The sequence below is a fragment of the Nocardia sp. CNS-044 genome (assembly GCF_059570515.1).
This window is the reverse complement of the sequence record NZ_JCANSX010000009.1, coordinates 517,295-574,965: the sequence shown is the minus strand read 5'-3', so window position 1 is coordinate 574,965 and position 57,671 is coordinate 517,295. Positions and strand designations below refer to the sequence as shown.

General features: G+C 68.4%; 40 protein-coding genes and 4 tRNA genes (2 of these 44 running past the window's edge). 28 read left to right on the top strand and 16 right to left on the bottom strand.

What is annotated here, in order from left to right:
• The 3 genes from T333_RS25360 to T333_RS25350 all read right to left on the bottom strand — a co-directional run.
• Positions 1-1,086, bottom strand: the 5' portion of a protein-coding gene (locus T333_RS25360; RefSeq protein WP_496426062.1) for a hypothetical protein. It extends 60 nt beyond the left edge of the window; only the first 1,086 of its 1,146 coding nucleotides appear in the window; its start codon is at positions 1,084-1,086; the stop codon falls past the left edge of the window.
• Positions 1,041-1,469 (bottom strand): nucleoside triphosphate pyrophosphohydrolase, encoded by a 429-nt coding sequence (locus T333_RS25355; RefSeq protein ID WP_496426061.1) that lies wholly within the window; start codon positions 1,467-1,469, stop codon positions 1,041-1,043. Before T333_RS25355 ends, T333_RS25360 begins: the two co-directional genes overlap by 46 nt.
• 445 nt (positions 1,470-1,914) lie before the next feature.
• On the bottom strand, positions 1,915-2,265 hold the full coding sequence (locus tag T333_RS25350; RefSeq protein ID WP_496426060.1) for a hypothetical protein: 351 nt from the start codon (positions 2,263-2,265) through the stop codon (positions 1,915-1,917).
• A gap of 360 nt (positions 2,266-2,625) precedes the next feature.
• Between T333_RS25350 and T333_RS25345 the strand changes: the two genes are divergently transcribed.
• Positions 2,626-3,216, top strand: a complete 591-nt coding sequence (locus T333_RS25345) for a hypothetical protein (protein WP_496426059.1) — start codon at positions 2,626-2,628, stop codon at positions 3,214-3,216.
• Positions 3,217-3,522: 306 nt separating this feature from the next.
• Here T333_RS25345 and T333_RS25340 read toward each other — a convergent pair whose 3' ends face one another.
• Positions 3,523-4,461, bottom strand: coding sequence for a helix-turn-helix domain-containing protein (locus T333_RS25340; protein WP_496426058.1), 939 nt, complete (start codon positions 4,459-4,461; stop codon positions 3,523-3,525).
• A gap of 295 nt (positions 4,462-4,756) precedes the next feature.
• On the opposite strand from T333_RS25340, the gene T333_RS25335 reads away from it, so the two are divergent.
• Positions 4,757-4,912: a hypothetical protein gene (locus T333_RS25335; RefSeq protein WP_496426057.1), complete on the top strand. Its 156-nt coding sequence runs from the start codon at positions 4,757-4,759 to the stop codon at positions 4,910-4,912.
• A gap of 824 nt (positions 4,913-5,736) precedes the next feature.
• Here the strand turns inward: T333_RS25335 and T333_RS25330 are convergent.
• The 3 genes from T333_RS25330 to T333_RS25320 all read right to left on the bottom strand — a co-directional run bounded on the left by T333_RS25330 (position 5,737) and on the right by T333_RS25320 (position 6,001).
• Positions 5,737-5,811, bottom strand: a tRNA-Val gene (locus tag T333_RS25330).
• A 1-nt stretch (position 5,812) separates the two neighbouring features.
• A tRNA-Cys gene (locus T333_RS25325) sits at positions 5,813-5,883 on the bottom strand.
• 45 nt (positions 5,884-5,928) lie between these two features.
• A tRNA-Gly gene (locus T333_RS25320) sits at positions 5,929-6,001 on the bottom strand.
• 400 nt (positions 6,002-6,401) lie between these two features.
• Between T333_RS25320 and T333_RS25315 the strand changes: the two genes are divergently transcribed.
• A tRNA-Val gene (locus tag T333_RS25315) sits at positions 6,402-6,473 on the top strand.
• A gap of 211 nt (positions 6,474-6,684) precedes the next feature.
• Here T333_RS25315 and T333_RS25310 read toward each other — a convergent pair.
• Together T333_RS25310 and T333_RS25305 are read right to left on the bottom strand one after the other, a co-directional pair.
• A complete protein-coding gene (locus tag T333_RS25310) occupies positions 6,685-23,820 on the bottom strand; it encodes an amino acid adenylation domain-containing protein (RefSeq protein ID WP_496426056.1) in 17,136 nt (5,711 codons plus the stop codon).
• A gap of 345 nt (positions 23,821-24,165) precedes the next feature.
• A complete protein-coding gene (locus tag T333_RS25305; protein ID WP_496426055.1) occupies positions 24,166-25,821 on the bottom strand; it encodes a GMC oxidoreductase in 1,656 nt (551 codons plus the stop codon).
• 203 nt (positions 25,822-26,024) lie between these two features.
• Between T333_RS25305 and T333_RS25300 the strand changes: the two genes are divergently transcribed.
• From T333_RS25300 to T333_RS25240, 13 genes are all read left to right on the top strand, one after another.
• A complete protein-coding gene (locus T333_RS25300) occupies positions 26,025-27,269 on the top strand; it encodes a cytochrome P450 (RefSeq protein WP_496426054.1) in 1,245 nt (414 codons plus the stop codon).
• Between the two features lie 296 nt (positions 27,270-27,565).
• Positions 27,566-29,842: a SulP family inorganic anion transporter gene (locus tag T333_RS25295; protein WP_496426053.1), complete on the top strand. Its 2,277-nt coding sequence runs from the start codon at positions 27,566-27,568 to the stop codon at positions 29,840-29,842.
• Positions 29,843-30,067: 225 nt separating this feature from the next.
• On the top strand, positions 30,068-32,311 hold the full coding sequence (locus T333_RS25290; RefSeq protein WP_496426052.1) for a SulP family inorganic anion transporter: 2,244 nt from the start codon (positions 30,068-30,070) through the stop codon (positions 32,309-32,311).
• Between the two features lie 112 nt (positions 32,312-32,423).
• Positions 32,424-32,855, top strand: coding sequence for a TIGR02611 family protein (locus T333_RS25285; protein WP_496426051.1), 432 nt, complete (start codon positions 32,424-32,426; stop codon positions 32,853-32,855).
• Positions 32,852-33,469 carry a (2Fe-2S)-binding protein gene (locus T333_RS25280; RefSeq protein ID WP_357256944.1) on the top strand — a complete coding sequence of 206 codons (618 nt, stop codon included), beginning with the start codon at positions 32,852-32,854 and terminating at the stop codon, positions 33,467-33,469. Before T333_RS25285 ends, T333_RS25280 begins: the two co-directional genes overlap by 4 nt.
• Before the next feature lie 313 nt (positions 33,470-33,782).
• Entirely contained in the window at positions 33,783-35,843 is a 2,061-nt protein-coding gene (thrS, locus tag T333_RS25275; protein WP_496426050.1) for a threonine--tRNA ligase, read from the top strand.
• Positions 35,840-36,421: an ATP adenylyltransferase gene (locus T333_RS25270; RefSeq protein WP_354999639.1), complete on the top strand. Its 582-nt coding sequence runs from the start codon at positions 35,840-35,842 to the stop codon at positions 36,419-36,421. The genes thrS and T333_RS25270 overlap by 4 nt, the downstream gene beginning before the upstream one ends.
• A 53-nt stretch (positions 36,422-36,474) precedes the next feature.
• Complete coding sequence (gene pgsA / locus T333_RS25265; RefSeq protein WP_141809774.1) at positions 36,475-37,137, top strand: phosphatidylinositol phosphate synthase; 663 nt, start codon at positions 36,475-36,477, stop codon at positions 37,135-37,137.
• Positions 37,138-37,207: 70 nt separating this feature from the next.
• Positions 37,208-38,182 (top strand): phosphatidylinositol mannoside acyltransferase, encoded by a 975-nt coding sequence (locus tag T333_RS25260; protein WP_496426049.1) that lies wholly within the window; start codon positions 37,208-37,210, stop codon positions 38,180-38,182.
• Complete coding sequence (locus T333_RS25255) at positions 38,179-39,303, top strand: glycosyltransferase family 4 protein (RefSeq protein ID WP_354999641.1); 1,125 nt, start codon at positions 38,179-38,181, stop codon at positions 39,301-39,303. Before T333_RS25260 ends, T333_RS25255 begins: the two co-directional genes overlap by 4 nt.
• Positions 39,303-40,346: an NUDIX hydrolase gene (locus tag T333_RS25250; protein ID WP_496426129.1), complete on the top strand. Its 1,044-nt coding sequence runs from the start codon at positions 39,303-39,305 to the stop codon at positions 40,344-40,346. The genes T333_RS25255 and T333_RS25250 overlap by 1 nt, the downstream gene beginning before the upstream one ends.
• Positions 40,347-40,792: 446 nt before the next feature.
• Positions 40,793-41,713, top strand: a complete 921-nt coding sequence (gene pdxS / locus T333_RS25245; RefSeq protein ID WP_496426048.1) for a pyridoxal 5'-phosphate synthase lyase subunit PdxS — start codon at positions 40,793-40,795, stop codon at positions 41,711-41,713.
• Between the two features lie 202 nt (positions 41,714-41,915).
• The gene (locus tag T333_RS25240) at positions 41,916-42,407 is read left to right on the top strand and encodes a WKL family lipoprotein (RefSeq protein ID WP_357256950.1); all 492 of its coding nucleotides are present in this window, start codon (positions 41,916-41,918) and stop codon (positions 42,405-42,407) included.
• 238 nt (positions 42,408-42,645) lie between these two features.
• Here T333_RS25240 and T333_RS25235 read toward each other — a convergent pair whose 3' ends face one another.
• Positions 42,646-43,257 (bottom strand): nucleoside/nucleotide kinase family protein, encoded by a 612-nt coding sequence (locus T333_RS25235; RefSeq protein ID WP_496426047.1) that lies wholly within the window; start codon positions 43,255-43,257, stop codon positions 42,646-42,648.
• Between the two features lie 196 nt (positions 43,258-43,453).
• Between T333_RS25235 and T333_RS25230 the strand changes: the two genes are divergently transcribed.
• Positions 43,454-44,272 (top strand): acyl-CoA thioesterase, encoded by an 819-nt coding sequence (locus tag T333_RS25230; protein WP_496426046.1) that lies wholly within the window; start codon positions 43,454-43,456, stop codon positions 44,270-44,272.
• Between the two features lie 6 nt (positions 44,273-44,278).
• Here the strand turns inward: T333_RS25230 and T333_RS25225 are convergent, their stop codons facing one another.
• The gene (locus tag T333_RS25225; RefSeq protein WP_496426045.1) at positions 44,279-46,006 is read right to left on the bottom strand and encodes an APC family permease; all 1,728 of its coding nucleotides are present in this window, start codon (positions 46,004-46,006) and stop codon (positions 44,279-44,281) included.
• A 181-nt stretch (positions 46,007-46,187) separates the two neighbouring features.
• Between T333_RS25225 and pdxT the strand changes: the two genes are divergently transcribed.
• From pdxT to T333_RS25210, 3 genes are all read left to right on the top strand, one after another.
• Positions 46,188-46,838, top strand: coding sequence for a pyridoxal 5'-phosphate synthase glutaminase subunit PdxT (gene pdxT, locus T333_RS25220; protein ID WP_496426044.1), 651 nt, complete (start codon positions 46,188-46,190; stop codon positions 46,836-46,838).
• A gap of 139 nt (positions 46,839-46,977) precedes the next feature.
• Positions 46,978-47,811: a C1 family peptidase gene (locus T333_RS25215; RefSeq protein ID WP_496426043.1), complete on the top strand. Its 834-nt coding sequence runs from the start codon at positions 46,978-46,980 to the stop codon at positions 47,809-47,811.
• A gap of 143 nt (positions 47,812-47,954) precedes the next feature.
• A complete protein-coding gene (locus T333_RS25210) occupies positions 47,955-48,707 on the top strand; it encodes a YebC/PmpR family DNA-binding transcriptional regulator (RefSeq protein WP_354999647.1) in 753 nt (250 codons plus the stop codon).
• A gap of 52 nt (positions 48,708-48,759) precedes the next feature.
• Here the strand turns inward: T333_RS25210 and T333_RS25205 are convergent, their stop codons facing one another.
• The 3 genes from T333_RS25205 to T333_RS25195 form a co-directional block, all read right to left on the bottom strand.
• Complete coding sequence (locus T333_RS25205) at positions 48,760-49,266, bottom strand: SRPBCC family protein (protein WP_496426042.1); 507 nt, start codon at positions 49,264-49,266, stop codon at positions 48,760-48,762.
• The gene (locus T333_RS25200) at positions 49,263-49,625 is read right to left on the bottom strand and encodes a metalloregulator ArsR/SmtB family transcription factor (RefSeq protein ID WP_496426041.1); all 363 of its coding nucleotides are present in this window, start codon (positions 49,623-49,625) and stop codon (positions 49,263-49,265) included. Before T333_RS25200 ends, T333_RS25205 begins: the two co-directional genes overlap by 4 nt.
• Positions 49,626-49,701: 76 nt before the next feature.
• Positions 49,702-49,908 (bottom strand): DUF5988 family protein, encoded by a 207-nt coding sequence (locus T333_RS25195; RefSeq protein ID WP_354999650.1) that lies wholly within the window; start codon positions 49,906-49,908, stop codon positions 49,702-49,704.
• A gap of 75 nt (positions 49,909-49,983) precedes the next feature.
• Between T333_RS25195 and T333_RS25190 the strand changes: the two genes are divergently transcribed.
• The 5 genes from T333_RS25190 to T333_RS25170 all read left to right on the top strand — a co-directional run bounded on the left by T333_RS25190 (position 49,984) and on the right by T333_RS25170 (position 53,488).
• Positions 49,984-50,490 carry an O-acetyl-ADP-ribose deacetylase gene (locus T333_RS25190; protein ID WP_496426040.1) on the top strand — a complete coding sequence of 169 codons (507 nt, stop codon included), beginning with the start codon at positions 49,984-49,986 and terminating at the stop codon, positions 50,488-50,490.
• 122 nt (positions 50,491-50,612) lie between these two features.
• Entirely contained in the window at positions 50,613-51,182 is a 570-nt protein-coding gene (gene ruvC, locus T333_RS25185) for a crossover junction endodeoxyribonuclease RuvC (RefSeq protein WP_496426128.1), read from the top strand.
• Positions 51,179-51,784, top strand: a complete 606-nt coding sequence (gene ruvA / locus T333_RS25180; RefSeq protein WP_354999652.1) for a Holliday junction branch migration protein RuvA — start codon at positions 51,179-51,181, stop codon at positions 51,782-51,784. Before ruvC ends, ruvA begins: the two co-directional genes overlap by 4 nt.
• Positions 51,785-51,790: 6 nt before the next feature.
• Entirely contained in the window at positions 51,791-52,876 is a 1,086-nt protein-coding gene (gene ruvB / locus T333_RS25175) for a Holliday junction branch migration DNA helicase RuvB (protein WP_354999653.1), read from the top strand.
• 96 nt (positions 52,877-52,972) lie between these two features.
• Positions 52,973-53,488: a GtrA family protein gene (locus T333_RS25170; protein WP_354999654.1), complete on the top strand. Its 516-nt coding sequence runs from the start codon at positions 52,973-52,975 to the stop codon at positions 53,486-53,488.
• An 18-nt stretch (positions 53,489-53,506) separates the two neighbouring features.
• On the opposite strand, the gene T333_RS25165 is transcribed toward T333_RS25170, so the two are convergent.
• Both T333_RS25165 and T333_RS25160 read right to left on the bottom strand, forming a co-directional pair.
• Positions 53,507-54,073, bottom strand: a complete 567-nt coding sequence (locus T333_RS25165) for a DivIVA domain-containing protein (protein WP_354999655.1) — start codon at positions 54,071-54,073, stop codon at positions 53,507-53,509.
• A gap of 169 nt (positions 54,074-54,242) precedes the next feature.
• Entirely contained in the window at positions 54,243-54,893 is a 651-nt protein-coding gene (locus T333_RS25160; protein ID WP_496426039.1) for a TetR/AcrR family transcriptional regulator, read from the bottom strand.
• A 78-nt stretch (positions 54,894-54,971) separates the two neighbouring features.
• On the opposite strand from T333_RS25160, the gene T333_RS25155 reads away from it, so the two are divergent.
• The 3 genes from T333_RS25155 to secD form a co-directional block, all read left to right on the top strand.
• Positions 54,972-56,462: a flavin-containing monooxygenase gene (locus tag T333_RS25155; RefSeq protein WP_496426038.1), complete on the top strand. Its 1,491-nt coding sequence runs from the start codon at positions 54,972-54,974 to the stop codon at positions 56,460-56,462.
• A 240-nt stretch (positions 56,463-56,702) separates the two neighbouring features.
• Entirely contained in the window at positions 56,703-57,050 is a 348-nt protein-coding gene (yajC, locus tag T333_RS25150) for a preprotein translocase subunit YajC (protein WP_354999657.1), read from the top strand.
• A 103-nt stretch (positions 57,051-57,153) separates the two neighbouring features.
• Positions 57,154-57,671: the start of a protein translocase subunit SecD gene (gene secD, locus T333_RS25145; RefSeq protein WP_354999658.1), read on the top strand. 1,192 nt of this gene lie beyond the right edge of the window; only the first 518 of its 1,710 coding nucleotides appear in the window; its start codon is at positions 57,154-57,156; the stop codon falls past the right edge of the window.

The following is a 57,671-nucleotide window of genomic DNA, read 5'->3' as shown; positions in this document are numbered from 1 at the left end:
CGCGGCGAAGTCGAGGAGTTCGAAGCCGGTCTCGTGGTGCAGCCGCCGTATTTCTTGCCACGGCACCGGGCCGCGTTCGACGAGTTCGGTGAGTTCCTTCTCGTGACTGGCTTCCACCTCGAGGCGGGCCAGCTCCGGTAGGCCGAGGCGGCTGCCCGTCCAGACGAACCACCCCCACCCTTCGGCGTGCGCGCGGGCTCGGGCGGCCGCGGACTTGACGCGGTTGACGTGGAAGGCGACGTGGCCGAGCGGCTGCACGTCGATCAGCACCACCCGTCCGTCGGTGAGACGTGCGCCGACGCTCGGGTAGTAAATACGTTCCGAACCGTCGATGTCGTACGGCACCGCCACCGGATGTTCCTGGAACGTCTCGACCAGGTCCGCCGCGTTGAGCGTGCGCAACAGCCTGGCCTGAAGCGCGGAGTCGAAGCCGACGTCGCGGCCCACCTTGTCCAGGTAGAACCGTCCGCGACCGTCGTCGTCACCGTCGACCGTCCGCGCGGAACTCGTCGGCAGTGCGGCGGGCGCGCGCGAAGGCCACTCGATTCGCGCCGACCACTCACCGACCTCCGTGGCGGCCGCGGGTTCGGCGTCGCGCAATTTCGCCAGCTGCCGATTCGTCTTCTTCTGCCACGCCATGATCCGCTGCATGACGTAGCCCGCGATCCGCTTCGCGTCCTCCGGAGCGTGCCCCGCGAGCCGCAGCTTCAGATACGACAACTCGTTGGCCGCCAGATCCGTGTCGGTCGCGTACGTCTCCACCAGCAGCGCCCGCACCAGCGCCGAATCCCGCCCGTCCACCGGATACCGCTGGGCGAACACCTCCGCCTGCCCCCGGCTCAGCGCCGCCTCCCGCAACATCTGCCCGACCGCCCGAGTGTGCAACTGCCGCACCCGATCCCGCGCCAAATCGAACCGCGCCCCGATCCGCGCCAACGTCTCCGGCCCCTCCCCACCGATCCCCAGCCGATACCCCAGAATCTCCGCATCCCGCTTCCGCCGCTCCGCGAACACCCCCACCATCCCCGCCCCCCCCTCGTTCACCTCTTCGAGCCCGAACGACACCTCCCCCCGAATGTCGTCCACGAACAACCCCCCGTCCCCCTCGCCGCCAAACCCCAATTCACCAGCCACAACCCGCAGCCTAACGGCCCTGTCCGACAATCCATGCCACGCTCGGCATCAGGATCAGCTGCCGTCCAGCCACAGCCGACCCTCGAAACACCGCGTTCCGCCGACTTCGCTTTCGCGGCGCGAACGATGTCTTCCAGCGTGAACCCGTTCAGCGTCGCGAGTGTGAGGAGGACCTCGCGCACGTCCGCGGCTTTGCCCAGTCGGTCGTCGGCGTCGGCAGCGCGCAATTCGGCTGCTTCCTCGAGCAGCTTCTCGTGCAACGCGTCTTCGTAGTCCTCGGGTTCGAGGACACGTACTTCCGGCGTACGGCCGCTAACCCGGATGATCTCCAACAAGTTCGCGCTCGGATCAACGCTTCTCGAACTCGCACGCTTCGGTCGCGACGTTGTTCCGCTGGGGGAACTGGCAATGCTGTCCTTGGCGTGACTTCTCGACCGATCAACCGGATATCCCCAAGCGTCATCGTTGACGAACTTTTGCGACAGGGGCTTTCTTTCGATTCTCGAACGGGAGCGAGAGCCGTCCATCACGAACGGTCAGGCTACGGATGCGCTCGCCGACGCGGCCGTGCGTTCGACTCCGTCGATGGCAGAAGTTTCACAACCTCCGTGTCGCAGGCAAGGTCGCTCACACCCTTTACGAACTCGAGGCGGCGGAGCGAAGCGAATCGTCAGCCGGAACGTGCGAAGAAGGCGGAGGAAGTTGCGCCCGGAAAGCGAAAACAGCCTGGCATTGACGAAGTTTCGCCGAGCGCTAAGCTGTTCTACTGCCCGTCGCAGGTTATGCCGGTGCGAGTGCGAGCAGGGTGATGAGCGCGAAGCCACCCAAGGCCGTGTACCCGGCCCAACCAGCCCCCAGAACGAACGCCCTGCGGGCGCTTTGCCCGTCGGAGTGCTCGATGAAGGCGCGTATGGTACCGACGAACGCTGCGACCACGAGCACCATGACCAAGACCAGGGTGAAGCTCGTGGAGTTGTCGATCGGACGGGCTTGAAGGTCGACCGGCGGGGTGGTCGATGCCTCCGCGCTCGCCATTCCGGGCTTGAGCAGCTGATCCTGGTCGAGAGTGAAGATGGTCATGTTCTGATCCGCTCGATTGATTGAGTGGATGTCCGGGGCTATCGTCGCCATGGCGGTTCCTATTCAAATGTCGTGTCCCATGGCACCGAGTCGACCGTAGAGGTTCGTGCTCCGCTCTGGATCAGAGGGCGGAGCACGACTCATATGAGTACGTGATCTCGTCGGGCCGCCGCGATGCTGGATCGACTGTAGCCCCCAAGGTCGACACGATGATGACTCGAAAACGAGCGGATCCGAGCTGTGTTGAGTCCGAATATTCGACTGGACGCCTGTCTTTGCGCATAGCTGCTGGTCCGGGCGATATCGCGGTTTGCAGTACTGTTGCCAGCTGTTTCGTTCCGCAAGTGTGTGTGAGCAACTCCACTTTTGCATTGTGACTGCGGTCACTAATTTTTGCGAGATTTGGTAGTTATGGCCACTTCCAGCAAGCTTCTCGATGTACTGATTTTCTTGACATCCAGTTTCTGTACTGGTTTTCTTGACATCATGGATGGCATGGACGCGGGTGAAGGGTGCGGCGACACCCCGGAGCCTGGACCGTCGGATCTCGTGTGGGCCGTGGGCGAATTGACTGCGTCTATTCGGCAGTGGTGCGATGAGCTTGCTACGGAACTACTTAACCGAGCGGCGCTGCGTGAAGGGCGGCCACCACCGGTTGGTCCGGAGCTACTTGATGGTCAGCCTCGACTTCTTTGGGAGTTGACCAAGCTCCGTATTCGGCATCAGGCGAAGGTAGACCCGCTGCGTGCCGTTGGTACCGCTCGGGCAGCCGGTGCGACATGGCAGCAGATAGGAGCCGCGTGCGACATGACCCGTCAGGGTGCGTACGACCGCTGGGGAAAGGTGGTGAAACAGTTCCTCATCGAGATGGATTCGGAGCCGCCCCTGCTTGAGAAGTTCGACCCCGGCGGGCAGGACCGTGTCGACATCGGTCGGCGCCGACGGCGAACGGCGAGGGAGGGTCGGGCAAGAGATGAGGCGCTAGAACCCGGCTCGAACTGAGCAAGGGCAGGCCGCTCGGTTCGCTCCACTTGCATCAGTTCATGAACAGTTCCTGAGACAAGATAGGCCCCGCGAAAGGGGGCCTGATCTGTGAGACGGTGGTGCGCGATACGGGGGATTGAACCAATGACTTCTCCCGCGCGTCAGTTCTGGTATCGCACTCCAGTTGGGGAATCCGAACAACTCCGATCACCTCGAACTTGCACTCTAACAGCGCAAATAAGGGGTTCGAGCAAGTCCGGGCTACACCGAAAGCTCTGGCATAGCCATGCGTGTGTTGGGTGTGCACTCGCGCGGCCACCGCGCCTACCCGCTGACCGCGCTCATGTCCGGGTCGACGCGGCGGAGGGCGGATGCCAACCATTCGGTCCGGCGGTGCTCGACAGGCATCTCCATCAGGCCGTTCGTGGCTTCCTCGATCGCACGGGCCGTGTCCCCTAGCAAGGACAGAACGCCACCGCGTTGTACCGCGCCGAATCCGGGCGTCCACCAGTACATCGCTTCCGGGGGTTCGAGGCCGTGCGCTGCTTCGGTCGCCGAGTCCGCGTCGGCCAGCGCGTGCTGGGCCTCCTGTGTCTCTCCGTGCGCTGCCAGCAGCTCGGCCCGCCGCATCCATGCGTAGGCGATCAGGACGGGATGCGCGCCACGGACGGCCGGCGCGGCGTCCGAGAGGGCGATCACTTCGCCGTAGTCGCCTGTCGCGCTCCAAGCCACGTATCCGGCGAAGCCGAGGCTATGGACAAGTCGGTCCAGGTCGCGGGACTCGGCGGCCAACTCCACTGCCGTGGAAAGGCTTCGTCGCGCAGCGGTGTCCGCCCCTACCGCGTGTTCGAGCCAACCGCGATACTGTGTGATCTCGGAGGCGAGCGCTACCGCCTCTGTTCGCGCCGTCCGCGCCTCACGGGCGAACTGCTCGGCCATGGCGGACATGCCGCGCACGGCCGGAAGCACCGCCAACGCACCGGCCGCGTCCTCGATCCGCCGGGTAGACGAGAGCATCATGGCGACCTCGGCCAAGGCGCTGGCGTCCACGCTCGCGGCCGATCTCGTTGCGGCAGTAGGACGGCCGAGGTCCGTCGTCCCCAGCACCCTCTCGTAGGCGGCAGTCACCCCGGCGGGCACCGGGCGTTGTCCTGTCTCGATCAGCGACAGGTACGCCGTGCTGTAGAAGGTCCGTTCCGCCATACCGCGCAGGGAAATGCCCGCCGCCTCGCGGGCGGCGCGCAGGAGCGCCCCGGTTTCCACCATTCCAGCGTAACGGGGCTGTAGACGCATGTGGACGGCGAAACCATAGGAGTGCCAACCGTCCACACATAGCGTCGATTTCAGCCCCGCCGCCTGGTCGCCGCTGGTCCTCGGCGGCGGGAGCTTGCCAACTACGACAGGGGACGAAGGGCAGGGAGTGGACGCGCTCGGATGGACAGACCCGTGTTCGCCGACACCGGAATGGGATCGCGCGCAGGTGCGCCGGTTAGCGCGACGATTGGGTTATCCACTGCGGTGGGCTGCCCCTGCTTCCGCGCTCAGTTTGGTCGAACAGGTGGAATTTTCGGGGGCCGGCGTCGTCCTGTTGCCCTCCTCGGCGCACGTCGACGTCCTGACGCTGGATCGGTTGATGTCGGTTGCGGACGTCGAATGCGCCGCGCCGCGAGAGTCGTTCGTCCGCTGGCCCGCGCTCGGCGGGGTGCGTAGGTGAGCGCGGCGTAAGCCGGTCTTGTGTTTGTGATCGCGCTACTGCTGGCCGTCGTCGTCGCAATGATCTTCTGGCCGTCCGACTACGACGACTGAAGTAGGCACGGCGGCAACAGTTTCGAGTGGACGAAGTCCATACGTGCTGGCGAGCTCCCTTTCGAGGATCCAGGCGTCGACGTCGTGCTCGTCGTAGATCCAGCGGCGGCCGAACTCGAACGAGCGGGGCCGCGTCACTCGCGAATCACCTGTCGCCGCTGAGCCTCTGAACGCTCACGCTCGCCCCCGCCCTGCGAAGTAGCCGCGCTACCACCTGCATTTCGACGAGGGTCCCCTCCAGCCCGGTCTCGAAGGCTGTGTCGGCCAGCGATCGCGCCTCCGACAGAGATAGCGGCCGTGCGGCGCGAAGGGCTTTCATGACTGCCGCCGTGGATGTGCTGCCTGCCTCGACCGTGAGGGTGGTCGGACCATTCGCGGCCAGGAGGGCATCGCGAACACTTTCGGGCAGCGGAGGCTCGTAACCGCATTCGTGCCAGACGTTTTCACACATCGAGCAATCTGTCACCATGTCCCACCCGTGGTCGTTTCCTACGAGAGTTTCGATGACCGTTACCTCGGCGGGGGATCCGCATTGGCCGCAACGAGTCGGGTAGGGCGCGGATTCGAACACAGTATCCACCCCGCGGAATCCTAGCCGTGCAGTGCAGCTGCGAGCCCCGGTTCGTCTGTGCGGCCCGGCTGGGCGCCGACCACCCGGCGCGTCGAGGGAGCGCCGCAGGGGGCAGAAACAAAATCGGACCCGGTCGAAACCGGGTCCGATCTGTGAGACGGTGGTGCGCGATACTGGGATTGAACCAGTGACCTCTTCCGTGTCAGGGAAGCGCTCTCCCGCTGAGCTAATCGCGCGAGGTGGAGACGGGAATCGAACCCGTGTGCACGGCTTTGCAGGCCGTTGCCTCACCACTCGGCCACTCCACCGCGCAAAGGGGGAAGGCTGTTTACACTGCCTGGCCCTACCTCTCGAGCGGATGACGGGATTCGAACCCGCGACCCTCACCTTGGCAAGGTGATGCGCTACCAGCTGCGCTACATCCGCATTTGCATCTCGGGGGCTTTCGTTCCGGCCTCCTCGGTGCGAGACAGAACATTAGCCGACGCCCGGCGAAAGGTACAAATCCGCTGGTAGAACGGCCGGAAACGGCGAAGTTGCGAATGTGGCCGATGCGGCCGGTGGGGTGTGGGGGACTGGGGAGGTGTGTGGGCCGAGGAGTCGCCCTCGACCCGCGAGCGCGGCATCTCGTTCGGTCGGTCGCGCGGGGGTGAAGACCGGGGTTCGGTGCGGGGCCGCGCCGTGGCTCACACGCAACACGACCATTCACCCGCAACACGACGAATCGGTGCTGTCCAAGTGGCGATTTGGTGGCTGACCGGTAGAGCGTGCTAATGTTCCATCTCGTTCGGAGGGCCACTCCAGTCGCCGCCCGAACGGAGAGTTCGGTCTCATAGCTCAGCGGGAGAGCGTCCGCCTCACACGCGGAAGGTCGCTGGTTCGATCCCAGCTGGGACCACTCAGAAGCCGCAGGTCAGCGCTATTTCGAGAGAATAGCGCAGCCTGTGAGCGATATAGGTGCGATCAATTCGCATCCATCCTGGGCTCGACTCGGAGCCGACATCGCCCCGTCACCGCAATTGAGCGAGCGTAGCTATGCAGGCGCGGCTTCGTACCGAGGGCGCCCGCGACAGTCCTCAGCTCCAGCGTGTCTTGCTGACGATCACCCCTCAGCCACGAACTCGATCGATGTGTAGCTCGTGGAAGTGCTCGGTGAGGGCAAGCCCGATCGCGCGGAGTGCGTCCGGGTCGGTCATCCGTTCGTGCCGGGCGGGAATGCGGTGTTCGGTGATGCGGCCGGTGATGTGTTTGTTCCATGCGTGAGCCGGAGAGGGGCCGTTGTCCGTGTGGTCCGGAGTGGAGCTGAAGTAGATCAGGTCACCGGCGAAGGATGCAGGCCGGTGGTTTCGGGTGAGGTCGACGAGCCGGGTGTAGTCGCGGTGCAGAGTCACGAGATGCTCGGCGGTCAGGGCGGTGAAGAGTCCGCCCTGCCGGTGCAGCAACTCGGCCGCGACCTCGAAGGTGAGGTCGGCGGGAAGCTCGAAAGCGGCGAGGCCGCCGAACTCGGTCAGCAAGTCCGCGGTGGTGGGGGCCAGAGTGCCGACGATGCGGTCGGTGACGACTCGGGTGTCCATCATGGCCAGGGTCGCCACCTGTTCACCGTCTCGGCGGAGTTGGACGGCGATCGCGTGGGCGATGGTGCCGCCGAGCGAATAGCCGAGCAAGTGGTAAGGGCCGTGCGGCTGGACGGACCGCATCTCCCGTACGTAGCGGGCGGCGAGGTGGTCGAGTGTGTCGAACCGCGCGGTGGGATCGGTCAGCGTCGGGGATTGCAGTCCGTACACGGGACGGTCGGGGTCGACGTGCTGCACGAGTCCGCTGAAGCCCCAAGCCAATCCGATGGCGGGGTGGACGCAGAACAGTGGTGGGCCGGTTCCCGCAGCACGCAGCGGGAGCAGCACCGACAGTGCGTCGCCGGAATCCTGTTCCTCGAGGCCGCGCAGGCGGGCATCGATGCGGCGAGCCAGCAATTGCGGTGTCGGGTCGGTGAAGACCCATTGAATCGGCACGTCGGCGCCGGTCGATTCCGCCAGCCGCGCAACCAGCTGGGTGGCGGCCAGCGAATTGCCGCCGAGGGCGAAGAAGCCGTCGTCGACGCCGACGCGTTCGATGTCGAGAGTCCGGGCGAAGGCGTCGCAGACGGTGGTCTCGAGTGGGGTGGACGGCGGCCGGAATCGGGAATGCCGCCGGTCGGGTGCGGGTAGGGCTTTGTAGTCGAGTTTGCCGGTGGAGGTGAGGGGGATCCGGTCGAGGGTGAGGATCGCGGTGGGGATCATGTGGGTGGGTAGCCGGGTCGCGAGATAGGTGGTCAGCGCGAGGGTGTCGGGCGTGGTGTGCGGGGCGGGGACGACGTAGCCGGTGAGTTGGCCGGAGCCGTTGGATCGGCTGTGGACGGTGACGGCGGCGTGGGTGATGTCGGGGTGGCCGCGTAGCGCGGCTTCGATGTCGCCGCGTTCGATGCGGTGGCCGTGGATCTTGAGTTGCAGGTCGCTGCGGCCCTTGTATCGCAGGGTTCGGTCGGCGGTCCAGGTCACAAGGTCGCCGGTGCGGTACATCCGTGTCCCGGGCGGCCCGTACGGGTCGGGGACGAATCGGGCTGCTGTGGTTACGGGTTGCCTGTGGTAGCCGCGGGCGAGGCCCGGTCCGGACACGTACAGTTCGCCGACGACTCCGGGTGGGACGGGTCGCAGTCTGCGGTCGAGTACGACGGCGGTGAATCCGCGGGTCGGGCCGCCGATCGTCATCGGAGCGTTGGTGGTCGCGGGAGCGTCGGCGCAGCTCATGATGGTGGTTTCGGTAGCACCGTAGGAGCTGATCACCGTCCGGCCCGGAATCCACTGCGCTGCCAGGTCCGGTGGGCATGTCTCGCCGCCGAGGATCAGGGTGCCGAGGGTGTCGAGTTCGTCGGGGGGCAGCGAGGCGAGCACTGTCGGAGTGAAGGCGGCATGGGTGACGCGTTCGGTCTTGATCACCTGTGCCAGGTCTGCGCCCGCGACCACCGGTGCGGGTGCGAGGACCAGTGTGGCGCCCGCGGCCGCGGCGCTGAGCCATTCGAGGACCGAGACGTCGAAGGTCAGGGCGGCGGCGCCCAGCACCCGAGAGGCCGGGGTGAGGCCGAACCGTTCCCGTGTTTCGGCGGCCAGGTCCGCGATTCCGCTGTGGGTGACCACGACGCCTTTGGGAATCCCGGTGGAGCCCGAGGTGAACATCAGATAGGCCGGGTGGTGTGGCCGTAGCGTGGTCGTGCGGTCGCGGTCGGTGATCGCGGCGGGGGACGCCGACGCTGTCGTCGCCGCGAAGGATGGGTCGTCGAGGGCGAGCCAATCGGTGGTGTCCGGCAGCTGGTCTCGGTGGATCCCGAGTGTCAGCCCTACTGCGGCACCGGAATCGGTGAGCATGCCGGTGATCCGGTCCCGGGGATGGGCGGGATCGATGGGGACGAACGCGCCACCGGCTTTGGCGACCGCCCACACGGCGATCACGGCGTCGACGGAGCGCGGTAACGCTATGGCCACCATCGATTCCGGTCCTGTTCCCGCCTCGATCAATACCCGCGCCCACCGGTTCGAAATCTCGTCGAGTTCGCGGTAGGACAGCCTCGAGCCGTCGCAGACCACCGCTTCCGTGTCCGGCGTCATCGCGGCCGTCAACACCTGCGGCAAGATCGACAGCGGCAGACCGGGGCGACCGCGAACGGGGACCAAGGTGGCTCGTTCCTCCGGCGACAGCAACTGCAGCTGGGTCAGCGGGAGGTCGATGTGTTCGGCGAGGGTGTCGAGCACGCGCAGCATTCGGTCGGCGATGGCGTCGATCTGGTGTCGGGTGAACAGTTCCGGCAGGTATTTGAAGGTGAGGTGCACTCGGGTGTCCTGATGGACGACCAGGCCGAGCGGATAGTGCGCGGCGTCGCGTCCGTCGACGTCGAGAACGTGCATCCCCGCGATGTCGGTGTCTTCGGACAGACCGGCCCGGTCGACCGGATAGGACTCGAGGACGGTCACGGTGTCGAACATCGCGCCGGGACCGGCCACGCGCTGGATCTCGGCGAGCCCGAGGTGGTGATGGTCGAGCAGCGCGGCCTGTTCGGCTTGGATTCGCCGCAGTAGCTCGGCCAGCGTTTCGTCGTGATCGAGCCGGATCCGGACGGGCACGGTGTTGACGAACAACCCGATCATCGATTCGATGCCGGGGATCTGCGGCGGGCGCCCGGAGACGGTGGTGCCGAAGACCACGTCCTCGCGGGCGGTCGAGGTGGCGAGCACGATCGCCCAGGCGGCTTCGACGAGGGTGTTGAGGGTGGCCTCTTGTCGATGGGCCACCGCGACAAGGGCCGCGGTGCGCTGCTGGCTCAGTCGCACCTGGACTTCGCGCGCGGCGATGGTGGGTCGGCGGCCGCGATCCGCGGGCGCCAGCAGGGTCGGCTCGGCGATGCCCTCGAATGCCCGCGCCCACGCGGCTTCCGCGGCGTCACGGTCCTGGGCGTTCAGCCACCGTAGGTAGTCGCGGTAGGGGCGCACCGGGGGCAACACCGTGGGGTCGCTGTCGGCGGCGTAGAGGGTCAGCAGTTCTCGGATGAGCAGTGGCGTGGACCAGCCGTCTATCAGGATGTGGTGCATGCTGAGCAGCAGTCGATACCGCCGGGGCGCGGTGCTGATCAGGGTGAGTCGCAGCAGCGGCGCGGTGGTCACGTCGAAGCACGCGCGGCGGTCGGCGTCCATGAACTCTTCGAGTGCGGCTTCCGTGTCGTCGCGCCCGGCCAGGTCGATCTCGGTGAACGGCACGTCGACGTGCTGGTGCACCAGCTGGACCGCTTCGCGGGCGCCATCGCGCACGAACGCGGTCCGCAGGTTCGGGTGACGTCCGAGGAGAGCCTGCGCGGCGCGGCGCAGCCGGTCGGCGTCGACGCGCCCGCCGAGTTCCAGACCGAGTTGCACTATGTAGGCGTCGAGGGTGCCGTCGGCGAGTTGGGCGTGGAACAGCAACCCTTTTTGCAGCGGCGTGAGCGGCCAGATGTCGTCCAGTGTCGAACGTCCGGCCGCGAGCCGGTCGATCGCGCCTTGGTCGAGGTCGACGAGGCCGACGTCGGAAGGGGTGAGCCCGCCCGCGTCGGGGCGGGACGCGTGCGCGGCCAGAGCGGTCACCGCGTCGCGCCACAGTTCCGCGAGGTCGGTGACCTCAATGGAGGTGAGCACGCCGGTCGGATACTCCCAGGCGGCGGTAAGGGTGGGCCCGTCCGAGGTATCGATGGTGACCGCGTTGATGCCGAGCAGGGCAGCGACGGGGGCATCGGGGTTCTGGACGCTGCCACCGTCGCCTGCGGGCATCCACCCGATGTCGCGCAACGTCGGGGGAGTGGTGTCGAGTCGGCCGAGGTAGTTGAAACTCACCTGGGGAGTGGGCAATTCACGCAGGACGGGGGCGGTATCGGCGTTGAGATAACGCAGCAGCCCGTAGCCGATCCCGTGGTCGGGGACCCGCCGGAGTTGTTCCTTGACCGACTTGACGACCGCCGCGGCGGCATCCCCGGCGGCGAAGGCGTCGTCGATGTCGATACCGGACACGTCGAGCCGGACCGGGTAGGTGGTGGTGAACCATCCGATGGTGCGGGTGAGGTCGGCGCCGGGGAGCACCGTGTCGTGGCGGCCGTGGCTTTCGAGGGTGAGCAGCGTCTCGGCGACGGTATCGCCGCGGCGGCGCCGCCATCGGGTCAGCGCCAGCGCGAGCCCGGCGACGAGGGCGTCGTCCACGTTGCCGTGGAACGCCCTGGGCAGGGTGGTGAGTACGGCGCGGGTCACCGCGGTGGGAAGCGCCACCTCGACGGTGGCGGCGGTGGCTTGCACGTCCACGGACGGGTCGATCGGGCGGGCACCGATCGGCGGATCGTCGGCGGCGAGCGTGGACTGCCACCAGTCGAGTTCGTCGAGGCTTCCGGCGGCGGTGTTCAGCGCATGCGCCCAGCGCCGCACCGAAGTGCCGACGGGCGCGAGCCGCGGCCGCTGTCCGGCACTCAGCTGGGCCCACGCCACGGCGAGATCGGGGACGAGGATCCGCCACGACACGCCGTCGATCACCAAGTGGTGCGCGACGACGAGCAGCCGTCCCTGTTGTCCGGCCCAGTCGAACCAGACCAGCTGCAGCACGACTCCGGCCGCGGGGTCGAGGCGTTCGGCCGCCGCGTTCGCCTCGGCGTCGGCGAGCGCCGCGAAGGCGCTGCTGTCCGGCGCCACATCCACCGGCACCCGCCGGATCAGCCCGGCGGCGGGCATCGCGGTCGGCTGCACCCGTAGCGTCCACCCCGACGGGTGCGCGGGTTCCGGCTGTAGCCGAGCGCGCAGCATGTCGTGGTGATCGATCACCGCCTGGACGGTGGCGCCGATTCCGGTGGCATCGATGCCGGTCGGCAGGGTGAGCATCACCCACTGGCAGAAGCGATCGAAGCCGCCGCGCTCGATCATCCAATGCATGATCGGCGTCAGCGGTACCGGTCCCACGCCCCCGCCGGGCAGTTCCGCCGGAAGGGAGGTGGCCGCGGCGCTGTCGTCGAGAACGGCGATCTCGGCCAGTCCGGCGACCGTCTTGCGCTCGAACACCTCGCGCGCGGAGAACACCACACCCGCAGCCCTCGCTCGCGTCACCAGCTGGATCGACATGATGCTGTCGCCGCCGAGGGCGAAGAACGAATCGTCGGCACCGACCGTGTCGATACCCAGTACCTCGGCGAACAGTCGCGCCAGCGTCGTCTCCACGTCGGTGGCCGGTGCCCGGAATTCGGCTCGGCCCGCGGTGAAGTCCGGCTCGGGCAGAGCGGCGCGGTCGATCTTGCCGTTCGCCGTCACCGGGAGCGCGTCGAGCACCATCACGGTCGCGGGCACCATGTGCGAGGCCAACCGCTCCGCGGCGAACGCGCGGACCGCGGCCGCGTCGAGGTCCGCGCGGTGCTCGGGCTCGACGTACCCGATCAACCGGTCGCCGGTGGCGGGGTCCCGGTGCACAGTCGCCGCTGCTCGGGCCACACCCGGGCAGGCGACCAGAGCCGATTCGACCTCGCCGAGCTCGACGCGGAAACCACGAATCTTGACCTGGAAATCCGACCGGCCCACATATTCGAGCGCCAGACTCCGGTCAGGTAGTCGCACCCACCGCACCAGGTCGCCGGTCCGATACATGCGTTGTCCCGGGCCCTCGAACGGATCGGCGACGAACCGCGATGCCGTCAGACCCGTCCCGTTGCGGTAGCCGCGGGCCAGGCCGGGGCCCGCCAGATACAACTCGCCGACGACCCCGATCGCCACCGGCCGCAACCACGCGTCGAGCACGACCTGGCCGACCCCGCGGATCGGTCCACCGATCGTCACCGCCTCACCTGCCACTATCGGCGCACCGGCATCGGTCAGGATCGTGGCCTCGGCCGGGCCGTAGGTGTTGAAGAATCTCCGGCCCGGCGCCCACCGCGACACCAGTGTCGGTGTGGGCGCTTCGCCACCGGTCACGATGGTGCCGAGGTCGTCGAGCCCGGCGGGATCGACCGTCCCCAAAGCCGCGGGCGTCAGCGCGACATGGGTCACCTTCGTGCGCGACAGGATCCGCGCCAGCTCGTCTCCGCCGTAGACGGTCGGGGGCGCGATCACCAGCCGACCGCCCGCCGCGAACGCCAACAGGTGTTCCAGGACCGCCGCGTCGAAACTCGGAGACGCGAAAGCCAGCACCCGCGCGCTCGGCCCGGTGCCGAACCGCGAACATTCCTCGGCCACCAGGTTCGCCAACCCTCGATGCGACACCACCACACCCTTCGGCACACCTGTCGAGCCGGACGTGTAGATCACGTACGCCGCGTTGTCGACCCGCACCGCCGATGTTCGCTCCGCATCGGTCACCGGCGCCGACGACCACCCTGCAGCCTCCGTTTCGACCTCGCCGAGGATCAACCACGGAACAGTCCCGGGCAGCCGATCCCGCCACTCCGGCCGTGTGATCCCCACCGCCACACCGGAATCGGTGAGCATGTGCTCGATCCGGCTCGCCGGGTACTGCGGATCCACCGGCACGAACGCTGCCCCCGACTTAGCCACCGCCCATACCGCCAGTACCGAATCGACCGACCGCGGCAATCCGACCGCGACACTCGCCTCCGGCCCGACACCCCGGCCGATCAACAAGCGGGCCAACCGATTCGACTCCGCGTCCAGCTCGCCGTACGTCCACCACCGATCCCCGCACACCACCGCGACCGCCCCCGGATCCCGCTGCACCGCCGCCGCCAGCAACTCCGGCAGCACCCGCTCCCGCACCGCTGGATCGCCCGAAACCGGCGTCAACTCCCGGTGTTCGGCCGGGGAGAGCAGGTCCAGCCGCGCCAGCGGCAGATCCGGGTCGGCGGCGACGGCGCCGATGACGCGCAGGAACCTCCGCAGGGTCGCGTCCATAGTGTCCCGGTCGAAGAGTTCGGGCAGGTAGTTGATCTCGACGTGCAGTCGGGTGTCGACCCGCGCGACCACTCCCAGCGGATAGTGCGCGGCGTTGACGCTGGTCACGTCGATCAGCCGCATGCCGGCGATATCGGTGTCCGCGGTCAGCCCGCCGCGATCGATCGGGAAGGACTCGAACACCGTGATCGTGTCGAAGACCGCCGCGGGCCCGGCCACCCGCTCGATGTCGGTCAGACCCACGTAGTGGTGATCGAGCAGTCCGGCCTGCTCCGCCTGGATTCGGTCGAGCAGCTGGCCCAAGCTCTCGGCGGGATCGAGGCGGACGCGCACCGGCAGTGTGTTGATGAACAGTCCGATCATCGACTCGATGCCCGCGATCCGCGGGGGCCGTCCGGACACCGTGGCGCCGAACGTCACGTCGTCCCGGGACGTGAACGCGCCCAACACGATCGCCCATGCCGTCTGGATCACGGTGTTGAGGGTGACGCCACGAGCGCGCGCCAGGCCGGTCAGCGACGCGGTCTGTTCCTCGGTCAGTTCGCCGACCACCTCACGCGATTCGGTGTACGGGCGGCCGGGATCGGCCGGAGCCACCAGGGTCGGCCCGTCGGCGCCGTCGAACGCGCGAGCCCAGGCGTCGAGCGAAGCGGTCGGGTCCCGCCCGCCGATCTCCGCCAAGAAGTCCCGGTAGGGACGGAGGCGAGGCAGGATCGCGGCGTCGCCGTCGGTGGCGTAGAGGATCAGCAACTCCTTCAGAAGCAGCGGCGTCGACCAGCCGTCGAGCAGCAGGTGATGGTTGGTCAGCACCAGCCGGTAGTGCTCGGGCCCCGTGGTGACCAGCATCCAGCGCAGCAGTGGGGCACGAGCCGGGTCGAACCGGGCCGCCCGGTCCGCGGCCATCAGCCGATCCCACTCGCGGTCGCGGGCACCGTCCGCGAGCCCGGACAGGTCGAGCTCCGACCAGGGGACCTCGACGTTTTCGTTGACCACCTGCACCGGTCCGGCGGCGGTGTCGGTGACGAACGCGGTGCGCAAATTCGCATGCCGGTCGAGCAGCACCTGCGCGGCTCGGCGCAGCCGCTCCGGGTCGACCCGCCCACGCAGCTCGAGGACCAACTGCACCAAGTAGGCGTCCATGGACTCCTCGGACACCAGCGCATGGAACAGCAACCCCTCCTGCAACGGAGTCAACGGCCAGACGTCGCTCAACGCCGGATAGCTGTCTTCGAGTCGCTCGATTTCGGACTGCCCGAGCCGGACCAGAGTTAGGTCCGACGGCGTCCGTCCGCCGGACCCGGCGTGCTGGACATGTCTCGCCAACGCGGTCAAGACTCGGCGCCACGACTCCGCCACCTCGCGTACCTCGTCGGCGGTGAGCACCCCGGCGGGATACGACCAGATCGCCCGCAACCGCGGACGGCCCGCCTCGTCGTCGGTGCAGGCCTTGATGTCGAGCACTGCCGACACCGGCATATCCGGATTCCGCGCACCGGCAGCGGCGGGATCATCCACCGGCATCCATCCGGCCGAAAGTATTTCTTCGGGAAGATCCGTGGCGGTGTAGTCGAACGCGATCTGCGGCGTCGGCCGGGTTGCGAGAATCGGTCCGGTGTCCTCGTTGAGATATCGCAACAAGCCGTAGCCGATTCCGTGGTCCGGAACGGCGCGCAGCTGTTCCTTGACGGACTTGACCGCTGCCCCCATAGCCGGGCCACCGGCGCACGCGTCCTCGAGATCGATGGTCGAAAGGTCCAGGCGCATCGGAAAACTCGTGGCGAACCAGCCGACCGTCCGAGTCAGATCCGAGCCCGGGACGGCGTCCTCCGCACGGCCGTGCCCTTCGAGATCGATCACCACCTCCGCGAGTTCCGTCGCACGCTGGCGCCGCCACTTCGTCACCGCTACCGCCAGCGCGGCCAGCAGCCCGTCGCCCACACTGCCGTGGAATGCCGCTGGGACGTCGGTCGACAGCGCTTCGGTCACCTCGGGGGACACGACGACCTCGACCGTGCGGATCGTGGCAGCCACATCGATCTCGGGGTCGAGAGGCCGGGATCCGATCACCGGATCGTCCCGGGCGGCCATCGCCTGCCACAAGTCGAGCTCGGCGGTCCGCTCCGGGCGTTGGGCTGCCTCGACCAGCCCGTGCGCCCACCTGCGCATCGATGTCCCTACCGGGGCCGGATCGGGTGGCTCGCCGGACTCGATCCGCGCCCACGCGACCGCCAAATCGGCCACCAGCACCCGCCAGGACGCACTGTCGATCGCCGAACGATGCACCAGCACAAGCACTCTGCTCGACTCCGCCGCGTCGCCCGAATCGAACCAGACCACCTGCATCACGATCCCGGCGCCCGGATCGAGCCGATCCGCGGCGGCCGCCGATTCCGCCGCCACCGACGCACGGAACTCGTCGCTTCCCGGCTGCCCCGCCATCGCCACCCGCCGGACGACGTCGTCGGCCCGAATCTTCCCGACCGGCAGCACCTCCCACGCCCAACTCCCCTCGGCGCCGGAGCGCAGCCGCGCGCGCAGCATGTCGTGCCGATCGAGTACCGCCTGCACCGTGGCCGCCAGCTTCCGCTGGTCGATCCCCGCGGGCGGAGCCAGCATCATCGCCTGCGAGAAGCGGTCGAACCCCGGCTCCGCGCCTTCGATCAGCCGTCGCATGTTCGGCGTCAGCGGTATCGGCCCGACACCCCCGCCGGGCAGTTCCTTCGGAAGGGCGGACGCCGCGGTGCTGTCGAGGACGGCGATCTGGGCCAGCCCAGCAACGGTTTTGCGCTCGAACACGTCGCGCGCGGAGAACACCACCCCCGCCGCCCCGGCCCGAGTGACCAGCTGGATCGACCTGATGCTGTCGCCGCCGAGGGCGAAGAACGAATCGTCGAGGCCGACCGTGTCGATACCCAGGACACCGGCGAACGATTCGGCGATCGTGCGTTCGAGCGGTGTCTCGGGTGCTCGGAACGCCTTGTCGCCGACGAATACCGGATCGGGGAGTGCGTTGCGATCCAGCTTGCCCGCCGCGGTCAAGGGGATCCGATCCAGCACCATGATCGTGGACGGGACCATATAGGACGGCAACCGGCCCGTGAGGTACTCGGTCAGGATCGTGGTATCTATCGACTTACCCGGCGCGGCGAAGACATACGAAACCAGCGACTGGGACCCGGACTCGCCGCGGTGACCGATCGTGGCGGCGAAATCGACGGTCTCATGGGCGGTGAGCGACGCATCGATCTCCCCGAGCTCGATGCGCAGACCCCGAATCTTGACCTGGAAGTCCGACCGGCCGAGATGTTGGAGCGCTCCGTCGGCCGTCCATCGGACCAAGTCTCCGGTGCGGTACATGCGTTCCCCGGGCGCCCACGGGCATGCTACGAAACGCGCGGCGGTCAGACCCGCCCGGCGGTGGTATCCGCGGGCCAGCAAGGTGCCCGCGACATACAATTCGCCTGTCACGCCGACTGTTACGGGTTGTAGTCGTTGATCGAGCACCCATACGGAGGCACCACGGATCGGCTTACCGATGGTGACCGGTTCGTCTGCCGTCAGTGGGGAGGCCAGCGTCGCGGCGATCGTGGTCTCGGTGGGCCCATATTCGTTGACCATGTTCCGGTGGTCGTCGCTCCAGCGCGCGACCAACTCGGCGCCGCAGTCCTCGCCGCCGACCAAGAGATTTCGCAAATCCGGTAGCGGCCAACGATTGTGGTCGATGGTGGACAATGCCGAGGGCGTGATCAGGAGATGGCTGACGTGCTCCCGGTCGAGCAATTCGCCGAGTTCGTCGCCGCCGTAGACATCGCTGGGCGCGATGACCATGGTCGCGACCCAGTACACCGCGTCCAGTAATTCCAGTACCGACACATCGAAGCTCGGCGAAGCCAGATGCAGAACGCGAGAACCCGATCCGATTCTCATGCCATGCCGGTGCACGGTGGCGCAGTTGCGGAGTCCGCGGTGGGTGACCGCGACGCCTTTGGGCAGTCCGGTCGATCCAGAGGTGTAGAGGACGTAGGCGACGTGGTCGACACGCAGCGGGCGTACCCGGTCGCTATCGGTGACGGGGCGGTTCTCGGTCTCGGGGAGGTCCTCCGGTGTCAACCAGTCGATGGCGTCGGGTAATCGGCTTCGCGCTGACGGCACGGTCAGACCGATCGCCGCCTTGGAATCGGCCACGATGTGGGTGATGCGTTCGATGGGATTGGTCGGGTCGATCGGCAGAAAAGCGGCGCCGGTTTTGGCGACCGCCCACACCGCGAGTACGGAATCCGCGGAGCGCGGCATGCCGATCGCGACGATATCCTCCGGACCGACACCGCGCTGAATCAATATCCGGGCCAACCGATTCGAATGCTCGTCCACCTCCCGATAGCTCAGCTGCCGCCCCTCGAAAACGATCGCCGCGGCATGGGGATCTCGTGCGGCCGCCGCGGTCAACAGGTCGGGCAGTGTGGCGGGCGCCGCCGCGGGCCCGCCGGAGCGCGACACCAGGTCGGCACGTTCGGCGGCCTCGAGCACCTCGATCATCCCGACCGGGACCGTGGGATCGGTGGCCACCGACTCGAGTATCCGGATCCACCGGTGTACGAGGGAGTCGATCGTCGCGGTGTCGAACAGTTCCGTGGCATAGGTGACCGCTACCGCCATCTCGCCACCGTTGTGGGTGTCCGACAGGACGACCTGCAGGTCGAAACGAGACACTTCGTTGGGAAGGTCGACCACCGATACATCGAGACCGGGCAGTTCGAGCTTCACCTGTTCCAGATTCTGGAATGCCAGCATCACCTGGAACAGGGGGTGCCGGGACTGGGATCGTTGGGGAGCGAGTTGATCGACCAGTTGCTCGAACGGCACGTCGGCGTGTCCGAAGGCATCCAGATCGATCTGCCTGACTCGATCGAGCAGATCGGTGAACGACTCGTCGGGATCGATCCGGATCCGCAAGACCAGGGTGTTGACGAACATGCCGATCACGTCGTCGAGTTCGGCCGCGCCGCGCCCGGCGATCGGTGTCCCGATCGGAATATCGGTGGTGCCGCTCAACCGGGCGAGCAGGACCGCCAGCGCGCCGTGGATCACCATGAACAATGACGAACTATGGTGCCGCGCCAGTCTTTCCAATGCCCGCACCAACTCGGCGTCCAGGGTGTAGTCGATGGTGGCGCCTCGATTGGACGCCACCACCGGCCTCGGCCTGTCGGTCGGCAGACGAAGTTCTTCGGTGACTCCGTCCAGGGTTTCGGTCCAGTACCGGATCTGCTGGGCGCTCAGCGATTCCGGATCGTCGGGCGAGCCGAGAGTAGCTCGTTGCCACAGTGCGTAATCCGCGTACTGGACGGGCAGCGGTGTCCACGAAGGGACTTCGCCGCGGGTTCGGGTGGTGTACGCGGTCGTCACGTCGCGGGCCAGCGGCGCCATGGAGAAACCGTCCGCGGCGATGTGGTGCACGACGACGGCCAGCACGTATTCGGGCTCCTCGCTGTCGGCAGCGCGGAACAATCGGGCACGGACCGGCGCCCGGGCGCTCACATCGAAGCCTGCGGTGACGAATTCGGCTACCGCCGTGTCCACTCGGCTCGCCGGAACCGATACCAGGGCCAGCTCGGGGTTTATCTCGTCGGCGGGTTCGATGAGCTGGATCAGCATTCCGTCGTGGTCCGGATACCGCGTCCGTAAGGACTCGTGCCTGCGCAGCACGTCGACCATGGCCGATCGCAGTGCCTCGACATTCAACTCGCCACGCAACCGGATGGCGATCGGCACGTTGTACGCCCCCGAGCCGGTGTCGTACTGGTTGAAGAACCACATCCGTTGCTGGGCAGGCGCCAAGGGCACGAGGTCCGGGCGCGGCCCGGCGATCAGCGGTGGGCGTTGCCGACCGGCGCCGGAATGCTGCTCTACGCGGGCAGCCAGCGCCGCTACCGTGGGCGCCTCGAACAACAGCCGCACCGGAATCTCGGTGTCCAGCGCGGCCCCCAGCCGCGCGGCGACCCTGGTCGCGACCACGCTGTCCCCGCCGAGGGCGAAGAACGAGTCGTCGAGGCCGACGGCATCGATTCGCAATACCTCGGCGAACGATCCGGCGATCGTGCGTTCGAGGGGTGTCCGCGGTGCGCGGAAGGCTTTGTATTCGGTGAATACCGGATCGGGCAGCGCCTTGCGATCCAGCTTGCCCACCGACGTCAAAGGGATACGCTCCAGCACCATGATCGCGGACGGGACCATATAGGACGGCAACCGGTCGGCCAGGTACTCGGTCAGGATCGTGGTATCGATCGAATAACCAGTCGCGGCAACGACATACGAAGCCAACGACTCGGTCCCGGCATCGTTGCGGTGGCCGATCGTCACGGCGAAACCGACGCTCTCGTGAGCGGCGAGCGTCGCATCGATCTCGCCGAGTTCGATACGACGGCCACGAATCTTCACCTGGAAATCGGATCGGCCGAGATGCTGGATCGCTCCATCGGCGGTCCACCGGACCACGTCCCCCGTGCGATACATCCGCTCGCCGGGCCTCCAGGGGCACGCTACGAAACGCTCGGCCGTCAAAGCTGCCCGGCGATGGTATCCGCGGGCCAGCAGAGCACCCGCGACGTACAACTCACCCGCGACACCAACCGGCACCGGTTGCAGCCGCTGATCCAGAACCCATTCCGAGACACCGCGAATCGGGCCACCGATCGTCACCAACTCACCGGCCGTCAACGGGGGAGTCAACGTCGCGGCGATGGTGGCTTCGGTAGGCCCGTACTCGTTGAATACGCTCCGGTCGCCGTCGCTCCAGCGCTCGACCAACTCGGTGCCGTAGCCCTCGCCGCCGACCAGCAGGTATCGCAAATACGTTAGCGGCCAACGAGTGTGGTCGATGGTGGACAACGCCGAAGGCGTGATCAGCATATGACTGACACGCTCGCGGTCGAGCAGTTCGGCGAGTTCGTCGCCGCCGTAGACGTCGCTGGGGGCGATGACCATGGTCGCACCCGCGCACAACGCCAACAGCAATTCCAGTACCGATACGTCGAAGCTCGGCGAAGCCGAATGCACGATACGAGAACCAAGTTCGATTCCCATGGCGTGCCGGTGCTCGGTGGCGCAGTTGGCGAATCCGCGGTGGGTGACCGCGACACCCTTGGGCAGTCCGGTCGATCCGGAGGTGTAGATGACATAGGCGAGGTCATCGACACGCAGCGGGCGTACCCGGTCACCGTCGGTGACGGGGCGGTCCTCGACGTCGTCGAGGTCCTCCGGTGTCAACCAGTCGATGTCGTCGGGCAATCGCGTTCGCGCCGAGGTGACCGTGAGACCGATCGCCGCGTGGGAATCGGTCACCATGTGGGTGATGCGTTCGCGGGGATAGGTCGGTTCGATCGGTAGAAACGCGGCACCCGACTTGGCGACCGCCCATACCGCGAGTACGGAATCCGCGGAGCGCGGCATGCCGATCGCGACGATATCCTCCGGGCCGACGCCGCGCTGAATCAGTAAACGGGCCAACCGATTCGAACGCTCGTCGAGTTCTCGGTAGCTCAGCTGCCGCCCCTCGAAAACGATCGCCGTGGCGTCGGGATCCCGTGCGACCGCTGCGGTCGCCAAGTCGGCCAAAGTAGTGGGCGCCACCGCGGGCGCACCAGAGCGGGACAGTAGGTCGGCTCGCTCGGCAGGCTCGAGCACCTCGATGCCCCCCACCGCGGCGGTGGGATCGGCGGCCACCGACTCGAGTATCTGGATCCACCGGTGCGCGAACGACTCGATCGTCGCGGCATCGAACAAATCGGTGGCATAGGTGAGCGCTACCGCAATGCCGCCACTGTCGTGATCGTCCGACAGCACGACCCGTAGGTCGAAACGAGATGCCTCGTCGGGCATATCGACCACCGACACATCCAGACCGGGCACCTCCAGTTCCGCCCGCTCCGAATTCTGGAAAGCCAGCATCACCTGACACAGCGGGTGGCGAGCCTGCGACCGTCGCGGAGCGAGTTGATCGACCAGTTGCTCGAACGGAACATCGGCGTGCCCGAAGGCATCGAGGTCGACCTGCCCGATCCGGCCGAGCAGGTCGGTGAACGACTCGTCGAGATCGACCTCGGTCCGCAACGCCAGGGTGTTGACGAACATATCGGCCTCGTCGTCGAGCTCGGCCGCGAGGCGGACGGCGACTGGCGTGCCGATCGAAATATCGGTCGAACCGCTCAACCGGGCGAGCAGGACAGCCAACGCGCTGTGAATCACCATGGGCAGTGGCGAACCACGTTGCCGTGCAAACCTTTCCAAGGACAGAACCAACTCGGCGCCCATCGAGTAGCCGAGGGTGGCACGCCGATCCGACCTCGCCGCGGGCAACCTGTCCACCGGGAGATACAGCTCCTCGGGAAGGTCCGCGAGCGTGGCTCGCCAGAACGCCAGGTTCTCGCGGCGGCGGCGTATTCCGGCGCCGTGCCGGGCGCTGTCGGGGTGGACCTGGCCGAGATCGGTGTCCGGTGCGGCGGCGGCGAACGCGTCGAGGAACTGGACGAATCTGGTGTAGTGCGCCGACAGTTCGGGGCCGGTGTAGAGGTTCGGATTGGCCATGAAGTGCAGGATCGTCTGTGGCGGGTCGCCTGCCTGGTAGAGGTCGACCAGCAAATCCTCGACCGGCCCGGAGCTGAGGATGTGGAATTCCGCGGACATCGACCCGAGCCGGAGTTCCTGGTGGAAGAACATGACATTCACCACCGGGCCGGCGAAACGCCGCTGTCCGTTGTGTCCCGCGGCGGCGCGAATGTCGGTGAGGCCGCACCGCTGGTGCCGCAACGCTCCGATCAGGTCGGACTGCACGCGCCGCACCAGCGTCGCGATCGTGTCGCCCGTACCGAGCGCGATCGGAAGCGGCACAACGTTGACGAAGACTCCAGCGGACCGCCGCAGCACCGCGGTGGTGCGACCCGACACGGGAATATTGACCATGACCTCGTCCCGGCCGGTCATCCGGGCCAGATAACTTCCGAACGCGGCGATCACCACCGCGGCGGGGGTCGCGTCCAACGCCTGCGCGGAACGATCGATCCGCCCCACCGTCTCGGCGGGCAGCTCGGCCTTCGCCACGACACTGTCCGCGCGGGCGGGCGCGTATCCGGCGGCCAGGCTGGACTCCTCCTCGACGCCGGCGAGTCGGTCGAGCCAATACGCTTGGTCGCTGGCGAATCGCTTGGACTCCCGGTAACTGCGATCGGCCTCGTAGAGGGTGCGCAGGTCCGCCGCTTGGTTCGGCTCCGCTGTCCGGCCCTCCACCGCCGCTGTGTACAGCGCCGCGACCCGGTTCATCACCGTCATCGCGGCGTAGCCGTCCCCTGCGACGTGGTGACCCTTGAGGTACCACAGGAAATGCCGATCCCCGACCTGCACCATCACCCACGTCAGCAACCGGTCTCGCATCATATCGAAAGGCGAGGTGTACTCCCGGCGCATCCACTGCAAGGCAGCCGCCATGGGGTCCGGTTCGCCACGCATATCGATGAGCGGCCCCGTCGAATCCAGCGACGGGTCGAACAACTGATGCGGCTCACCGTCGATCTCGACCAGTCGCATATATCCGGATTGGAATTCGTGGCCCGCTCGAATCGAAACCTTGCGAAGTAAGTCGAGATCCAGATCCCCATGGAACTCGAGATACTGTGCCTCACATATCGGCACATCCGGGCTCAATTTCTGCGCCAGCCACAGCCCCCGCTGTCCAGCGGACAGCGGCACCGGCTGAGTGACCGACACGTCGGGCTCGGCGTCCCCGCCCGGCCCCTGGTCGAGCGGGGACTGCGGTCGCGGAACGGTCATCACTTGCCTCCAGACCCGACCGCGCCCAGTATAAGCCGACTGATTGGTATGCGTATACCCCCGGAGGCTCGCTCTCCGCATCGCCTCATAAGGTGAATACTCGCGAAAGTGTTGGACGGCGCTCCGCTGCTTCTCCGCGGCGATCTTGGAAGCGCATGGGTCAGTATTGTGATCCGCTCGACTTATGAATTATTCGCCATCTCGATGCGCGAATTTTCGAAAGCGGGATTGAAAACTCCGATGCCCTTGGCGATATGTGGACACGTAATAAGTGCAGGTCCGCTGCGCCGTCGCACGATCTTGCGTCTTGTTTGTCCGTATTCGGCGACAATGGGTTCGGGGAATCTACTCCCCAGAGCTGATGATCTCTTCGATATTGCGCTCGGCCAGCGCACTGATCGTCAACGCGGGGTTCACTGTTCCGGTGCTGCCGGGCACAGCCGCCCCGTCCATCACGTACAAGCCTCGATAACCGCGCACCCGGCCGTACCTGTCTGTCGCGCGTCCGATCACAGCGCCGCCCAACGGATGTGAGGTGAACGAGGCGTCCCCGCCCACGACCCGGAGGGCGATGGGCGGGCAGGGACACGTCACCTTGTCGTTGACTTCCAGCGCCCGCGCGAGGTAGCCGGCCGCGCCGTTGTCCGGCCACTGCAGGTTCACCCGTCCATCGGCCGGGTTGTAGACGAACCGGCCGCGGGTGTCGTCGAGCACGATGCCCAGCGATGCGAGAGTGGTGATATCGAAAGGCGTCACGCCGGGGATGAACCAGTTCTCCAGCGAGACGGGCGCTCCCGCCTCGTCCAGAATCCGGCTCGCGGACGGTGCGCCCTGCGTGCCCAGGTCGAGCGAGCTGAGCGGTCGCGCCAAGCCGACATCACCGTTGCTGCCCCAGCCTTCGCCGATGTGTTCGTTCAGGTTCGGCAGCGCGCCGGTGTCTCGCGCGCGCACCAGCAGCTCGGAGGTGCCGATGGAGCCCGCGCCGAGGAACAGCCGGTCGCAGGTCAGTGTTCGGGTTCGGAGCACCTCGCCGGTAGGCGCGAGTTTGGTCAGGGCAACGGTATAGCGACCCGACGCTCCGGGTTCCTTGGCGATAGCGTCCACGCGATGGCCCGGGTAGATCCGGGCGCGGCCGGTGCCCTCGGCATATCGCAGGTAGTTCTGGTTCAGATCGAACTTCGCGCCGTTGGAATTGCCGAGGTTGGAACAGCCGACCGTCGCCGACGGCTGCGATCGTCCGGCCAGCTCGTCGCGGATGATGTGCCAATTCCACATGCCGTCGATGCGCTGCGGCGTGTAGCCGGCCGCGCGGACCTGGCCGTCCCAGGCCCGCGAGTGCGCGAACGCGATGGAGTGATAGAGGTCGTCCGGTATCGGGCTGGGCCGCAACGTATCTCGGACTCGGGGGTAGTAGATGTCGTGCATCTCGCGGTAGTCGACCACGCCGCCGAACACATGGTCGAAGAACCGCTGCTCGGGCTCGAGCATCACCCCGGTGAACACCACCGAGCCGCCGCCGACGCACGCGCCGCGCCACACATCCATGCCCGGGTAGCTGGAAACGTCGAGGACCCCGCCGAAGAAATCGAACGACATGGTGGCCCTGGTCACGCCGGTGAACGTGGTGCGATGCCAGAAGCCACGGCCATCCGGAATCGTGTCTATGGCGAAGATGTTGCGCCACAGATCATTCGGCCAGCGCGACCCGCGCTCCAGCACCGCGACCTCGGTCCCGGACTGTGCCAGGCGCAGTGCGGCGATGGACGCCCCGAATCCCGATCCGACGACGATCGCGGGCACATGGTCCGGCGGGTCCGGCAGCGGCGCGAAGATCTCCGGCACCAGTGCGCGGTACAGCAACGCGTTCGGGCTCAGGCGGTAGTCATCGGCCCACGCCGGAGAAGTGCCCGGCGCGAGCGTGCTTCCCCCCGCGAGTCCCAGCATCGCGGCGGCCAGGCCGACGCCCTTGACGAAACCGCGCCGGTCCAGTGTGGCCCTCACGGGATCTGAAGGTCGCTCCATCACATCCCCATACCTCGTGGTGTGTGTTGGGAAACTCGGTTACGCGCGGGCGAGCCGGTACATGACGATGCTAGCCAAGTATTAGCCAGCCGGGGGTGGTGGCGTTCTACGATGGGAAGATCCGGCGTGGGAGGTGGCAAATGTTGGCGCGCGCGTGGATACGGTGGCTGGTCCTCCATCGCTTGGCACGGACCTACCTCTTGGTGGCGGCACGTCGTGGCGATCCCCTCGCGCAGATCGTGGTCGGCCCGGATCGCGTGCGCGGCGCGCCGCGCTCGGTGGAGGCGGTCCGGCAGCAGGGCCGGATGCCCACGATATCGCGGCAGGTGCGCGTGACCGCGGACCACGAACTGTGCCGGCTCATCCTGCGGGACCGTCGCTTCGGCACGGTCACGCCCAGCAATCGAGCCCTGCCGGAGCCGATGCGATGGGTGCTGACCAAGACGGACCTGGGGCTTCCCAACCTCGCGGAACCGCCCTCGATGCTGGTGACCGATCCGCCGGACCACACCAAGTACCGACGCCTTGTCGGGCAGGCATTCGCTCCGAAGGCGATAGCCAAACTTCGGGAGCGGGTCGTAGAAGTGACCGATGACCTGCTCGAACGCCTGGAATCGACGCCGCGACCGGATCTGATCTCCGATTTCTCCGAGCGGTTGCCCATCGCGATCATCGCCGAGATTCTCGGGTTGCCCGCCGACATGCATTCGACCCTGCTGAGGTGGGGAGACACCGGTGCGCCGCTGCTCGACCGGGGTCTGACCTGGGCAACTTTCCGCCGCGCCATCGAGGACTTGGCCGAGGGGCAGCGGTATTTCGACCAACACATCACCGGGCTCGCCGCCGAACCGGGCGACGATGTGCTCAGCCTGCTGGTAACGGGTGGTGAGCTCACCCGTCGCGAGCAGATAGCCAACGCGGCCCTGCTGCTCGACGCCGGATTCTTGACGACGGTGAACATGCTCGGCAACGGAATCGCCCTGCTGAGACGCCATCCGGACCAGCTGGAAATGCTGATGGCGCAGCCGGAGCTGTGGCCGGGCGCGGTCGAGGAGATCCTGCGCTACGACGGTCCCATCCGGATCACGGGCCGCATCGCGAGTTGCGACGTCGACATCGCCGATCAGCACGTCGAATCCGGTTCGCTGATCCTGCTGTTGCTGCAGGGCGCGAACAAGGACCCCGGCGTCTTCCCCGATCCCGAACGATTCGACGTGACCAGAGCCAACGCCACGGAACATCTCTCGTTCAGCAGCGGGTTGCACAGCTGCCTGGGCGCCCACCTCGCCCGATTGGAAGGCGCCATCGGGCTCCGAGCCCTCTTCGAGCGGTACCCGGATCTGCGTCTGGACGGCCCGCCGATCCCGCGTGGCCTGGTGAACCTCAACAGCTACCGCTCCATGCCCGCCAAACTGTCCGCCAACTAGCGTCGCTCCGCGGTGCAGACGCCGTCGGCGAGGCGGTCGCGCCTGGGTCAAAATGTGACTTGCATCACATTTTGATAGCAGTTGTCCCCGTCGGCACCATATAACTTTCCATGCGCTTTGCGAAGTCTTTACTATCAGGGTGACCTGTGCGCCACGAGGTCGCCGCTTCACCGAAGTGCCGCTCGACCCGCTCGCTCCACGGCTCCACCAAGCTTCGCCCGCCGCTCGCTTTCGATGCCAGTGCATGTTGCCCCGATGAACCGGATCGGCTGCCGCCGAGACGGCGAAGGAGAACTATGTCGACCGACACCGATCCCGCACCACGGACGTCGCAGCTCGTTCGGATCCTGCATCACGATGTCCCGGCCTCCGTCGTGGTTTTCCTTGTCGCACTTCCTCTTTCGCTAGGCATCGCGGTCGCCTCCGGCGCGCCCGTCGCGGCGGGTCTGATCGCCGCGGTCGTCGGCGGCGTGGTGGCCGGGCTGCTCGGGGGTTCTGCTGTCCAGGTCAGCGGGCCGACGGCGAGCCTGACCGTGGTGGTGGCCGAGAGCGTGCACCATTTCGGCTGGGCGGCAACCTGTTTCATTACCGTCGGGGCCGGTGTGTTGCAGATCCTGTTCGGGCTCAGTCGAATCGCTCGGGGCGCGCTGGCCATCGCGCCGGTGGTGGTGCACGGGATGCTGGCGGGCATCGGCGTGATCATCGCGCTGCAACAGGTGCACGTGCTGCTGGGCGGCGCGTCGCTGAGTTCACCGTTCCAAAGCCTGGTCCAGCTGCCGCACCAACTCGTCTCGGTGCACCACGGGAACTTCTGCGTCGGATTGGTGGCCATCGCGATCCTGATCGCTTGGCGCTTCCTGCCGCGCACGTTGCGCGCGGTGCCGGGTCCTTTGGTGGCGGTCCTGGCGGCGACGCTGTTGTCGCTGTGTCTTCCGGGTGACGTGGATCGAATCGTGTTGAGCGCCTCCTTGTTCGACGCCATCGGACTGCCCGCTGTCCCCGCGGGCGGCTGGTTCGCCGTGGGCGTCGCGATGATCACCATCGCGCTCATCGCCAGCGTCGAGACGCTGCTTTCGGCGGTGGCCGTGGACAAGGCGCGCCCCGGCCATCGAACCAACCTCGATCGCGAACTGATCGGCCAAGGCGCGGCGAACATGACCTCCGGCATGCTCGGCGGACTGCCCGTCGCGGGGGTGATCGTGCGCAGCATCACCAATGCCAACGCGGGCGCGCAGACCAGGGCCGCCACCGTCCTGCACGGCCTTTGGGTGCTGGTCTTCGCCGTAGCGCTGGCCGGTCTGGTCCAGCAGATACCGAAGGCCGCGCTGGCCGGGCTGCTCATCCTGATCGGCGTGCAACTGATCAAGCTGGCCCACATTCGGCTCGCCAGGCGCAACGGCGACCTGGCGGTCTACCTGGCGACCGTGTTCGGTGTTGTCTTCCTGAATCTGTTGCAGGGCATGGCGATCGGGCTCGCCCTGTCGGTGGCGCTGCTGCTGTGGCGGGTGGTCCGGGTGACGATCCTGGCCGAGCCGGTGGCGGGCGCGCGGCGCTGGGTGGTGACCATCGACGGCACCTGCACCTTCCTCGCGCTGCCCAAGCTCACCGCGGAGCTGGCCAAGGTGCCGCCCGGCGTCCCGGTGACGGTGGAGATGACGGTCGACTTCCTCGACCACGCCTCCTACGAGCTGATCACCGACTGGGCGCGCCAGCGCGAAGACGCCAGCGCCGCAGTCGATTTCGCCGAGATCGGCGCCGCGCGCATGGCGGCCGTCGTGCACGGCCCGCCCGAGCGTGGACATTCCCGCAAGGTGCTCGACGAGGTGATCGGGCCGTGGCGGCGCACCGGCAACCGGGTGGACCGGATCGCCGCGGGCATCGCCGCCTACCACCGCGGGCACGCGCACCTCATGCGCCCGCACCTGGACGGTCTTCGCCACCACCACGACGCGGACTCGTTCTTCCTGACCTGCGCGGACGCCAGGATCGTGCCCAACGTCATCACCAACAGCGGCCCCGGCGACCTGTTCACCGTTCGCAACGTCGGCAACCTGGTGCCGGTCGGCGGCAGCGACGTCTCGGTCGAGGCCGCGCTGGTCTACGCGCTGGAACAGCTGGACGTGCGCGCGGTGGTGGTGTGCGGGCACTCCGGATGCGGCGCGATGGAGGCGCTGCATCGAGAGGTGCAGGCCGGTCCGGGGTTGGGGGACTGGCTGGCTCACGCCAGGCCCGCGCTGGAGCGGTTCCGGCTCGGGCATCCGGTCGCCGAGGCCGCCGCGCGCGCCGGGTTCGGTGCGGTGGACCAGCTGGGCATGGTCAACGTGGCGGTGCAGCTGGAGACGCTGTACGCCTATCCCGCCGTGCGCCAAGGGATCGAGGAACGCGGGGTGGCGGTCTCGGGCTTGTTCTTCGACATCGCGACCGCGCGGGTCATCGAGGTTCGGGTGGACGGGATCGCGGAATTCGACGATGCGGACCGCGATGTCACGGCCGAGCCCGTCCGATCCCGCGGCGGCGGGTCACGGTCGCGAACGGAAGGGGTTGCCGGACGGCGTATTTCGACGGCGATGTGAACGATTTCACATCGAAAACATCATATGGGAAGCGCCACTTCTACCGCAGTTCTCAGGCTTTGCTAAGTCTTTACCAATACCCTTGAACGGGTTTACATCTCGGCCCAGTGCCGTGTCGAGAACTGCTTCACCGCGAGATGCCGGTTCGCGGTCTATTGCCCTGCTGGACATGTTGATCGTCAACCGACCTCGACGCCGCGGCGTCGAGTCGGCGAAGGAGAAGTCATGGCTGTCGAGAGCGATCTGGCTCCACCGCTGTCCCCACCTGTGCCGGGCAAAGGCCCGGGCAATCTGTCCGATCGTCTGACATCCGTCTTGCGCCACGATCTGCCCGCCTCGATCGTGGTCTTTCTGGTCGCGCTGCCGCTTTCGCTCGGCATCGCCTTGGCCTCCGGCGCGCCCGTCCTCGCCGGCCTCATCGCCGCCGTGGTCGGCGGCATCGTCGCGGGCGCCCTCGGCGGCTCGGTTCTGCAGGTGAGCGGTCCGGCCGCGGGCCTGACCGTCGTCGTCGCGGAATCCATCGACAAGTTCGGCTGGAAGGTCACCGGCTTCATCGTGGTGGCCGCGGGCATCCTGCAAATCATCTTCGGGCTCAGCCGAATCGCGCGAGCCGCGCTGGCCGTCGCGCCGGTCGTGGTGCACGCGATGCTCGCCGGCATCGGTGTGACCATCGCGCTGCAGCAGGTGCACGTGCTGCTCGGCGGGTCGTCGCACAGCTCGGCCTGGAACAACATCACCGAACTACCCGGCCAGCTGATGTCGCTGCACGGCGGTGACGCGCTGGTCGGCGCCGTGGTGATCGCGGTGATGCTCGGCTGGAAGTACGCGCCGGAGAAGATCCGGGTCGTGCCCGGCCCGCTGGTCGCGGTGTTCATCGGCACGGTGCTGTCGATGGTGCTGCCGACCGAGGTCGAGCGCATCGTGCTCGACGGCTCGCTGTTCGACGCCATCGGCCTGCCGCAGATCCCGGACGGCGGCTGGTCCGCGGTCGCGCTCATGGTGCTCACCATCGCGCTGATCGCCAGCGTGGAGAGCCTGCTCTCGGCCGTCGCGGTCGACAAGATGCACAACGGTCGCCGCACCAACTTCGACCGGGAGCTCATCGGCCAGGGTTCGGCCAACGTCCTGTCCGGCATGCTCGGTGGCCTGCCGGTCACCGGCGTGATCGTGCGCAGCGCCACCAACGTCCAGGCGGGCGCGCGCAGCCGCGCCTCGGCGATCATGCACGGCGTCTGGGTCCTGCTGTTCTCGGTGGCGCTGACCGCTGTCGTGCAGCAGATCCCGAAGGCCGCGCTGGCCGGTCTGCTGATCGTGATCGGCATCCAGCTGGTCAAGCTGGCGCACATCAAGCTGGCCCGCCGCACCGGCGATCTGCTCGTCTACGCGGCGACGATCCTCGGCGTGGTCTTCCTGAACCTGCTCGAGGGCGTGCTGATCGGCCTCTTGCTGGCCTTCGGCCTGCTGCTGTGGCGCGTGGTTCGGGTGGCGATCACCGCCGAGCAGATCCCGCAGTCGCAGCGCTGGCTGGTCAGCATCGACGGTTCCTGCACCTTCCTCGCGCTGCCCAAGCTCTCGGCCGAGCTGGCGAAGGTGCCCGCGGGCGCCGACGTGACGGTCGAGATGACCGTCGACTTCCTGGACCACGCCGCCTTCGAGGCCATCGAGGAGTGGGTGCGCCAGCAGGAACACGGCGGCGGCAGCGTCGAGTTCGTGGAGATCGGCTCGGCGCGGATGGCCGACGCGCTGACCGGGCCGCCCGCACGCGGTTTCGGCCGCGCGGTGTGGGACGAGATCCTCGGGCCGTGGCGCAGCGAGGACAAGCACCCCAACCCGCTGGCCGCGGGCGTCGCCGCCTTCCACCGCAGCCACGCCCACGTGGTGCGCCCGCACCTGGACGGCCTGGCCGACCGGCAGGACCCGCACTCGTTCTTCCTGGCCTGCTCCGACTCGCGCATCGTGCCCAACGTCATCACCAACAGCGGGCCCGGCGACCTGTTCACCGTCCGCAACGTCGGCAACCTGGTGCCGGAGACGGGTGACGCCTCGGTGGAGGCGGCGCTGGTCTTCGCGCTCGAGGAGCTGAACGTGCGTTCGGTGGTCGTCTGCGGTCACTCGTCCTGCGGCGCCATGAAGGCGCTGTACTCGGGCGCCGACGTCGGTCCCGGCATCGGGCCGTGGCTGGCGCACGCGCACCCGAGCCTGGAGCAGTTCCGCGCGGGCCACCCGGTCGCCGAGGCGGCGCGCGCCGCGGGTTACGGCGAGGTGGACCAGCTGAGCATGGTGAACGTCGCGCTGCAGCTGGAGACGCTGCACCGCCACCCGGCGGTGCGCCGAGCCGTGATCGAGCGGGGCGTGCGGGTGTCGGGCCTGTTCTTCGACATCGGTAACGCGCGGGTCGTCGAGGTGACGATCGACGGTCTCGCCCACATCGATGACGTGGACGAGCGTCCCGTGCCCGAGCTGGTCTGATCGACAAGCGGGGACGACCCGCGGGCGCCCTCGCGGCTCCCGCGGGTTTTCTCTGCGTTTGCCAGCATCGGAGGGCGATTCCCGCCGCTCGCTTTCTCGTACGCTGATTGATGTGAGTGCCGATCTGGACCAGAGACCGACCGACGAGCCGACCGGGTGGCGCGCCTTTCGTACCGGCGTGGCCACCCGCCCTACGCTGAACCTCGCCTACCGGATCGGCGTCGCGGTGATCGGCGTCCTGGTGCTGACCCTCGGCATCCTGGCGATTCCTTATCCCGGTCCCGGCTGGGCGATCGTGTTCGCCGGACTCGGCATTCTCGCGACCGAATTCGCCTGGGCGCGCCGGGCACTGACCTGGCTGCGAGACAAGTACCGGCAGGGCATGGCCTGGTACTCCGCGCGGGGCTTGGCCATGCGGGCGACCGCGGCGCTGGCGACCGTGTTGCTGGTGGTCGGGACGCTCTGGGTGCTCGGTACGTACGAGTTGGTCGGCGGCTGGATCGGAGTCGAAGCGGAATGGTTGCGCAGTCCCCTGAAGTGGTGAGCACGGTCCCCGGCGCGACGCTCACGTCACCGGAGTGGCTGACGGCACGGATCACCGAGATGGGCCGGTCCTGGGGCACCTCCTCGGTTCGCATCGCGGGCACGCTGTGGTGGTGCATGGTCGCCTCCGCGCTCGTGGAGCCGTTGGCGCGCGCGGCGGCGACCGGCAAGCTGCCGCCCGAACCGGCGCTGGACCGCATCGACTGCGAGATCCGGCCCGACGGTGGTGTCGAACGCGTCCGCATCGCGGCTTGCGATGCTCCCGACGCGGCGCGGTCCGCGGCCGTGCTGCGGGAGACCCTCGCCGTGGTGATCCCGGCCGTCGCGGCCGTCTCCGGCGCGGGTGTGCCCGCGCTGTGGGCGATCGCCGCCGACGCGATGGGCAACCGCGCCCTCGACGCGGGCGACGGCGCGGCGGGAGCCGAACTCGCCGCCCAGGTGGGTGGGAAGCTGCCGGTGCCGCGTTTCGTGGAGATCGGCGGCCGCACCTTCGTCCGGCGGATCTCCTGTTGCCTCGTCTTCGAGATCCCGGGCTGCGAGATGTGCACGAGCTGCCCCAAACGCCCCGCCGCCGACCGCGAGGCGCTGCTGGCGAAGCTCGCCGCGGGGTCCTGATCCGACCGCCTCGCGGCGGCGGTATTCGAGTTGCGCCCGGCCGGATGTCCTGCAAGATGGGTGCCGACACGCCGACAACCAGCTAGCCCGCCGTGACAGCGGGTTTCGCGCGCACACCGACCCCGCGCCGGATAGGCCGAGAACCCGGCCGGGGACGTGGCACTCGGCTCGTGACGCCACGCTCGAGGCGCTCGCGACCGGCGCGAATCGAGGGACGGCGGGACAGCTAGCATTGGTCGCGCCGGGCGATTGCCGCCCGGCGCCGACGCGCGGGAACAGGCCCGCCCACGAGAACGCCAAGGAGAGCGCCGCCGTGACGACCTCAGCCCCGATCAGCCCAGCCACCCTCGTCCGGGTGCCGGCCGGGACTACGGCGGGCGCCGCGGTGCGCGAGGCGGGTCTGCCGACCAAGGGACCCGACACCATCGTCGTGGTACGCGACGCCGAGGGCGCGCTCAAGGACCTGTCCTGGACCCCGGACACCGACGTCGAGGTGGAGGCGGTCGGCGCCAACACCGAGGACGGGCGCAGCGTGATCCGGCATTCGGCCGCGCACGTGCTCGCGCAGGCCGTGCAGCAGGAGTTCCCCGAGGCGAAGCTGGGCATCGGCCCGCCCATCAAGGACGGCTTCTACTACGACTTCCGCGTCGACCGGCCCTTCACCCCCGAGGATCTGGCCAAGCTGGAATCCCGGATGAAGAAGATCGTCAAAGGCGCCCAGCGTTTCTCGCGTCGCGTCGTGGAGATCGACGAGGCCCGCGTCGAGCTCGCCGAGGAGCCGTTCAAGCTCGAGCTGATCAGCGACAAGTCCGGCATCGACGACCCGGAGGTCATGGAGGTCGGCGGCAAAGAGCTGACCATCTACGACAACCTGGACCCGCGCACCGGCGAGAAGGTCTGGGGCGACCTGTGCCGCGGCCCGCACATCCCGACCACCAAGTTCATCCCGGCCTTCAAGCTGACCCGCAGCTCGGCCGCCTACTGGCGCGGCGACCAGAACCGCGAGGACCTGCAGCGCATCTACGGCACCGCCTGGGAATCCCAGGAGGCCATGGACGAGCACCTGCACCTGCTCGCCGAGGCCGAGCGCCGCGACCACCGCAAGCTCGGCCTGGAACTGGACCTGTTCAGCTTCCCCGACGAGCTCGGCTCCGGTCTTCCGGTGTTCCACCCCAAGGGCGGCATCATCCGCAAGGAGCTCGAGGAGTACTCGCGCCGCCGCCACGTCGCCGCGGGCTACGAGTTCGTGAACACCCCGCACATCACCAAGGGGCACCTGTTCGAGGTCTCCGGCCACCTGGACTGGTACCGGGAAGGCATGTTCCCGGCCATGCATCTGGACGCGGAGCTCAACGAGGACGGCACCGTTCGCAAGCCGGGCCAGGACTACTTCGTCAAGCCGATGAACTGCCCGATGCACAACCTGATCTTCCGCGCCCGCGGCCGGTCGTATCGGGAACTGCCGCTGCGGCTGTTCGAGTTCGGCTCGGTCTACCGCTACGAGAAGTCCGGCGTGGTGCACGGCCTGACCCGGGTGCGCGGCATGACCCAGGACGACGCGCACATCTACTGCACCAAAGAGCAGATGCACGGGGAGCTGACCGACACGCTGCGCTTCGTGCTGGATCTGCTGAAGGACTACGGCCTGGACGACTTCTACCTGGAGCTGTCCACCAAGGACCCGGAGAAGTTCGTCGGCTCCGACGAGATCTGGGAGGAGGCCACCGAGACCCTGTCCAAGGTCGCCTCGGCCTCCGGTCTGGAGCTGGTGCCCGATCCGGGCGGGGCCGCGTTCTACGGTCCGAAGATCTCGGTGCAGGCCAAGGACGCGCTGGGCCGCACCTGGCAGATGTCGACCATTCAGCTCGACTTCAACCTGCCCGAGCGCTTCGACCTGGAATACACCGCCTCCGACGGCACCAAGCAGCGGCCGGTGATGATCCACCGCGCGCTGTTCGGCTCCATCGAGCGCTTCTTCGGCGTGCTCACCGAGCACTACGCGGGCGCCTTCCCCGCCTGGCTCTCGCCGGTGCAGGTGGTCGGCATCCCGGTCGCGGAAGCCTTTGCGCCGCACCTGGATCGGGTGATCGAGCTGCTGCACGACGAGGGCATTCGCGCCCAGGTGGACCGCAGCGACGACCGGATGCAGAAGAAGATCTTCAACAACACCGCGCAGAAGGTGCCGTTCATGCTGCTCGCCGGTGAGCGCGACGTGAACGCCGGCGCGGTGAGCTTCCGCTTCCGGGACGGCACCCAGGTCAACGGGGTGCCGGTCGCCGACGCGGTGGCCACCATCGTCGCGTGGATCACGCGGCGCGAGAACGCCTCGCCGACCGCCGAGGGGTTCGAGATCGTCGCGGCGGGTGAGGCATGACCGCGGACGGGCTCGCCGACCTGGACGACACGGAGCAGGGGAACATCGTGGACATCGGCGCCGGCGATCCCGATCGGCTGCAACGCATCTGGACGCCGTACCGGATGTCCTACATCACCGAGGCCGCGGGATCCCGCCCGAAGGACGCCACCGGGCACCCGTTCACCGACATCCCCAAGATGTCCGACGAGGACGGCCTGATCATCGCCCGCGGTGAGCTGGTGTACGCGGTGCTCAACCTGTACCCGTACAACCCCGGGCACATGATGGTGGTGCCCTACCGCAGGGTGGCCAACCTGGAGGACCTCACCGACGCCGAGAGCGCCGAGCTGATGGCGTTCACGCAGCGGGCCATCCGGGTGATGAAGAGCGTCTCGCGCCCGCACGGCTTCAACGTCGGGCTCAACCTCGGCGGGGTCGCGGGCGGCTCGCTGGCCGACCACCTGCACCAGCACATCGTGCCGCGCTGGGGCGGCGACGCGAACTTCATCACCGTGGTCGGCGGCGTCAAGGTGATGCCGCAATTGCTGCGCGAGACCAGAGCCCTGCTCGCCGCCGCGTGGAAGGAAACGGAGTGAGCAACCGCCGCTGTGCGTCGTCCGTCCGAATCGACCGGGCGCGGGTGTAGCCGGTGCTGAGTTTCTTCGGCCGCGAGACGTTCGCCAAGGCCACCGCTCCGCTGGGCAAGGCGCTGGTGCGCACCGGCCTGACCCCGGATGCCGTCACCCTGATCGGCACCACGGCCTCGATCGCGGCCGCGGTCACGCTCTTCCCGACCGGTCACCTGTTCTGGGGCACCATGGTGATCTGGTTGTTCGTCATGTTCGACATGCTCGACGGCGCCATGGCGCGGGCGCGCGGTGGCGGCACGAAATACGGTGCGGTGCTGGACGCCACCTGCGACCGGGTCGCCGACGGCGCGATCTTCGGCGGTCTGGCCTGGTGGGCGGTGTACCACGAGCACAACAAGTGGCTGTTCTTCGCCACGCTGGTGGTGCTGGTGACCTCGCAGGTGATCTCCTACGCCAAGGCGCGCGCCGAGGCGAGCGGCCTGTCCGCCGACGGCGGCATCATCGAGCGCCCGGACCGGCTGATCATCGTGCTCGTCGGCGCCGGATTCACCGGTCTCGGCGGCCACTGGGGCATCGAGTGGCTGACCTGGGCGGTGCACGTGGCCATGTGGATCCTCGCGGTGCTCAGCATCGTGACGGTGTTCCAGCGCGTGCTCGCGGTGCGCAATTCGCCCGGGGCGCGCGAGGTCATCCCGCCCGCCGCGCCGCAGGAGGCGCGGTGAGCGCACCGAGACTCCGCGCACCTATCCGGGTTTTCGGTCGTAGCGTCGGTGCTGTGGAATCGGGGGAACGGTGAGTATCGGGGAACGATTGAGCGACGTCGGTTACGCGGCGGGTTGGCGACTGGTCCGGGCGCTTCCGGAAGGCGCGGCCCGGCGGGTGTTCGACTGGGGCGGGGAGCGGGCGGCGCGCAACGGTGGGCCGATCCAGTTGCGGCGCAATCTCGCCCGCGTGCTCGGGGTGCCGCCCGAGCAGGTGCCCGACGATCTGATCCGCGCGAGCATGCGCTCCTACGCGCGGTACTGGCGCGAGGCGTTCCGGCTGCCGACGATGGACCACGCGGCCCTGGGCAAGTCGTCGCGGCTGCCCGTGGGCGGACTGCAGCACTTGGACGCGGCGCTGGCCGAGGGGCGCGGCGCGCTCTTGGTGTTGCCGCACTCGGGGAACTGGGACATGGCCGGGGTGTGGTGCGTCCAGAACTACGGCGGTCTCACCACGATCGCCGAGCGCCTGAAGCCGGAGTCGCTGTTCGAGCGCTTCGTCGCCTACCGGGTGAGCCTCGGTTTCGAGGTGTTCCCGCTGACGGGGGGCGAGCAGCCGCCGTTCGCCGTGCTGGCCGAGCGCCTGCGGGAGAACAAGATCGTCTGCCTGATGGGTGAGCGCGATCTCACCGGCCGCGGGGTGCCGGTCACCTTCTTCGGTGAGCGCACCTGGATGCCCGCGGGCGCGGCCAAGCTGGCCATCGAGACCGGCGCCGCGCTCATACCGGTGCACGCCTGGTTCACCGTCGATGCCGACGGCGAGGAGGCCTGGGGCCTGAAATGCGAAGAGCGGCTGGATGTCTCGGGTGGCGTCCAGGCGGCGACGCAGCTGCTGGCCGACCGTTTCGCCGCCAATATCGCCGCGCACCCCGCCGACTGGCACATGCTGCAACCGCTGTGGGAGAGCGACCTGTCCGAGGAACGCCGGGCCAGGATCGCCGCCGCGCAGGGCGGACTCGCCGCGCAGGGTGGAAAAGCGCAGGGTGGAGGAGACGAGGCGCCGTGAAGATCGGCATGGTCTGCCCCTATTCGTTCGACGTCCCCGGCGGTGTGCAGGCGCACGTGGTGGAACTCGCGCGGGTGCTCATCGAACGCGGGCACCGGGTGAGCGTGCTCGCGCCCGCCTCGGAGAGCACCCCACTGCCGGAGTTCGTGGTCTCCGCCGGACGCGCGGTGGCGATTCCCTACAACGGCTCGGTGGCCCGGCTCTCGTTCGGCCCCATGGCCTACACCAGGATCCGCCGCTGGATCGACGGCAACGATTTCGACGTGTTGCACATCCACGAGCCCAACGCGCCGAGCTTGTCCATGCTCGCGCTCAAGATCGCCGAGGGCCCGATCGTCGCGACGTTCCACACATCGACCACGAAGTCCTTGGTGCTCAGCACTTTTCAGGGCGTGCTCCGGCCTTACCACGAGAAGATCAGCGGCCGGATCGCCGTCTCGGAGCTGGCCAGACGCTGGCAGGTGGAGGCGCTCGGTTCGGACGCGGTGGAGATCCCCAACGGCGTCGACGTGGCCGCCTTCGCGCGCGCTCCGATGCTGCCGGGCTATCCGCGCGCGGGCGGCACGGTGCTGTTCCTCGGACGCTACGACGAACCGCGCAAGGGCATGGAGGTGCTGCTCGGCGCGCTGCCGGAGCTGGTGCGCCGCCACCCCGACGTGGAGATCCTGATCGTCGGTCGCGGCGACGAGGAGCGGCTGCGGCGCGAGGCCGGGCCGAACGCCGGGCACCTGCGCTTCCTCGGCCAGGTCTCCGACGAGGACAAGGCCTCGGCCATGCGCAGCGCCGATGTCTACGTGGCGCCCAACCTCGGCGGTGAGAGCTTCGGCATCATCCTGATCGAGGCCATGGCCGCGGGCACCGCGGTGGTGGCCAGCGAGCTCGACGCGTTCCGCAGGGTGCTGCGCGACGGCACCGCGGGCATGCTCGTCCCGGTCGGGGATTCGGCGCGGCTCGCGGCCGCGCTGGACACCGTGCTGACCGACGAGGTGCGCAGGGAATCGCTGGTGCACACCGCCAATCAGGTGGTCGGCGAATACGACTGGCCGGTGGTCGCCGAGCAGATCCTGCGGGTCTACGAGACCGTCACCATCGGCGACACCCGGGTGCGGGCCGCCGGATGATCACCTTCTCGGCCACAACGGTTCTCGTTCTCGCGCTGATCGCTGCGGTCGTCGTCGCGATCGGTCTGTGGGCCTACTCCACGGCGAATCGGCTGGACCGGCTGCACGTGCGTTCCGACCAGTCGTGGCAGGCGCTGGATTCGGCGCTGGCCAGGCGGGCGGTGGTGGCGCGGGCGGTGGCGATGGCGATCGCGGGTCCGGTCTCCGACCCTGCTTCAGCCGATCAGGCCAAACGTCTGTCCACCCTGGCCGATCGGGCCGAACGCGCCGGACGCGCGGAACGCGAGACGGTGGAGAACCAGCTCTCCTCGGCGCTCTCGGCCGTCGACATCGCCCAGCTGCGCCCGCAGCTGGTCGCCGAACTCGCCGACGCCGAGGCCAGGGTGCTGATCGCCCGGCGCTTCCACAACGACGCGGTCCGCGACACGCTCGCGCTGCGCACCCGGCGTCCGGTCCGCCTGCTGCACCTGGGCGGCACCGCGCCGCTGCCCACCTATTTCGAGATCACCGAGCGCGCCACGCCCGCGGCCTCGACCGGTCTCGCGGTGGACACGATCCGCACCTCGGCGCGCGTCGTCCTGCTCGACGAACAGGACCGGGTGCTGTTGATGCGCGGCAACGACCCGAAGACCCCGGCGGTCTCGTTCTGGTTCACGATCGGCGGCGGTGTGGAGCCGGGGGAGTCGCTGCGCGCGGCCGCCGTGCGCGAGCTGTGGGAGGAGACCGGGCATCGCGCCGATCCCGAGAGTCTGCGCGGCCCGATCTGGCGGCGCGTCGCGGTGTTCCCGTTCGACGGGCAGCTGATCCGCGCCGAGGAGCTGTTCTTCGTGCTGCGGGTGCGCGCCTTCACGCCCGAACCGGGCAACCTGACGGTGATCGAGCGCCGATCCATCACGGGGCACCAGTGGTGTACGCCCGCCGACATCGCGACCCTGGACCGCTCCGGCGAGACGGTCTACCCCTATCACCTGGACGAACTGCTTCCCGAGGCCGCCGAGATCGCCGCGGGCTCCGACGACCCCGAGGTCCGCTCCATCCGCTGAGCGCCGCCGTGCGCGCTGTGATCTGGTTCACGATCGTGATAGCTTCGTGACTGGATCGCGTCCCGGCGGGTATCAGGATTCGGTGCTCCTCGATGATGCGGGGCGGTCCTTGTCTGGTGTTGGAGGTAGGTAGTCCATGTCGTACTTGCTGTTCGATTTCCTGTTGCCGATCGTGGGCCCGGCGGCCGCCGAATACTGGGCGCAGCTACTGGTCGTGAATCCGATCTGAGCCGGGTCGGTCCGGCGGATTCCGCCCGGGCTCGATTGCGCGGGGTTCGCCGATAGCCGGAAGTCGATTCGGCCGGGGGTGGCGCGGGTCACGGCGCGCGGAGCTGGCCCCGGGCCGACCTCGCTACCAGTCCAGTGGCCCTCAACTGGCTATCAAGTGGCTTTCTCGGCACGCCTAGAATTAGGTCGTTTCGTTCCGCGCGACCTGATAGGCGCACATGACCCAGGAGTTTGCCGTGACCACGCCCGAGACCACCAACACCGTCGGCACCGCCCGCGTCAAGCGCGGCATGGCCGAGATGCTCAAGGGCGGGGTGATCATGGACGTCGTCACCCCCGAGCAGGCCAAGATCGCCGAGGACGCCGGCGCGGTCGCGGTCATGGCGCTCGAGCGCGTGCCCGCCGACATCCGCGCCCAGGGCGGCGTGTCCCGGATGAGCGACCCGGACATGATCGAGGGCATCATCGGCGCCGTCTCCATCCCGGTCATGGCGAAGGCCCGCATCGGCCACTTCGTGGAGGCGCAGATCCTGCAGAGCCTCGGCGTCGACTACATCGACGAGTCCGAGGTGCTCACCCCGGCCGACTACACCAACCACATCGACAAGTGGAACTTCACCGTTCCCTTCGTCTGTGGCGCCACCAACCTGGGCGAGGCGCTGCGCCGCATCACCGAGGGCGCGGCCATGATCCGCTCGAAGGGCGAGGCGGGCACCGGCGACGTGTCCAACGCGACCACCCACATGCGTCAGATCCGCCAGGAGATCTGCAAGCTCGCCGCGCTGCCCGCCGACGAGCTCTACGTCGCGGCCAAGGAGTTGCAGGCGCCGTACGAGCTGGTCCGCGAGGTCGCCGAGACCGGCAAGCTGCCGGTCGTGCTGTTCACCGCCGGTGGCATCGCCACCCCGGCCGACGCCGCGATGATGATGCAGCTCGGCGCCGAGGGCGTGTTCGTCGGCTCGGGCATCTTCAAGTCCGGCAACCCGGCGCAGCGCGCCGCCGCCATCGTCAAGGCCACCACCTTCTACGACGACCCGGACGTGCTGGCGAAGGTCTCCCGCGGCCTCGGTGAGGCCATGGTCGGCATCAACGTCGAGGAGATCGCCCAGCCGCACCGGCTCGCCGAACGCGGCTGGTGAGCCAGCGACGCTTGGTTTTTCGTGACGCCCGTTCCCTGGCCGCAAGCCAGGGAGCGGGCGTTTCGCGTTCGCGACTCGACTCTTCGAACCGCCACACGGCGATCTCAGAGTTCCCACAGAGCCGCTGAGTAGGTTTCGGGGCACGGCGAACAGTTACGGGTCGCCGGTGATGCCGACCGAGTCGAACGCAAAGGACCAAGAGTTGAAGCTTCGCAACACCGGAAGAATCGCGATCGCGGGCTTGGCCGTCGCGGCCGCGCTGGGCTTGACGGCGTGCGGCGGCGACGACAAGAGCGAGACCACGCCGACCCGCACCACCACCAGCGCCAAGGCCACCGCCGCGAACGTGCCGCCGGTGCCGACGGTGGAGCAGTTGAACGCGCAGCTACAGCGCGCGCTCGACCCGGCGGTGCCGAACCAGGAGAAGCTGGAGATGATCCAGGGCGCCGAGGCCGATCCCGAGCTGCCCGGCCGGTTGGCACAGGCCTACCAGCAGACCGGAGCGAGCGTCGTGGTCACCGAGGTGACCGCCTTCGGCGACACCATCAACGCCAAGGCCAAGATCGTGCTGAACAACCAGGAGAACATCGCGGACGTGCCGTTCGTCGCCGAGGACGGCACTTGGAAGGTCCAGAAGGCGTGGGCTTGCGGGATGCTGACCAACCTCGGCCAGCAGTCGGCCGCCTGCGCCTGACAGCGCTGATCCGCCGGAGCGCGGATCGTGCCGCACACGCCTCGGCGGGCGAGTGGCACACAAAGTCGGGGGTGGCGGAAGCTCCGCTACCGCTGTGTGTGCCACTCGTCGAACACAGCCGAAAGGCCAGTCCGCCAACCACACCCGGTCGCGCATAGCGGCCGGGTGTTCGTTCTCCGGCGGATGCGCCCAGCTGATTCGACATGCGGTGCAACGGATATGGGGACGCGCGCAGGGTTCAGGTGCGGCTCAGCGCGGGGCGGTCGGGATGGTCCCAGCGCACCGAAAACGTTGGTACCTCGGGATTCTCGCGGTCGTAGCGCAGCAGCGCGGGGATGGTCCAGTGCTCGTCCCGCGGTGTGCGGCGTCGCAGCGCCGCTTCGCTGAGGTCGAGGCGCACCGTCAGATCGAAGACCAGGTCGCGGCCGAGCAGCATGGGACCCGCTAGGAAGAGCACCAGGTCGGCGGGCGCGGCGCGGACGGCCGCGCGGGCCGAGCGGTCGGCGGCCTCGTCCCACAGCGCGGGCAGCCAGCGGCCGTGCTCGCGCAGCGCGTCGACCACCTCGCGGCGGACCGCGTCGTAGTCGAACCACGCCGTGCGATAGGAGAATTCGTCCTCACGACCGAATTCCATGCGCAGCGAGGCGGGTCGGATGTAGTCGTGCAGGGCGACCACTTCGGCGGAACGTCCTGTCCCGCGCAGTCTTTCGGCGGCGCGCTCGGCGAACGCGACGGGCTGTGCGGCATCGGACGCGTCGATGGCGATCACGCGGCGGCCCGGCAGCGCGCGGAGCCGATCGACGAGCAGATCGGCGAGGCCGTCCTGGGTGATCGGCACGAACTGCGGCACCGCTCCATCACAGCAGACACCCCCGCCGGTATCTCCCTGCGCCCCGGCGAGACCCGTGCGGCAGGCCGAGCCGCCGCGAATTCCGCTGCCCCCGCTTGTGACGAGCGCGACATTCAGCAACTCTCTGGCATCCGGTCGAGCTCCTCGACCGGATGCCGAACGGGGCGAATCGGACGCCGTTGGTTAACCTCAGCGCATGGCGACAATCGAAGAGGCATTGGAGATCGAACGCCTGGAGCGGGACATCTTCCGTGGCGCGTCCACGAAGACCCAGCTCCCCCGCACCTTCGGCGGCCAGGTCGCCGGGCAGGCCCTGGTGTCGGCGGTGCGTACGGTGGAGCCACGTTTCCAGGTGCATTCGCTGCACGGATACTTCCTGCGGCCCGGCAATCCACAGGAACCGACCGTGTACCTGGTGGAGCGGATCCGCGACGGCCGCTCCTTCTGCACCCGCCGGGTCACCGGCGTGCAGGACGGCGCGGCGATCTTCACCATGTCGGCTTCGTTCCACGTCGGCGACGAGGGCCCGGAGCATCAGGACGAGATGCTCGAGGTGGCGGCGCCGGAGAACCTGCCGGACGCCCAGACCTCGATGAGCCCGGAACGGCTGTGGGCGATGCGCGAATGGGAGCACTGGGACATCCGCACCGTGCCGCAGGAGTCGGTGTCGCGCCGCGACGGCGTGGTCTCCCAGCAGCAGGTGTGGTTCCGCTACCGGCACCCGCTGCCCGACGACCCGCTGTTCCACGTGTGCACGCTGGCCTACATGAGCGATATGACGCTGCTCGGCTCCTCGAAGGTCACCCACCCCGACGAGCGGACCCAGGACGCGTCGCTGGACCACGCCATGTGGTTCCTTCGCCCGTTCCGCGCCGACGACTGGCTGCTCTACGACCAGTCCTCGCCGTCGGCCGGTTTCGGCCGTGCGCTGACCGGCGGCAAGATCTTCAACCGCGAGGGCAAGCTGGTCGCGGCGGTCGTGCAGGAGGGACTGATCCGCACCCTCCGGGGATAGCGGGGCTCACACCACCTGGACGCGCAGGTGGCAGACCACGGTGTCGGGCATCCGGCGCAGCTCGCGCTCGAGTTCGTCGCTGCGATGGCTCGGCAGCACCCGATCCCAGCCGCCGGGCGGGTCCACCTCGGCGACGACCACGACCTTGCGCCGTCCCGCGAAGTTCTCCCGCAGATAGCGGGCGACCGGCCCGCCGACGGTGGCGTCGCTGTCTTCCAGCAGTACCAGGCGGACCTCCGGGTGCCACGCCTCCCAGGCCTTGGTGAACGCTCGCGTCGATTCACCCGGCAGGCAGACGTGCACCGCGACGACGTCGGAGCCGAGGGACATCGCGGCCGAGAGCGCCTCCCTGCTCAGCTCGGACACCTCCGAGACGGGCACCACGATCGCGGTGCCGGTCGCCTGCGGCTGGGCCGGGATCGCGCCCGCGGCACGACGATCGCCGATCCGGTGGTAGGCCGCGCGGACCCGCTGCATGGCGAACACCAGCGCGGGCAGCACCAGCACGATCAGCCACGCGCCCTCGGTGAACTTCATGGCGGTGGTGATCAGCGCGGCCGCGGTGGTGAGCAGCGCGCCGAATCCGTTGAGCGCGATCCGCACTCGCCATCCCGCGCCCCTGTTCAGCCACCAGTGCCGGACCATCCCTGCCTGGGCGATGGTGAATCCGACGAACACGCCGATGGCGAACAGCGGGACAAGGGCGTTCATCGCGCCGCCCGCACCGATCAGCAGCGCGCCCGCGCTGACGCCGAGCGTCAGCACGCCGTACCGGTAGACCTGGCGCGGCGAACTGACGGCGAACCGGTGCGGCAGACAGTTGTCGTCGGCAAGGATCCTGGTCAGCGTCGGAAGCCCGCCGTAGGAGGTGTTCGCGGCCAGTGCGAGCAACACCACCGTCGCGAATTGCACCACGTAGTAAGCGAATCCGTGACCGAGCGCGGCCTCGGTGAGCTGGGAGAGCACCGTGACGCCCTCGACGGGGCGCAGCGAGAACTTCTCGATCAACACCGCGAGGCCGATCAGCATCGTGCCGAGCAGTACGCCGAGCGCGACCTCCGCCCGCTGCGCCCGCCGCACCCGCGGCTCGGCGAAACTGGGCACCGCGTTCGCGATCGCCTCGACGCCGGTCAGCGCCGCGCACCCGCTGGAGAACGCCTTGAGCAGCAACAGGATTCCGAGGGTGTGCATATCGGTGACCGCCGGGTCGCCGGTGACCACCGAGGCTGGTTCACCGCGCAGCAGCCCGCCGAGGATCACCGCTCCGATGCCGCCGACGAACACGACGGTGGGCAGCATGAACGCGCGGGCGCTCTCGGTGATGCCGCGCAGGTTCAGCGCAGTGATGCCCGCGAGCACGGCGAGGCACAGCCACACCCTGTACCCGTACAGCGCGGGGAACGCCGAGGTCAGCGCGGCGACGCCGGCGGCGATCGAGACCGCGACGTTGAGCACGTAGTCCACGATCAGCGAGGCGGCCGCGACCAGGCTGGTGCGGTGGCCGAGGTGCCGCTTGGCCACCGCGTAGGCGCCGCCGCCGTCGGGGAAGGCCGCGATCACCTGGCGGTAGGACGCGATCAGCACGGCGAGCAGGGCGACGATCGCCAACGTCACCGGCAGCGTCGCGCCGAGCCCGGCCGCGCCCGCTGCGGCCAGTACCAGAACGATCGCCTCCGGACCGTAGGACACCGACGCCATGGCGTCGAGGGAAAGGCCGGCCAATCCGGTCGGCACCGTCAATCCGCGGCGGGGAAGGACAGTCGGTTCTCCGCCTGGCGTTGCGGCGGGGCGCGGCACTACAGCAGTCACCTTTGCGAGTGTGGCGTCGGCTCCCGCCATCCGGCCCCGCTGTTGACGCAACCTTGACGGCAACCGTGAGCGGGCCCACAGCGGCGGGACTAATAAGCTCGGCGGGGTGAACGCATCATCGGTCGCCGCACCCGCCACCGAGGCGCGGCAGACGCCGTCCCGGCCCACCATCGGTGTTCTCGCTTTGCAGGGTGATGTGCGCGAACACGTCGCGGCGCTGGAACAGTGCGGCGCGGAGCCGATTCTGGTGCGGCGCGCGTCGGAGCTGGCCGCCGTGGACGGGCTGGTGCTGCCCGGTGGCGAGTCGACCGCGATCAGCAAGCTGCTGGAAGCGTTCGAACTGCTCGAACCGCTGCGCGCGCGGCTGCGCGACGGCATGCCCGCCTTCGGTTCCTGCGCGGGCATGATCCTGCTGGCCTCCGAGGTGCTCGACACCCGGCCGGACGCCAAGCATCTGTCGGGCATCGATATGACGGTGCGCCGCAACGCCTTCGGACGCCAGGTCGACTCCTTCGAGACCGATCTGGATTTCGCCGGTCTGGCCGATGGTCCCGTGCGCGCGGTCTTCATCCGCGCGCCGTGGGTCGAGCGGGCGGGCGAGGACGTCGAGGTGCTCGCCACGGTGCCCTCCGGTCCGTTCGCGGGCCGCATCGTCGCGGTGCGCCAGGGCAAGGTGCTCGCCACCTCCTTCCACCCCGAAGTGACGGGCGACCTGCGGGTGCACCGCATGTTCGTCGATCTGGTCCGCGCTGCGTAGTTCACGCCGAACCCGCTGGTGAAACGGGTAATCGGCTACTCGCGCCACGCGGCGCCGGGCGGTGCATCATCGCTGCCATCCGGGCGATCCCGACGGACCCGGGCGTGGTGGCGACACCACCGGACGAACGAGCACGAACATGACCGATGTCATCTCCGCACCCCGTGCGAACAAGGAAGAACCGGTGCCCGCCGAGGCACGGATCTGCAATCTCGTCCCCTCCCGCGACACCGCGCGGGATTGGACGTTCACCGACGCGCTGTCCGTCGGCGCGCTCGGCGCCGTCACCGCACTGCCCACCTCGGTGGACCTGCGCCGCGACTGGTGGACCATCGGCGACCAGGAGGACACCGGGTCCTGCGTCGGCTGGGCGACCGGCGACGGACTGATGCGCTACCACCTGGTGACCGCCAGCAAGCTGAACAGCGACCGCCGCGTCTCGCCGCGGTTCGTGTGGATGGCCTCCAAGGAGACCGACGCGTTCTTCCAGCGGCCGGAGACCTTCATCGAGGGCGCGGGCACCGAGCTGAAGTCGGCCGTCGAGGTCTGCAAGAAGTACGGCGTCGTCGAGGAATCGTTGCTGCCGTTCCACATCCAGACCAAGATGTACCGCGGCCAGGAGAACACCTTCTGGGCGCACGCGGCCACCTTGCGCATCGCCTCGTACTTCAACGTCGGCAAGAACCTCAACCAGTGGAAGACCGTGCTGGCCGACGGCCGCCCGATCCTCGCGGGGTTCATGGTGGACGACACCTGGGACAACGCCACCGCCAACGGGGGTTTCCTGGAGGATTTCGCGGCGGGCACCGAACGCGGCGGGCACGCCGTCGCCATCGTGGGCTACCTGCCGAGCGGGCACTTCGTCGTCCGCAACAGCTGGGGCACCGCGTGGGGCGACAAGGGCTTCGCGTACGCGTCGCCGAAGTACATCAAGGGCGCCTTCTTCCCGGAGGCCTACGTGGTCTCGCTCTGAGGGGCTGGGGAGGATGCCGTCTCGGCGGCGTCCATTAGGCTGGAGGAGTTGTCCGTTCGGTTGGCACGCGGCTCGATCCCTCCCCGGGGCGCCGCCGTCCCCGGCGGTCACTCCCAGTGCAACCGACCTGAAGGAAGTAGGGAATGAGCGGCCACTCCAAATGGGCCACCACCAAGCACAAGAAGGCCGCGATCGACGCCAAGCGGGGCAAGCTCTTCGCGAAGCTGATCAAGAACATCGAGGTGGCGGCCCGCACGGGTGGCGGTGATCCGGATGGCAACCCGACGCTGTACGACGCCATCCAGAAGGCCAAGAAGTCGTCGGTCCCCAACGACAACATCGAGCGCGCCCGCAAGCGCGGCGGCGGTGAAGAGGCGGGCGGCGCCGACTGGCAGACCATCATGTACGAGGGCTACGGCCCCAACGGCGTCGCGGTGCTCATCGAGTGCCTCACCGACAACCGCAACCGCGCCGCGGGCGAGGTGCGCGTCGCGATGACCCGCAACGGCGGCAACATGGCCGACCCGGGCTCGGTGGCCTACCTGTTCCATCGCAAGGGCATGGTCACCCTGGAGAAGAACGGGCTGTCCGAGGACGACGTGCTGATGGCCGTGCTGGACGCGGGGGCCGAGGAGGTCAACGACCTCGGCGAGTCCTTCGAGATCATCAGCGACCCGAGCGATCTGATCGACGTGCGCAAGGCGCTGCAGGCGGCCGGAATCGACTACGACTCCGCCGAATCCGGCTTCCAGCCGTCGGTCTCGGTCGCGGTCGACGCCGAGGGCGCGCGCAAGGTGTTCAAGCTGGTCGACGCGCTCGAGGACAGCGACGACGTGCAGAACGTCTACACCAACGTGGACCTCTCCGACGAGGTCCTCGCGCAGCTGGAAGACTGAGCTGTCCCGCGGCGAGCCCCGGACCGATCCGGGGCTCGCTGTCGTTTCCGGGTCAGGCGCCGAGCTGCTCGCGGTAGTAGTCGGCCATCGGCGGGTAGTAGTCGTCGAAGTTCGGCGGTTCGGCGCCGTCCCGCGCGGTGCCGAACAGGTCCAGGTAGTACTCCCAGCCCGGCCCGACCTGCGGGGCCTGCGCGATCTCGTCGTCGGTGCGCAGGTGGTGGGTGAAGCGCAGTTCGGTGACGCCGTCGGTCTCGGTCAGCCGCACGTCGAGAATCCAGGATCCGTACTCGTCGATCGCGGAGACAGCCAGCCGGTGCGGCGGTTCGCAGGCGTCGATGGTCATCTCCATCCACGGCTGCTCGTCTTCGTGGACCATCTGCACCTGCACGGTGCGGCCCGGTCCCGCCTCGCCCTTCCACGGGCCGAACCAGCGCGCGGTGCGGTCCGATTCGGTGAGGCTCGCCCACACATCCGCGATGGGGGCGCGATAGGTCCTGGTCAGGACGAGATAGCGCCCTTGCGCGGCGGGCAGCAGGCGTCCGGTGGGTTGCTTGGTCATGCCGTGTTCTCCCTCGTCGTGCGATTCTCGGGAGGCTGCCTGCGCTCCCGGCGGGTGCGGTAGATCTCGGTTTCCAGTGCGTCGAGGCGCTGTGCCCAGCCCGCGGGCCGCTCGAACCGCGCGAGCCAACCGGCCAGTTCCGCGAGCGGTTCGGCGTTCAGCGCGTAGAAGCGCTGTCGGCCGATCGGTTCGTCCCGCACCAGCCTGCTCTCGCGCAGCACCCGCAGGTGCCTGCTCACCGCGGGCCTGCTGATCTCGAACCGCTCGGCGATCTCGCCCGCGGTCAGCCTGCCGTTGTGCAGCATCTCCAGGATTTCCCTGCGCACCGGGTCGGCGATCGCCGCGGCCACCTCGTCCACGCGAAAAGCGTAACCACTTGGTTACGCGTTTGTCCATGGGACGCGTCGGACGAGCCCACGCGGGATCGCCCTCGGGCTATTCGGCGATCTTCGTGCGGTCACACCACTCGTAGACGGTCAGGCGACCCGACTCGGTGTCGGCCTGGCGCTGGGTGACCTTGAAGTGTTCGTAGCCGCCCTTGAAGGGGATTTTCAGCTCGATCCCCGGCGGAGTGATGGGAACGATCCGCTCCGGCAAGTCCGCCGGCCCGCCTTCGAGGATGGCTTTCGCACCGTTGCTCATCGTCCGATGGTAGTTCCGGCGCCGCCGCTACCTCGGTATTTTCGCCGGACCGTCGGGCGAGGAAGAATTCCCGGCATGGTCCGTATCGAGTTCGTGCGCGGCGACATCACCGAGCAGGCGGTCGACGCGGTGGTGAACGCCGCCAACTCCTCGTTGCTCGGCGGCGGGGGAGTCGACGGCGCCATCCACCGCAAAGGCGGTCCCGAGATCCTGTCCGAGTGTCGTGACCTACGCGCTTCCCACTACGGCAAGGGTCTGTCCACCGGTCAGGCGGTGGCCACCACGGCGGGCAGGCTGCCCGCGCGCTGGGTGGTGCACACGGTCGGCCCGGTCTGGTCGGCCACCGAGGACCGTTCCGCGCTGCTGGCCTCCTGCTATCGCGAATCCCTCCGGGTCGCCGACGAACTCGGCGCGCAGACCGTCGCCTTCCCCGCCATCTCCACGGGCATCTACGGCTGGCCGATCGAGGACGGCGCGCGCATCGCGGTCGAGACCGTCCGCGCCGCCGACACCGCGGTGCGGACCGTGCGCTTCGTGCTCTTCGACGAACGCGCCTACGCCGCCTTCGCCGAACACGCATAAAGCGCTTCGCCTCCGCGTCCGGCGGCGTCGTCCACGGGGTCCCGACCGTGTCGCTGGTGACCCGGACCGCAGCGCTCCGTTAGACTCTCGAACAGTTGTTCGTGTCTGCGAGAGGGGAATTCGTGCGGGTGATGGGCGTCGACCCCGGGCTCACCCGGTGCGGCCTCAGCATCGTGGAGGGTGGGCTCGGTCGCAAGGTCGCCGCGCTCGATGTCGATGTGGTGCGCACACCCGCGGACATGGAACTGGCGCAGCGGCTCATGCGCGTCGCCGACGCCGCCGAACACTGGATGGACACCCACCGGCCGGAAGCGGTCGCGATCGAGCGAGTGTTCGCCCAGCACAATGTGCGCACCGCGATGGGCACCGCGCAGGCGGGCGGCGTCATCGCGCTGGCCGCGGCGCGGCGCGGGATTCCGGTGGCCTTTCACACGCCGAGCGAGGTGAAGGCCGCGGTCACCGGCAACGGCACGGCGGACAAGGCGCAGGTGACCGCGATGGTCACCCGCATCCTCGGCCTCCAAGTCGCGCCCAAACCGGCGGACGCGGCGGATGCGCTGGCCCTGGCGATCTGTCATTGTTGGCGGGCGCCGCTGCTGGAGCGGATGGCCGCGGCCGAGGCCAAGGCGGCCGAGGCGCGGCGGCGCTACACCGAACGACTGGCGGAACAACGGAAGGCGGTGCGCGGGTGATCGCGTCGGTACGCGGCGAGGTGCTGGAGATCGCGCTCGACCACGCGGTGGTCGAGGCGTCGGGCGTCGGCTACCGGCTCAACGCGACCCCCTCGACACTGGCCGCCCTGACGCGCGGCGAGGAAACCCGCCTCTACACGGCGATGATCGTGCGCGAGGACTCGATGACGCTGTACGGCTTCGCCGACACCGAGGCGCGCGACCTGTTCGGTCTGCTGCAGACGGTCTCCGGCGTCGGCCCACGCCTGGCCATGGCGGTGCTCGCGGTGCTCGAGCCGGAGGCGCTGCGCAAGGCGCTGGCCGAGAGCAATGTCGCGGCGCTGACCAGGGTGCCCGGCATCGGCAAGCGCGGCGCCGAGCGCATGGTGGTGGAACTGCGTGACAAGGTGAATCTCGTTCCGGTGCAGGCGGGCCCGCCCGGCAGTGCTCCCGCGCCGGTGCTCACCCCGGTCCGCGAACAGGTCGTGGAGGCGCTGACCGGACTCGGCTTCCCCGCCAAGCAAGCCGAGCAGGCGGTGGACACCGTGCTGGCCGACCAGCCCGCCGCCGACACCTCGACCGCGCTGCGCGCCGCGCTCTCGCTGCTCGGCAAGAACCGATAGGCCGTGATGGAGTACGACGAAACCGACGCGGCCGAATCCCCGGTCAGCGCGAGCTATTCGAAGTCCGACGGGGAGATCGAGGCGAGCCTGCGCCCGAAGTCGCTCGACGATTTCATCGGCCAGCCCCGGGTCCGCGAACAGCTCGCCCTGGTGCTGCGCGGCGCCAAACAGCGCGGCGGCACTCCCGACCATGTCCTGCTCTCGGGCCCGCCCGGACTCGGCAAGACCAGCATGGCGATGATCATCGCCGCCGAACTCGGCACCGCGCTGCGCATCACCTCCGGCCCGGCGCTGGAGCGGGCCGGTGACCTGGCCGCCATGCTGAGCAATCTGGTCGAGGGCGACGTGCTGTTCATCGATGAGATCCACCGCATCGCCCGCCCCGCCGAGGAAATGCTCTATCTGGCCATGGAGGACTTCCGCGTCGACGTGGTGGTCGGCAAGGGGCCCGGCGCGACCTCGATCCCGCTCGACATCGCCCCCTTCACGCTCGTCGGGGCCACCACCAGGTCCGGCGCGCTGACCGGCCCGCTGCGCGACCGCTTCGGCTTCACCGGCCACATGGATTTCTACGAACCCGACGAACTGCTGCGCATCCTGCTGCGCTCGGCGCACATCCTCGGCGTAGGCATCGAGACCGACGCGGCGGCGGAGATCGCGGGCCGCTCCCGCGGGACGCCGCGGATCGCGAACCGGCTGCTGCGCCGGGTCCGCGACTACGCCGAGGTTCGCGCGGACGGCCTGATCACCCGTCCCATCGCCAAGGCCGCGCTCGAGGTCTACGACGTCGACTCCCTCGGCCTGGACCGGCTGGACCGCGCCGTCCTCGGCGCTCTGGTCCGCAGCTTCAACGGCGGACCGGTGGGCGTCTCGACCCTCGCCGTCGCGGTGGGGGAGGAGGCGGCCACGGTCGAGGAGGTCTGCGAGCCGTTCCTGGTGCGCGCCGGGATGGTGGCGCGGACGCCGCGCGGTCGCGTCGCGACGGCCGCGGCCTGGGAGCATCTCGGCTTGGTGCCGCCGCCCGACCTGGTGTTCGGCTCGATCGAGGTGCGCGGCCGCGAACCGCATCCCACGCTGGACCTGTTCGACTGACCGGTCTTTCGCGTGCGGCACGTAAATGCCCCTGCTCCAGTGATGCCGGGCTCCGCGCGAGCGGCGCGCTTCAGCGAGCGCCGATAGAGTCGGGACATGACGGTGGTCCATTCCGTGCTCGACCGCATCCCCGAGCCGTATCGCAGCAAGGCGATCGAGCACCGCGAACTGCTCAAATTCGCCACGGTCGGCGCGATCACGTGGTTCATCGACACCGGCGTCGTGTACGCCACCAAGCTGACGGTGCTCGGCGACAAGCCGCTGACCGCCCGCCTGCTCGGCGTGCTGATCGCCACCATCGCGTCCTACATCCTGAACCGGGAGTGGTCCTTCCGCACCAGGGGCGGCCGTCAGCGCCACCACGAGGCCGCGCTGTTCTTCGCGGTGAGCGCGCTCGGCATCGGCGTCACGATGATCCCGCAGGCGATCTCGCTGTACGTGCTCGACCTGCGGGTGCCGCACGTCGGACCGGTGACCCAGGCGGTGGCCAACTTCGTCACCGGTCAGATCCTCGGCGTGCTGCTGGCCATGGCGTTCCGGTTCTGGGCGCTGCGCCGCTTCGTCTTCCCGGACGACCTTCGCGAGGCCGAATTGCACAGCATCCAGGGCTGATTCGGCGTCGGACCAGCCTCAGTGGTGCGCGTGCTCGAGCGCGGTGACCACCAGATCCAGGAAGGCGTCGACCTCGTCGCGCTGGTATCCGCGGGTGCCCAGGCGCGCCTCGGTGAAGCGGACCGCGCGCACGTCGGCGACCGTGAGACTGCCGGGCCCGCCGTGCGCGAGGCTGGCGGCCACCAGGTCGAGGAAGGCGTCCACCTCCTCCTCGTGGTAGCCGCGGCGGCCGACGGAGGACTGGGTGAACCGCATCCGGTGCACGTCGTCGGGAGTGAGCAGGGGCGCGGGGCCGGGCCCGTTGCCGCCCGCGGGCAGCGGACGCGTGCCGTTCTGGCGGTGTTCGAGTTCGGCGCGCACCCGATCAAGGAACTCGTCGACCTGATCGGCCTGATAGCCGCGGGCGCCGAAGCGGGGCGCGTCGAAGGCGACGTGGCGGATGTCGTCGGCGGTGAGTGCGCCGTGACCGTCGAGGGTGGCGGCGACCAGTTCGAGGAAGGCGTCGACCTCCTCGGCGTGATAGCCGCGATGGCCGAATGTCGGCATGTCGAAATGGATGCGGCTCACGTCCTCGGGGGTCATCATCCGCGACATTGTGTCAGGGTCGCCGCTCGGTTCCGGTCGAATGCCGGTATTTCGGACCGCGCGGTCTCGCGCGAACACGTCTCTTGCAAACACGAACGCCCCCATGCGAACCAGTGCCGGCTTGTGCACCCACACTGTAGTCGCCGGGGGCGACTCGCACGGCGGGTCGTCAGTCCTTCCGCACGCCGTCGATGAGCAGGCGGCGGATCGCCTGGTTCAGCCCCTGGGTCGCGGCCTCGTCCGGGTCGCGCATGCCGTGGATGACGGCGGCGAGCAGCATGCCCGTCACCGCGCGCGCGGTGTTGGCGGTGTCCAGATCGGCACGCAGGTAACCCATGTCGACGCCGTGCTCCAGGTAGCCCGCGGTGAGCGCGTCGGCCGTGTCCAGCAGGCCGTAGAGCCGGGCGGTGAGTTCGTCGTCGATGCCGGTGGCGTGGAACAGCAGCAGCTGCGGGATGCGTCGCTCCTCGATGAGGATGTGTGACAGCGCCGTGCCGATGCGCTCCAGCTGGGCGCGGTACTCGTCCAGTGAGCCCGCCGCGTCCGGGGCGTTCTGGGTGCCGAGCGCGTCGATGATGCGCGCCGACAGGTCGTCGATGACGTGATCGATGATGTCGCGCTTGTTGGCGAAGTACCGGTAGAAGGTGCCGTGACCGATGCCGAGCTGGTTGGCGATGTCGGCGATGCCGGTGGCGTGATAGCCCTTCTCGGCGAAGCAGACGAACGCCGTATCGATGATCTCCTGCCGCAATTCGGCCTTGCGTCGCTGGAGCGCACTTCCGGCCGCCGACCGGGTCGCTCGGGTGGATGGCTTCGTCACCCTGACGATGATACAGTCGTCACAAACGGAATGATGTGTCATTCCGTGACAACTGGTTCACAGCTTTGGAGGTTCGACGTGGCGCCTCAGTACGACGCGGTCGTGGTTGGTGCGGGTTTCGGTGGCATGGGCGCGGGCATCGAGCTCGACCGGCTCGGATTGAGCAATTACGTGATCCTGGAGCGCGAGAACGATCTCGGCGGCACCTGGCACGTCAACCACTACCCGGGCCTCGCGGTCGACATCGCCTCGGTGACCTACTCCTATTCGTTCGAGCCCAACCCCTACTGGTCGCGGCTGTTCGCGCCGGGCAAGGAGCTCAAGAAGTACGCCGAGCACGTCGCCGACAAGTACGGCCTGCGGCGCAGGATGCGCTTCGGCACCGTGGTGGACGGCGCCCGCTGGGACGAGGAGAACCAGCAGTGGGTGGTCTCGATCGCGGGCGGTGAAACCGTCACGGGCCGTTACCTGCTCACCGCCACCGGATTCCTCTCGCAGCCCTACACGCCGCCGTTCCCCGGCATCGAGTCGTTCGCGGGCAAGATCATCCACACCACCGCGTGGGAAGACGATTTCGATCTGACCGGCCGCCGCGCCGCGATCATCGGCACCGGCGCCACCGCCGTCCAGCTGGTGCCCGAGGTGGCCGAGAAGGCCGCGGCGCTGACCGTCTTCCAGCGCACCCCGATCTGGGTGGTGCCCAAGGTCGACGCGCCGATCCCGCCGTCGGTGCAGAAGCTGTTCGCCAAGGTGCCCGCCACCCAGAAGGCGGCGCGCATGGTCAACACCTCCCTGCTGGAGGCGCTGATGGTGGTCGGCGTGCTGCACTTCAAGCAGGCCAAAGCGATGAACAAGGGCGCGGGCCTGCTGGCCAAGGCGCATCTGCGCGCGCAGGTTCGCGACAAGCGCACCCGGCAGCAGCTCACCCCGCACTACGACTTCGGCTGCAAGCGCCCCACCTTCTCCAACCACTACTTCAAGACCTTCAACGCGCCGCACGTGCGGCTGGAGACGAACTCGATCGACCACGTGGAGGCCGACGGCATCGTCACCGCCGACGGGCACAAGACCGAGATCGACACGCTGATCCTGGCCACCGGCTTCAACCTGTGGGACGTGAACTTCCCGGCCGTTGAGATCATCGGCCGGGACGGGGTGAACCTCGGAAAGTTCTGGCGGGACAACCGTTTCCAGGCCTACGAGGGCATCACGGTGCCGAAGTTCCCGAACTTCCTGAGCCTCAACAGCCCGTACTCCTACAGCGGTCTGTCCTACTTCACCACCATCGAGGCGCAGATGAAGCACATGGGCAGGCTCTTCGGCGAGCTGTTCCGGCGCGGCGAGACCACCTTCGAGGTGACCGAGGCGGCCAACGCCCGCTTCCTGGACACCGTCACCGACAAGCTCGGCGCCTCGGTCTTCTACGGCGGCGACTGCGCGAGCGCGCGCAGCTACTACTTCAACCAGCACGGCGAGGCGGCGCTGCTGCGCCCGAACAGCACGGTCAGCACACACCGCAAAGCGGTGAGCTTCCCGCTCGACGACTACGTCTACGGGGTGGCGGCCTGATCTTCGCGTTCGCCCCGCGACCGGGAAACCCCTGGTCGCGGGGCTTTGCTGTGCCCGGAACGGATGGTCGACACGCCGTGGCGTTCGCGCCGGGGGACGCCCGTGGCCGTGCCGCGCGCCGCTCGAGACGACACGAGTGGCGCACGTCAAGGGTGTGCGGGTGTGGCAGTGCCGACAACAGCTGGCAGACTGTGGTGGTACTTGTCCATCCCACCCACAAGACAGGGACTGACTTCGACGATGGAACTACTGTTTCCGCTGCTACTGGTAGCCCTGCTCGTGCCGATGTTCCTCGGTATCCGCCGCCAGAAGCGGGAGGCCGAGTCGGTAGCGGCCATGCAGGAAAGCCTGAAGATCGGCGACGCGGTGACTACTACGTCGGGTCTGTGGGGCACCGTTGTCGACCTCGACGACGACACGGTCGACCTGGAGATCGCCGAGGACGTCGTGACCACTTGGTTGCGCCAGGCGATCCGTGAGGTCCGCACCGTCGACGAGGCGACCGCCGACGAGTCCGGTACCGACGAGACCACGGCCACCGCCGAGGAAACGCCGGAGCAGACCGAGACCCGGCTGACCAAGGACTGACGTCGGCTGCGCCACGACCGCGCGCCGGACGCTGTAGCGTTCGGCGGCGCACGCGTGTGCGCGCCTGATCCACCCTCGACTTCCCGCCTAGGAGATACGAACTGTGCCACCTTCCCAGGGATCGGCGCATCCGCTCCGGTTGCTCGGTGTCTACGCCGCGCTACTGGCCGTGATCTATGCGTTGGTGTTCTTCACCGGTGACAAGTCCCCGACACCCAAGCTCGGCATCGATCTGCAGGGCGGCACCCGGGTCACGCTGACCGCCCGCACCCCGGACGGCAGCAAGCCGAGCCAGGACAGCCTGCAGAAGGCGCAGGAGATCATCGAGAACCGCGTCAACGGTCTCGGCGTCTCCGGCTCCGAGGTGGCCATCGAGGGCGACAACATCGTGATCACGGTGCCCGGCGACGACGGCCAGCAGGCCCGCGCGCTCGCCACCACCGCCAAGCTCTACATCCGCCCGGTGCTGCAGGCCGTGCCGAAGGGCGCGACGCTGCCGCAGACGCCGCCCGCTCAGCTGCCGGTGCCGCCCGCCGGAGAGCAGGTCCCGACGGAGGCGCCCGCCCCCGAGGCGCCCGCGCCGGAGCCGCCCGCCCAGGAGCCGCCCGCCGAAGAAGTGCC

Excerpts from the sequence above, each read along its gene's own strand:
- T333_RS25350 (WP_496426060.1), bottom strand. The coding sequence starts at position 2,265 with ATGGCGACGATAGCCCCGGACATCCACTCAATCAATCGAGCGGATCAG.
- T333_RS25345 (WP_496426059.1), top strand. The coding sequence starts at position 2,626 with ATGGCCACTTCCAGCAAGCTTCTCGATGTACTGATTTTCTTGACATCC.
- T333_RS25310 (WP_496426056.1), bottom strand. The coding sequence starts at position 23,820 with ATGACCGTTCCGCGACCGCAGTCCCCGCTCGACCAGGGGCCGGGCGGG.
- T333_RS25295 (WP_496426053.1), top strand. The coding sequence starts at position 27,566 with ATGTCGACCGACACCGATCCCGCACCACGGACGTCGCAGCTCGTTCGG.
- T333_RS25290 (WP_496426052.1), top strand. The coding sequence starts at position 30,068 with ATGGCTGTCGAGAGCGATCTGGCTCCACCGCTGTCCCCACCTGTGCCG.
- T333_RS25270 (WP_354999639.1), top strand. The coding sequence starts at position 35,840 with ATGACCGCGGACGGGCTCGCCGACCTGGACGACACGGAGCAGGGGAAC.
- pdxS (WP_496426048.1), top strand. The coding sequence starts at position 40,793 with ATGACCCAGGAGTTTGCCGTGACCACGCCCGAGACCACCAACACCGTC.
- T333_RS25230 (WP_496426046.1), top strand. The coding sequence starts at position 43,454 with ATGGCGACAATCGAAGAGGCATTGGAGATCGAACGCCTGGAGCGGGAC.
- T333_RS25215 (WP_496426043.1), top strand. The coding sequence starts at position 46,978 with ATGACCGATGTCATCTCCGCACCCCGTGCGAACAAGGAAGAACCGGTG.
- T333_RS25210 (WP_354999647.1), top strand. The coding sequence starts at position 47,955 with ATGAGCGGCCACTCCAAATGGGCCACCACCAAGCACAAGAAGGCCGCG.
- T333_RS25205 (WP_496426042.1), bottom strand. The coding sequence starts at position 49,266 with ATGACCAAGCAACCCACCGGACGCCTGCTGCCCGCCGCGCAAGGGCGC.
- T333_RS25195 (WP_354999650.1), bottom strand. The coding sequence starts at position 49,908 with ATGAGCAACGGTGCGAAAGCCATCCTCGAAGGCGGGCCGGCGGACTTG.
- T333_RS25190 (WP_496426040.1), top strand. The coding sequence starts at position 49,984 with ATGGTCCGTATCGAGTTCGTGCGCGGCGACATCACCGAGCAGGCGGTC.
- ruvB (WP_354999653.1), top strand. The coding sequence starts at position 51,791 with ATGGAGTACGACGAAACCGACGCGGCCGAATCCCCGGTCAGCGCGAGC.
- T333_RS25170 (WP_354999654.1), top strand. The coding sequence starts at position 52,973 with ATGACGGTGGTCCATTCCGTGCTCGACCGCATCCCCGAGCCGTATCGC.
- T333_RS25165 (WP_354999655.1), bottom strand. The coding sequence starts at position 54,073 with ATGATGACCCCCGAGGACGTGAGCCGCATCCATTTCGACATGCCGACA.
- yajC (WP_354999657.1), top strand. The coding sequence starts at position 56,703 with ATGGAACTACTGTTTCCGCTGCTACTGGTAGCCCTGCTCGTGCCGATG.